Source organism: Rhodococcus spongiicola (assembly GCF_004011835.1).
Classification (GTDB): domain Bacteria; phylum Actinomycetota; class Actinomycetes; order Mycobacteriales; family Mycobacteriaceae; genus Prescottella; species Prescottella spongiicola.
In genome coordinates, this window is the sequence record NZ_RKLN01000001.1 from 748,177 (window position 1) to 804,424 (window position 56,248).

The window sequence follows — 56,248 nt, forward strand, 5'->3', positions numbered from 1 at the left end:
CGTGATTCCCGACACCGACACGATCACCTGTCCGGCCATGGCTTCGAGCGTGACAGTCGCAGGTGAACACCAGGCGGCGCCCGCACACACATTCGTGGACGATTCCGTGTGCGGGCGCGACGCGGTCCAGCTCGGCAGCGGCGCGGTCTAGCGCGGGAGCACAGCCTCGATGGCCGAGATCACCTCGGGAGCATCGGGTTCGGTGCGCGGACGGAAGCGGTTCGCGACGGTGCCGTCGGGGGCAATCAGGAACTTCTCGAAGTTCCACTGGATGTCGCCGACCTCGCCGTCGACGTCTGCGGCCTTGGTGAGCTCGGCGTACAGCGGGTGCCGATTCTCTCCATTGACCTCGATCTTCTCCATCAACGGAAACGTGACCCCGTAGGTGGTGGAACAGAAGGTCTGGATCTCCTCGGACGTACCCGGCTCCTGGCCCATGAACTGGTTGCACGGGATACCGATGACCGTGAGGCCCCGGTCGGCGTACTCGCCCGCCAGCTTCTCGAGGGCTGCGTACTGCGGGGTCAGGCCACATTTCGAGGCCACGTTGACCACGAGGACCGCGCGTCCGCCGTACTCGCCGAGGCTTGTCGGCTCACCGCCGAGAGTGTTGATCGTGATGTCCTGCAATAGGGTCGTCATATGCGTCAACCTAGCCAACTGCCTCGGGCTCGCGCTTCTCCTACGGGTGCACCCCGCGCCCAGGAGAAGCCTTCTGTGCCACGACATCGGTACCACTAACATCCAGGCCACGAACTTCAGGTACGTGCCATGGGTCGCTCCGCCGCCGCGTCGGATGCACCCGGCAGTTCGATGGCCGTCTCGGTATCCGAGACTCCGTGGTCGTCGACCATGGTCGCCTCGTCGAACGGCAGCCCACCGGCGAGGACGACGCGAACCTGCTCGTTGTCCACAGAATTGGTCCAGGTTCCGACCAGCAACGTCGCAACTGCGTTGCCGGAGAAATTGGTGACCGCGCGGGCCTCGGACATGAATCGATCGATACCGACGATCAGACCGACACCGTCGAGCAGTTCGGGGCGGTGGCTCTGCAAACCACCCGCGAGGGTGGCGAGTCCGGCGCCGCTCACGCCGGCCGCGCCCTTCGACGCGATGATCATGAAGATCAGCAGCGACAGCTGTTCCGGCAGCGACAATGGCTGCCCGAGGGCGTCGGCGATGAAGATCGCCGCCATCGTCAGGTAGATCGCGGTGCCGTCGAGGTTGAACGAGTAGCCGGTGGGCACTACCACGCCGACCGTGGAGCGCTCGACGCCGACGTGTTCCATCTTTGCGATGAGCCGCGGCAGGGCCGACTCGGACGAAGACGTCGCCACGATCAGCAGGTATTCGCGAGCGAGATACCGCACGAGCCTGAAGATCGAGACCCCAGAGACCACCCGCAGGAGGGTGCCGAGCACGCCGAACACGAAGATCAGGCAAGTCAGGTAGAAACCGAGCATGAGCGTGCCGAGCTGGGCGACGGCTTTGAGTCCGGTCTGTCCGACGACGTTGGCGATCGCGCCGAAGGCCCCGATCGGCGCCAGCCACAGGATCATCGCGAGCACCTTGAACACGAGCTTCTGCACGTAGCCGATGCCACGGAGGATGGGTTCGCCCTGCTTGCCCATAGACTGCAGTCCGAACCCGACGAGCAGTGCCACGAACAACGTCTGCAGCACGCTGCCCGCGGTGAGCGAGGACAGCATCGACGTGGGGACGATCGACGCGATGAAGTCCATCGTTCCACCGGCAGCATGGGCCTGCTCGGCAAGTGCCGCACCGCTGTTCATGGTGCCGGAAACGTCAAGCCCGCTGCCCGGCTTGAGCAGGTTGCCGATGACGAGGCCGATCGCGAGCGCGACGGTCGACATGCCGAGGAAGTACGCGAGCGCAATCCCGCCGACCCTGCCCACACTCGCGGCCGCCCGCACCGATCCGATGCCGAGGACTATGGTGCAGAAGATGACGGGGCTGATCATCATCTTGATCAGGTTCACGAACATCGTGCCGAGCACACCGAGAGACTTCCCGGCTTCCGGAGCTAGCCACCCGACGAGCACGCCGGCCACGACGGCGATACCGACACCGACGTAGAGCCAGTGCGTACGGTCACGCTTCCTCGCGCCTTCGACGGGTTGCGTTGCTCCTTCGGAGGGTTGCACCGATGCCGCATTCCCTGTTCCACTCGTGCTCATGCGGTGTCCTCTTGATTGGATGGATATTCGAGGAGTCGGGCGGATGATCCCTGAGAGTGATCGGGATCACGCCAACCCGAGAATGAATGCTGGACCCACCCGCGGCGCCGGTGAAGTTTGTGTTCATTAGTTTCACGAGAGGATCGAAGGCCCGCGGCACAGCCCGTCGGCCGATGAGCCTCGCGCGGCGGCTACTGATCCTGCAGATGGTCGTTCTGGGCGTGGTGGTTGCCGCCCTCTCGGTGCTCACGATCCTGGACGAACGACGCGATTCGGACGCCGCGACCCGTCGCCACGTGAGCAGCATCGCAGAGGCGATCGCACTGTCGGAGTCGACGATCGCCGCGCTGCGCAGCCCGGACCCTTCCTCGGTGCTGCAGCCGGAGGTCGAACAGATCCGGGTGGCAACCGGCACCGACTTCATCGTCGTCATGGCGCCCGACCGGACGCGCTACACCCACCCCAATCCGGCGCTGATCGGCCAACACTCCGAGGGGCACATCGAACGGGCGTTGGCCGGGGAGACCTTCACGGAGACATTCACGGGATCACTCGGTCCGTCGATCCGCGCGGTGGCACCGGTGCAGGCCGACGGGCAGGTACTCGGGCTCGTGTCGGTCGGGGTGACCCGTGAACGGATCGGCGAGGAGTTCGCAGAAGGGTGGCCGGCGCTGCTCGGAATCTTGGCGGTGGGGGTCGCCGTCGCGACCTTCGGATCACTGCTGGTGAGCAGGCACCTGCGGCGACAGACACTGGGCTTGGATCCCGAGGAGTTGCGTCGGTTGTACGAGCACAACGACGCCGTGTTGCGGTCGATCGGCGAGGGCTTGATCATGTTCGGCCGGGACCGCGACGGACGCGTGCGCGTCGATGTCGTCAACGACAAAGCGCGCCGACTGCTGTGGCTGCCGGACGGTCCTGTCACGCTCTACCAGTTGCCCGAGACGCTGCAACGGATCGCCTCGGACTCGGACTCGGAGGAGGTACAGGACGAGGTGCACGTGACCGCCGACCGGGTCCTGGTGGTCGGGCACGCGCCGGTCCTGTGGGAGGGCAGGAGGATCGGCACCGTCGTGACGCTGCGCGATCACACCGAGCTGCAGAGGGCCTTGGGTGAACTCGATTCCGCGCGCAATGTCGCGGAGTCCCTGCGCGCACAAGCCCACGAGTACGCCAACCGACTGCACACGATCGTGACCATGGTCGAGTTGGGCAGGGGCGATGACGCGGTCTCATTCGCCGCGGCCGAGCTGACGACGTCCCAGCAGCTGATCGACCGTTTGACGACGGCGGTCCACGAGCCAGCAATTGCAGCCCTGTTGCTGGGCAAGGTGACCGAGGCTGCTCAGCAGGGCGTGGAGTTCACGGTCACCGAGGATACCGCGCTCGGCCCTGTTCGCGTGCTCAGTCCGCTCGAGGTCGTGACCGTGGTCGGCAATCTGGTCGACAACGCGATCGATGCGGCCAGGTCCGGCTCCGACGAGAACCCGTGGGTGGAAGTGACAGTAGCGGAGGAAGATTCGGTCCTCGTCGTCCGCGTAGCCGACAGCGGGCCGGGTATGGATCCCGACACGCTCGAGCTCGCGACGACCCGCGGATACTCGACCAAACAGGTGGACGGACGGCCGGCACGCCAGCGTGGACTGGGTCTGGCCTTGGTGGCTCAGGTGGTGGCCCGGCACGGCGGTCGGCTGCGGACCGAGCCCTCGTTGGCGAGCATGCTCGTTGTGGAGATTCCGCTGCCGAACGAGCCCCGGGGAATCGACGACGGAGAGGACCCTGATCGATGATCCGTGTACTCATCGTCGAGGACGAACCGCTGATCGCCGAGGCACACCGCTCGTATGTCGAACGCATCGAAGGATTCTCGGTTCACAGCGTCACACTTACCGCCGCCGACGCGATGCGGGCGGTTGCCGATGCGGCCTCGTCCGGTGAACCGATCGACCTGGTCCTGCTCGACATCGGCCTGCCGGACGCGAGCGGACTCGACCTCGCGGGCGCGCTCGGCAGCCTGCGGCCCAGCCCGGACGTCATCGCGGTGACGTCGGCCCGCGACCTCGACGTCGTGCGGACGGCGGTCACCCGCGGCGTGCTGCTCTATGTTCTCAAGCCGTTCACCTTCGCGGCACTACGCGACAAACTCGGGCACTACCGGGAGTTCCGCACAGCGCTGCGCGAGGGCGGGACGGCCGCGAGCCAGCGCGACATCGATCGAGCGATGGCCGTGCTCCGCACCGCCGACCTGCGCGCTTCAGCGCCGAAAGGCATCGCGCCGCGGACGGCGGACCTGATCGGTGCGTGTGTGCGGGATGCGGACCGGCCGCTGACGGCCGCCGAGGTCGCGGCAGCCGTAGGTGTCTCGCGGGTGACCGCGTGGCGGTACCTCGAACAGCTCGCGGACGACTCCGTACTCACCCGAGAGACCAAGTACGGTCGGACCGGACGCCCGCAGGTTCGTTACATCTGGTCGGTGGGGTCACGTTGAGTGCATCGAGTGCACCCCCGCGGCGCGGGATCAGTTGCCGCGAGCGGCGACGGACGGGGACGTACTCGTCGTGTCGAGCACCCAGGCGTACTCGAACGCCACTTCCTTCCACTTCTCGTAGCGGCCACTGACGCCGCCGTGCCCGGCGCTCATCTCGGTCTTGAGCAGCAGCGGCTCGTCACCCTTCTTCGTAGAACGGAGTGCCGCAACCCATTTCGCAGGTTCGACATACAACACCCGAGTGTCGTTGATACTCGTGATCGCGAGGATCGCCGGGTAGTTCTTGGCCTCGACGTTCTCGTACGGGCTGTAGGACCGCATGTACTCGTACACCTGCGGATCCTCCAGCGGGTTACCCCACTCGTCCCATTCGATCACCGTCAGCGGTAGCGACGGATCCAGGATCGAGGTGAGCGGGTCGACGAACGGCACGTTGGCAAGGATGCCCGCGAACAGTTCGGGCGCGAGGTTCGCGACTGCTCCCATCAGCAGGCCGCCCGCACTGCCTCCGTCGGCGACCAACTGCTGGGCGGTCGTCCGACCCTCGTCGATGAGATGCCGTGCACACGCCACGAAGTCGGTGAAAGTGTTCTTCTTGGTAAGGGTCTTGCCGTTCTCGTACCAGTACCGGCCCATCTCGCCGCCACCGCGGACGTGCGCGACCGCGAACACCATGCCCCGGTCGAGCAACGACAGCCGCGCCACCGAGAACGCCGGATCCATGCTGGCCTCGTACGAACCGTATCCATACAGCAGGGTGGGCGCTGGGTCGCCGCCGATTCCCTTGCGCCGCACCACCGACAGCGGAATGCGGGTACCGTCGTCCGCAGTGGCCCATGCACGGTGTTGCTCGTAGTCCGCGGGGTCGAAGTCGCCCAGTACGGGTTGTTCCTTGCGCAGTAGCAACTCCCGGGTCGCCAGTCGGTAGTCGTAGACCCGCGACGGCGTGATGAACGATCCGTAGCCCAAGCGCAGCGTCGGCTGCTCCCACTCGGGGTTCGACCCGAGCCCCACCGAGAACAGTTCCTCGTCGAACGCGATCTCGGTCAGCTCGCCGTACCCGTCCGCGGTGAGCGGCCAGATCGCAAGCCTCGTCAGCACATCCCGCCGGTAGCTGAGGACGACATGGTCGGCGAATGTGTCGACCTCCTCGAGCCGCACGTCGTGCCGGTGCGGGATCAGGATCTCCATCGCGCCCGGGTCGGCGACCGGAGCCTGCGCAAGGACGAAGTTCTCGGCCTTCTCTCCGTCCACGACATCGTTGTGCAGGATGAGGAACCGGTCCTCGCCGCCGATCACGGCGTGCTCGGCGGTGTACTCGACGCCCTCGCGCCGCGGGAGGATCACCCGGAACTCGCCCTCGGGTTCGGCCGACTCGAGAATCCAGCCCTCGGTCGTCACCTTCGATCCGAGCCAGATCATCAGGTACTTCTGGCTGCGGGTCGACCCGACCGATACCCAGTAGCGTTCGTCCGGCTCGTGGAACACCCGGAAGTCGTCGTCCGGGGTGGTCCCGAGCTTGTGCCGCCACACCGTGTCCGGCCGCCACGACTCGTCGACCGTCTGGTAGAAGACGTGCCGGTGGTCGATCGCCCACGTCGCTCCGGGAGCGGTGTTGGGGATCTCGTCGGCGAGCGGTTCGCCGGTGCCCAGGTCCTTGAACCGCAGCGTGTACCGCTCGTCGCCGACCACGTCCACCGAGTACGCGAGTAGTGTCCCGTCGTGGCTGACGGAGAACGCTCCGAGCGCGAAGAACTCCTGTCCCTCGGCCTCGGCGTTGCCGTCGAGCAATACCTGCTCGCCCTCGATGGCGACATCCGCGGACAACTCCGGTGGGGTCCAGTCGTCGGGAGCCGCGATCGGGCATCGGCAGTGGACGCCGTACTGCTTGCCCTCGACCATGCGGGAGTAGTACCACCAGTCGCCGAACCGAGTCGGCACCGACATGTCCGTTTCCTGCGTGCGTGACTTGATCTCGTGGAAGATCTTCTCGCGCAACGGTTCCAGGTGTTCGAGTTGCTGTGCGGTGTACGCGTTCTCCGCCTCGAGATACTCGATGACCTCAGGATTCTCCTTGTCCCTCAGCCACTCGTAGTGGTCGATGAACGTGTCCCCGTGGTGGGTGCGCTCGAACGGCACCCGCTTGGCGACCGGAGGCGGAGTTGGCATCGGGGGCACTGTCATGTCAGCCCACCCATTCCTCGAATGACAGGCCCGAGATACGCTCGTACGCCTCGACGTAACGGGAACGGGTCGCGTCGATGATCTCTTTCGGCAACGGTGGGGGCGGGGTGTCCGACGCACGGTCCCAACCGGATTCAGGCCCTGTCAGCCAGTTCCGGACGAACTGCTTGTCGAAACTCGGCTGTACCTTGCCGGGCGCGTAGCCCTCGGCCGGCCAGTAGCGCGACGAGTCCGGGGTCAGGACCTCGTCGGCAAGGACCAGGTTGTCGTCGGAGTCGAGACCGAACTCGAATTTCGTATCAGCGAGGATGATTCCACGATCCTCGGCGAAGTTGGCAGCCCGGGTGTAGATCTCGAGAGTGTCCTCGCGCAGCTTCACCGCGAGATCCTGACCGACGGTTTCGATGACTGCCTGGAAGTCGATGTTCTCGTCGTGGTCTCCGATCTCCGCCTTGCTGGCCGGCGTGAAGATCGGCTCCGGCAGCTTGCTGGCTTCGGTCAGGCCCTCAGGCAACGCGACACCGCACACGGCGCCCGTGCGCTGGTAGTCCAGCAGACCCGAGCCGGTCAGGTAGCCGCGGGCCACGCACTCGACCGGGACCATCTTCAGCTTGCGAACCACCAGCGCGCGACCGAGCACCTCGGCCGGGATGCGCTCGTCCAGCGGGTCTCCGGCGAGGTGGTTGTTGCCGCCGAGTTTCTCGAAGAAGAACACGCTCATCGCGGTGAGCACCCGCCCCTTGTCCGGGATGGGGGTGGAGAGCACGTGGTCGTAGGCCGAGATCCGGTCACTCGCGACCAGCAGCAGGTGCTCGTCGTCGATCGTGTACAGATCGCGGACCTTGCCGCCGGCCAGGTGGGCATAGGAGTCGAGTGAAGGACGCACGTGGCCACCCTATCGGTCCCGCCGGTCAGCGCACGGGGCACCACAAGCGTGGGTGAGATTGCCGTCTCGGCCGGTCACGGCTCCTCTCCGCGGATGCGTCGGGTCGTTGTCCGGGGGCACCCGCGATGAGTCGGGAACATCTGAGTCGGGAACATCTCCCGCGGCTGACTGTTGGCATAGATTGTTAGCTTTCTTATGGACTTTGCGATCGACCGGCGGGAGATATATGGCGATCGGGACCAGCACGAAGTCGGTGGGCCTGAACTCGGAGCGAGGTCCGATCCTGCTGTCGTTGATGCTCAGCACGTCGCTCGTCGCGCTCGACAGCACGATCATCGCGACCGCGGTCCTTACGATCGTCGGCGACCTCGGCGGCTTCGCCCAGTTCCCGTGGCTGTTCTCGATCTACCTGCTGGCCCAGGCAGTGTCCGTGCCGATCTACGGGAAATTGGCCGACATCTTCGGACGCAAACCGATCATGCTGCTGGGTATCGCGCTGTTCGCGGCCGGCTCATTGCTGTGCGGCATCGCGTGGAGCATGCCCGCCCTCATCATGTTCCGGGCGCTTCAGGGCCTGGGAGCCGGCGCAGTGCAGCCCATGGCCCTGACAATCGCCGGTGACATCTACACCGTGGCCGAACGCGCCAAGGTGCAGGGCTATATCGCTAGCGTATGGGGCATCTCGTCGGTCCTGGGCCCGACGCTCGGCGGCCTGTTCTCCGAGTACCTGTCCTGGCGGTGGATCTTCCTGATCAACCTGCCGTTGTGCGCGATCGCGGCGTGGACGCTGACCCGCAACTTCACCGAGAAGGCACTGCCCCGTCATGCGCAGCGGCAGCGCATCGACTACCTAGGCGCCGTTCTCCTCACGACGGGCGCGTCGCTGGTGATCCTCGGCCTGCTCGAGGGCGGGCAAACATGGGCCTGGGTGTCACCGGTCGGCATCGGCGTCTTCGTCGTCGGCGCGCTCGCGCTGATCGCATTCGTGCTTGTTGAGCGGAGTGCCGCTGACCCGATCCTGCCGCTCCACATGCTCACCCGCAGGATCTTGGTGGCGAGCAGCCTGGTGTCGATGTCGGTTGGCGCCATCCTTCTGGGGCTGACGTCGTACGTGCCGACGTTCGTTCAGGGCGTGCTCGGCACAGGCGCTCTGGTCGCGGGGTTCGCCCTCGCCCTCCTTACCATCGGCTGGCCCATCGCGGCGTCGCTGGCGGGTCGGGTCTACCTGCGGGTCGGCTTCCGCACGACCGCGCTCATCGGGAGCGCGCTGGCGCTCACCGGGTCGGCTCTGTTGCTGCTGCTTTCCGGCAGCTCGCAGGTGTGGCAGGTGGGTGCGTTCTGTTTCGTCATCGGATTGGGCATGGGCCTGGTCGCTGCGCCGACGCTCATCGCGGCGCAGTCGAGCGTCGACTGGGGCGATCGCGGCGTCGTGACTTCGACCAACATGTTCGCCCGTGCGATCGGCAGCTCCGTCGGCGTCGCGGTGTTCGGAGCCCTCGTCAACTCGCGGGTCGGCGAGAGCGTCGAACCCCATCCGGCGGAGCTCTCCGGTGCGATTCACCTCGTCTTCCTCGGCATCCTCGCCGTCGCGATCCTGCAGACGGTGGCGTCGGCACTCATGCCGCGGCGTGAGAAGACGGACAAGGCGGACCGCGTCACGCAACCAGCAGGTTGATCGCGAGGCACCTGTACCGCCGTCGGGCAGAGGGAGGAGTCGGGCAGAGGGAGAGCACGATCTACCTCGGCCCGATCGGCCCGCCCATAAGGATCTCGATGAGCCGGAGGTTGGCCGACGCGTACGTTTCGGCGGCTCCGGGAGCCTGCAGGGTGGACGTCACGGTTTGGACGTCGCAACCGGCCGCGCTCGGCACTTCGTCGATCCTGTCACGGAGCCAGTTGAGTGCGTCCGGGGCACCGGTGACTATGAGGCTGGCGTGCAAGCTCATCTCATCTCGGCGGTAGGTCACCGGAGTGCCGCCCGCGCAATACGCATCGACCAGGTAATCCACGGTGGCGATCGGGACGATCTCGTCGTTCACGCCGCTGTAGACATAGACCGGGGCCGACGGGGAGGCGCCGCCCAGTTTGACTTCGTCCACGGCCGCCGCGACCACCGGCAACTGCATCAATTGAGCGTAGGGAACCGTGAAGTAGGGGCTGTTGTCGCGGAGGACGTTCGTCGCGAGGGTGCTCACGAGGCATTGATCGGCCAGCGCGCTCATGGCTTCGTGCCCCGCGGGTGTGAGATGTGCGTCGATCTCCCGCGCAGCGTCAGGGTAGACCTCTCGTGCCGACGCAAGACCGAGCAATTGCAGTCCCGACCAGAAGGTTCCGCTCAACGAGTTCAATGCCACCGGGTCGGGAATGGGCGAACCCATCGCGATTCCACGAATGTTCAACTCGGGCGCGTACGACGGCTGCACCTCCGCCGCCCATCCAGTCGCCAAGCCGCCGCCTGAGTAGCCCCACAGCCCGACCGGTGTCTGCACTCCGGTGAGTCCGAGCGGGTCGAACTGCACCGCCGCGCGGACCCCATCCAAGGCTGCGTATCCCGGCTCGCGGGGCGCACCGATGCGGGCTGCAGGCCCCGCGTGATCGGGAACCGAGACCGCCCAACCCTGTTGCAGCGCATAGCTGATGAACGTCATCTCGCCCTGTGTGACGAAGCCTTCCGGGCCGGACCCGGCCCGCATCGCGATCGAGGGAGCGCACTCGGGATCGATGCTGTCCTGGGCGACCTGGTAGGACAGCAACGGACGCCCAGCGGGCGGGGCTGCGCCCTCCGGGAGGATCACGGTGGTGACTGTCGCCATGGGTCGGCCCGCGAGATCCGTTGTCCGGTAGAGCAGTTGCCAGGACCGTACGTTGAACGGCAACTCGGAGTAGGACGCCAGTTCCACCGGCCGCTCCCGCAAGATCGTGCCGGGTGCCGTCGACTCGAATCCGTCCGGCGCACTGTAGAAGGCGTCGTCGCTCGCCGATACCGGAGTGGCCACCGCCGATCCAGGGCTCGCGACGGCGCCCGCCGCGAAGGCGGCCAGAGCCGCAAACGTCGCCATGACCCTCGTGATGCTCGCAATTCGCACGAGCCGGACAGTAGTCGACAGAGGGCCTGCGGCTGGTGCGCCGCGCCGAGCGCACCGATCACCTAGATCTGACACCCTGGAGGCATGACCTCCCGCGCTCGCGTCACCATCACCTACTGCACGCAATGCAACTGGCTGCTGCGCGCCGGATGGATGGCGCAGGAACTGCTCAACACGTTCGGCACCGACCTCGGCGAGGTGGCCCTCGTCCCGGGGACCGATGGCGTCTTCCAGGTCGCCGCCAACGGCACCGTCATCTGGGACCGGAAGGCCGACGGCGGTTTTCCCGACATCGTGACGCTCAAGAAGCTCGTGCGGGACACCGTCGTCCCGGAGCGCGACTTGGGGCACGCCGACCGGAAGAGTTGACTCGGATCGCGTAGACGGTCAATCCACCCGCGGTCCGAAACTGTCGACCATGACGATGGGCCGGTCGCCGCCCCGCGACGTCGCCTCGACCTCGAGCAGTCCGGCGAAGGTCTTTGCGGTGTAGACGGGGTCGAGCGGGATCCCGAACTCCTCGCCGACGCGCTGAGCGGCCCGCCCCTCTGCGGTGGTGTATCCGTATCCGGGGCCGAGGTAGTCGCGGGTCACGGTGAGTTCCATCGCGTCGAGGTCGATGTCTCCGAGCTTGGCACCCCGACGACGCAGGAGGGCCTCGGTGCGACGGGCGAGGTTCCGAAGTTCTCTCGGGCCGAGGGGCAGCGTGTCGTTGACGACCACCGCGATGACACCCGTGCGCAGACCGGCCAGGCGCAGCCCCAGCAGCAGCCCCGCCACGGTCCCACCGGATCCGACCGCTGCGACGACGTACGCCGGCTCCGGGATCTCCCCCGCTTCCACCTGCGCGGCCAACTCCAGTCCCGCCTCGACGTATCCGAGTGCTCCGACCGGGGAGGAACCGCCCGCCGGCAGGTAGTACGGAAACCTACCGCCGCGGACGTGGCGCAACATCAGGTACGGCGCAGCCGCGACCGTTCGTAGCTTGGTGTGGGTGAAATGCAGCGTCGCACCGGACCGCTGCAATCGCGCGAGCTGCGCACGAACGTGGTCGTCCACGGGCTGGTCGACCAGTGCGAGCGCCGTGTCGATACCGAACTGCTTGGCGTACAAGGCGGCCGCGAGTCCCCAGTTGGTACCGATACCGCCGACGGTGATGATCTGCTTGGCTTTGTGGGCGAGAACGTCCGGGATGATCCACTCGAGCTTGCGGACCTTGTTGCCGCCCCAGCCTCCGGATCCGAACGTGCTGTCATCCTTGAGCCACGCCCGGTTCCGAGTGCCCAGCCCCTCGAGCTTGCGGAGCGGCGTAGGTACGTCGCCGAGACGGACGTGCGGCAACGACTCGACCAGTTCCGGGAAGAGCCGATGCAGGTGCGGTGGCGTCGGCGCCGCGTCATCCATGGTGAGCACCGAGCCGTTCGCGGATCGAACCGGCCAGGGTGTCGAGGGCCGGTCGCGACGACGAGGCCGGGCGACCACGCAGCCCGAACCCGTCGCCCGCCTTCCGCGGGACCACGTGCAGATGCACGTGGAAGACCTCTTGGCCGGCCACCACACCATCCGCCAGGAAGAAGTTGATTCCCTCCGCTGCGACGGCGCTGTCCCGTAGCGCGACGGCCGCTCGCTGACCCACCTGGAACAGCCGACCGCCATCTGCGGGGTCCAACTCGGCCAGGTTCGCCGCGTGCGTCTTCGGAACCACGAGCAGATGCCCGCGGGTGAACGGACGGATGTCCATGAAGGCGATGGTGTGCGCATCGTCGTGCACGACGCTCGACTCAGCGTGGCCCGCGATGATGGCACAGAAGACGCAGTGGCTCATGCTGGACGATGGTATGCGGCAATAGCCGGGGTTACGAGTGACGAGATGCTGCGTGTGTCGCCGCCCGTCAGTGCAGAGTCGCCTTCGCGAAGGCCAGCACCTGCGGCCAGGACAACTCCCAGGCCGCCTTGTTCACCGAGTTGTCGTGCCGGGCGGGGGCGCTGAACCCGTGCTCGGCGCCGGGATACGCGTGCACGATCGTCGCCCCGCTCTCACGTGACTGCAGCGCCGCCTGCAACGCTTCGAAGGTTCCGGTCGTCAGGATGGTGTCGGCACCGGCGTGCAGCAACATGACCGGCGCGACAATCGTCGTAGCGAGAGCGACGGCGTCGACCGTGTGATTCGCCGCCGCCGGATCCCAGATCGACGGATGGTAGGCAACGACATTCGCCAGTCCGGCGTCGCGTGCACCGAGCAGCAGCGCGAACCGGCCACCGAGGCACCAGCCGATCACACCGACCCGACGGGCCCCGAGGTCACCGCGCGCATAGTCGAGCAGCGCGCCCATCTCGGACAGGCACGTCTCGTCGTCGAGCTGGCCCATGAGCTCGAAAAGGCGCTCCTGTGGCGTGTCGTCGAGGCTCGGTCCGTGCCACGGATCCCACACCAGCGCGGTGATCCCGGCTGCGGCGACGTCGGCGGCGAAGGCGCGCACCTGCGCGTCGATCCCGGTGATCATCGGCAGCAGCAGCATGACGCTGTCGCTGCCACCCTCCGGCCGCGCCAGGTGCGCGGTGAGGTCGCCGACTGCGACCACTTGGGTCTCGATCGTTCGGGTCTCGATTTCGAAATTTGTTGTCACAGAATCGCTCCGGGAACGTATCGAGCGGCGTCGGGGTTGGCGTCGACGAGCTTCTGCACCTCGGCAACCACCGAATCGACCTGCGCACCCGCGGCACCGACGAAGGCGCTCTTGTCGGCGAGTGCCTCGTCGAGTGCGGCCCGGTCGAGCCCCAGACGCTCGTCGGCGGCGAGGCGATCGAGCAGGTCGGGCTCCCTACCCTCTTCACGCATCCCGAGCGCGACGGCGACGGCGTGCTCCTTGATGACCTGGTGCGCGGTCTCGCGCCCCACGCCGGCGCGGACGGCCGCCATCAGGACCTTGGTGGTGGCGAGGAAGGGCAGGTAGCGGGCCAGTTCGTTCTCGATGACGGCCGGATAGGCGCCGAACTCGGCGAGCACCGTCAGGAACGTCTCCATCTGCCCGTCGATCGCGAAGAACGCGTCGGGCAGCGCGACACGGCGGACGACCGAACAGAATACGTCGCCCTCGTTCCACTGTGCACCGGCCAGCTCGGCGGCCATCGAGGCGTAGCCGCGCAGCACCACCTGCAGGCCGTTGACCCGCTCGCACGAGCGCGTGTTCATCTTGTGCGGCATCGCCGACGAGCCCACCTGACCGGGCTGGAAGCCCTCGGTGACCAGCTCGTGGCCGGCCATCAGGCGGATGGTGTGGGCCAGCGAGGACGGCGCGGCACCGACCTGGACCAGCGCGGACAGCACATCGTGATCGAGCGAGCGCGGGTACACCTGGCCGACACTGGTGAACACGTGCGCGAAGCCGAGATGCTCGGCGACCTTGGCCTCGAGCTGCTCGAGCTTGGCGGCGTCACCGTCGAGGAGGTCCAGCATGTCCTGGGCGGTGCCCATCGGCCCCTTGATGCCGCGCAACGGATAGCGGTCGATGAGTTCGCGGACCCGGGTGAGAGCGACCAGCAGTTCGTCGGCGGCCGAGGCGAACCGCTTGCCGAGGGTGGTGGCCTGCGCGGCAACGTTGTGCGAGCGTCCGGCCATCACGATGCCGGTGTACTCAGCGGCTCGCTCGCCCAGACGGGCGGCGACGGCGACACCGTGGTCGTATACGTGCTCGAGCGAGCGAAGCACCTGCAGCTGCTCGACGTTCTCGGTGAGATCGCGGCTGGTCATGCCCTTGTGGACGTGCTCGTGTCCGGCGAGTGCATTGAACTCCTCGATGCGCGCCTTCACGTCGTGACGGGTCACGCGCTCCCGCTCGGCGATCGAGTCGAGATCAACCCGGTGCAGGACCCGCTCGTAGTCCTCGAGGGCCTCGCGCGGGACATCGATGCCGAGCTCGGCCTGTGCGCGGAGCACCGCCAACCACAGCTGACGCTCGAGCACGATCTTGCGCTCCGGCGACCACAGCTCCCTCAGGGTGGTGCTGGCGTAGCGGGTGGCAAGGACATTCGGGATGCGACTCACGAGTCCTCAGTCTACGGCCGGACCCGAACGCCCTCGTCAGTGCATTCTCGACGGGGCCAGGTCGTCTATCAGGTCGAGCAGCATCGCCCGTACCATCGCCCGTGGATCGGGATCGACCTCGCTCAGGGCCCCCACCACAACGCCGTCGACGACGGCGACCAACCGGCGCAACCGCGTATCCCAGACGATGCGGCCGGACCGCCGCAGCACCTCGGCGAGCAGATCGTCGAGCTGAGCCCGCAGCCGCAGTTGGACATCCCGCAACTCGGGATGCCGGGCGGACGCGAGGAACCGCTCATACCGTGCAATCAGCCGCTCCCGTCCGCTGTCATCGACCTCGTCCGGCCCCACCAGCAACTCCACGATCAGGTCGACCGTGGCTTCGCCCCCGCGTCGCCGCTGAGGGAGGCCGTCGACCCGCTCACGCATCGTGTCGAGTTCACGGTTGCCGTTGTGTTCGACGGCGAGCGCTACCAACTCGTCCAGCGACCCGAAGTAGTAGGTGGTGGACGCGAGAGGAAGATCCGCACGGGAGGCCACGGCTCGATGCCGGACGGCGTCGAAGCCGCCCTCGAGCAAGAGATCCGCCGCGGCAGTCACGAGTGCCTGCCGACGCCTCTCGCCCTTAGGGGTCGGGGCGGATGTCATCCCTTCATCGTGCCAGGTCGGGGACCGTGCCATGGCGCATTGGACGATCGCCGCCGGCTCGCACCTACTTCGGCTCGGGCAGCCATCGCTCGAGCCGGTGCAGAGCATCCCGGATCTCGGCGGTCGATCCCGCGAACGACAGGCGCACGGTGCGGTCGCCGTGGGCGGTGTCGAAGTCGACACCCGGCGCCAGCGCCAGTCCGGTTTCGGCGAGCAGCCGAGCGCACCACGCCGTCGAGTCGTCGGTCAGGTGCGCGATGTCGGCATAGACGTAGAACGCGCCGTCCGCAGGTGCCAGGTCCGTGAGTCCCAGCTTCGGCAGGCCCGTCAGCAGCAGTTCCCGGTTCACGGCGTACCGCTGGACGTGGCCGTCGAGCTCGGCGCGGGATTCGTCCGAGAACGCCTCGAGTGCGGCGTACTGCGAGATCGTCGGCGGGCACACCGTCATGTTCGACGCGAGTCGCTGCATCGCCCGACGGAGGCGCTCGGGCACCAGCGTCCAGCCCAGCCGCCACCCGGTCATCGAGAAGTACTTCGATACCGACCCGACGACGACGGCCTCACGCGACGTCTCCCACACGCAGGCGGTCGACTGGACGTCCCTGTCGGCACTGTCGGCACTGTCGGCACTGTCGGCACCACCGAACTCGATACCGTGGTAGATCTCGTCGGAGATCAACAGCGTGTCGTGCTCCTCGCACCAGCGGGCCAGTGCTGCGAGCTCGGCGGGGTCGATCACCGTGCCGGTGGGGTTGGCGGGGCTCGCAACGATCAGCCCCGCCGGTGACGTACCCGACTGCTCCAGGGCCTCGAGCATCGCGACCGTGGGCTGGAATCGGGTCTGCGGACCGCAGTCGATCTCGACGACATTGCAGCCCAGCGCCGCCAACGTGTTCCGGTAGGCGGGATAACCCGGACGAGCCACGACAACCGTGTCCCCGGCTTCGAACGCGGCCAGGAACAGCAGTGTGAACGCACCCGACGAGCCGGTGGTGATGATGACTTCGTCGGCGTGTACGTCGATCCCCGACCGTCGCCGGTGGTAATCGGCGATGACCTCGCGGAGCGGTTCGATCCCGAATGTCTCGGTGTAGCCGAGCAGCTGATTGTCCAGGGCCTCCCGCGCCGCGCGCAGCACCGGCGCCGGCGCGGGCGTGGACGGCTGGCCGGCCGCGAGGGACAGGACGTCACCGTGGGTGCGTTGACGCTCGGTAGCCGCCTTCAACACGTCCATCACGTGGAAGGTCTGGATGTTGGACCGCTGAGATTCGGAGCGCACACCCTGACGCTATCGTGGCCCACTCGTTCAGGCGCCGACACGTCCCCGATACGACCCCGATACGACTTGGCCTTCCCCTCTCCCTTCCCCTCTCCCCCCGCCCCCGAGCGGGCACCGGCAGCACCTCGATTTCGCGCGTAGGGTCGAGGCGGCGGCTGTGCCCAGGGAAGCATGGACGGTTGGCCGTATCTCCCTCGGCGAATCCGTCACCAACTCCAGGAGCCCGACAACCGGGAGTGCAGCACCATGAACGAGTCCATCGCCATCGACAAGCTGCGACATGAAGTCAGCGATTACTACGGTCGGCAGCTGCAAAGCAGCGACGATCTCAAGACCAGCACCTGTTGTGACGCGGAGAGCATCCCCGACTGGTTGAAGCCGGTATTGGCCGCTATCCATCCGGATGTGCTCGCTCGCTACTACGGTTGCGGGCTCGTGGCCCCGGCTCTGCTGGACGGCTGCCGAGTTCTCGATCTCGGCTGTGGAACCGGACGCGACGTCTATGCCCTCGCACAACTTGCCGGCAGCGAGGGCCGGGTGACCGGCGTCGACATGACCGATGAACAGTTCGACGTGGCCCGCGAGCACCAGGACTGGCACAGCGAACGTTTCGGCTTCGCCAACACGAACTTCCTGAAGGGCTACATCGAGGAACTCGAGGCGCTACCCCTCGAGCCCGGTAGTTTCGATGTCATCGTTTCCAACTGCGTGGTGAACCTCGCGGCCGACAAGGAAGCCGTGCTGCGCGGGGTATACAGGCTTCTCGAGCCCGGAGGCGAGTTCTACTTCTCGGATGTCTACGCGGATCGCAGGGTGCCCGAAGTGCTGCGCGAGGACCCGGTGCTGTACGGAGAGTGCCTGAGCGGTGCCCTGTACTGGAACGATTTCCTGACGCTGGCCAAACGCTGCGGGTTCGCCGATCCCCGCCTCGTGACCGATCGTCCGCTCGACATCAGCAGCCCCGAGGTGGCGGCCAAGACCGGAAACATCCGCTTCCATTCGGCGACCTACCGCCTGTTCAAGCTCGAGGGGCTCGAGAGCGCCTGCGAGGACTACGGCCAGGCGGTGGTCTACCAGGGCAGCATCCCCAACCAGCCTGGGCGTTTCCTGCTCGACGAGCATCACGAGATCGAGACCGGCAGGGTATTCCCCGTTTGCGGCAACACCTGGCGCATGCTTTCCGAGACCCGCTTTTCTCCGCACTTCCAGTTCCTGGGAGATTTCTCCCGTCACTACGGCATTTTCGCCGGTTGTGGAACCGACATGCCGTTCTCTGGCGGTGCTCGGGACGGTTCCGGGCAGGGCAGCTCCTGTTGCTGAAGTGTCGAGGCCCGTCAGGGCAGTGGTGTCAGGCCCTTTCAGGGCAGTGGTGTCAGGCCCTTTCAGGGCAGTGGTGTCAGGCCCTTTCAGGGCAGTGGTGTCAGGCCCTTTCAGGGCAGTGGTGTCAGGCCCTTATCAGGGCAGTGGCGTCGAGCCCTTATCAGGGCAGTGGCATTGAGCCCTTTCAGGGCAGTCGCGTTGAACCCTTTCAGGGCAGTGCGATCCGGCCCTCGACCGCGGCGAGGCCGATGTCCCTGCGAAAGTGGCTGCCGGGCAACTTGATCCCGGAGATCTTCTCGTAAGCGTCCTCGCGGGCTCCGCTCAGGTCGGCTCCAACACCGACCACGCTGAGGACCCGACCACCGGCGGAGACCACCCGCTCGTCGACGAGTGCGGTGCCTGCGTGCAGGATGCCATCCCCGTCCGCACCGGTGATCGCGTCGCCGGTGCGCGGGGTCGACGGGTAGTTCTCGGCCGCCAGCACGACGGTGACCGCGGAACCGTCGCGCCACTGCAGCGGCGGGATCGAAGACAGGGCGCCGGTTGCGGTGGCGTTGAGGACCTCGCCGAGCGGGCTCTCGAGCAGCGCCAGGACGGCCTGGGTCTCGGGGTCACCGAAGCGGCAGTTGAACTCGACGACGGCAGGGCCGCCGCTTCCGATCGCCAGCCCCGCGTACAGCAAGCCGGTGAACGGGCAGCCCCGCTTCACCAGCTCGGCCGCGACCGGCTTGACGACCTCCTCCACGATCTGCGAGACCGTCTCGCCCGGCAGCCACGGCACCGGTGTGTAGGCGCCCATGCCACCGGTGTTCGGGCCGGTGTCACCTTCGCCGACGCGCTTGTGGTCCTGCGCCGGGAGCAGCGGAACCACGGTTTCACCGTCCACCAGGCAGAACAGCGACACCTCCGGGCCGTCGAGGAACGATTCGAGCAACACGGGGTGGCCGTTCTCGAGGCACTCGGCGGCGTGGTCGCGTGCGGTGCCACGGTCGGGCGTGACGACGACGCCCTTGCCGGCCGCCAGTCCGTCATCCTTGACCACCCAGGTGGGACCGAAACGGTCGAGGGCCGCATCGAGCTCGGCCGGGTTGTCGACGACCTCGCTGTGCGCGGTACGGACGCCGGCTGCCGCCATGACGTCCTTCGCGAACGCCTTGGAGCCCTCGATGCGCGCGGCCGCCGCGGACGGGCCGAAGCACGCGAGACCGGCGGCCCGAACGGCGTCGGCGACGCCGAGAACCAGCGGCACCTCGGGCCCGATGACGACCAAGTCGGCCAACACAGCCTTCGCGAGCGCAACGACCGCGTCACCGGAGGCGACGTCGACGGCGTGGGTCTCGGCGATCCGAGCGATCCCGGCGTTGCCGGGGGCACACATCAGCTTGTCGACACCCGGGTCGCGGGCCAGGGCCAGCAGAAGGGCATGTTCACGGGCTCCGGAGCCGATCACGAGTACGCGCACGGGTGCCAGCCTACGACCCGAGCGACCAACCCGAGTGACGAGGTCTCGACGACCCCCGCCCTCGTCACTGCGGGCCGTATCGGTGGCTGTCCAGTCATTGCGTCAGGTCGTAGATCGTGACGCCGTCGACCGTGTCCGGCGTGAACTCGGACTGTACCCACTCGGTGATCTCCGACGCGGTTCCCCGTGATCCCCCGCCGCCTTGGTCTGCGCCGCCGGCGATGAAGTAGTGGATCCTGCCGTCCGCCACGTACTGCTGGAACTGCTCGAGCGTCGGCGACGGATCGGTGCCGTTGAACCCTCCGATCGGCATGACCGGACTCTCGGTGGCGAGTTGGTAGCCTGCCGCAGCATTCGAGCGGACGGTAGCGGCCACCCAGGTGAAGTCGTCGGCATCGGTACGCAGCAGAGCGGTCAGTTCGTCACCGGGTGCGTCGGCAGACATCATTCCTCCGCCCTGCCGCCCACCGGGACCACCCGGACCGCCACCCGGAGCACCGTCCATCCCGGCCGGCGGGGGTCCGCCACCCGGCCGCCCACCGGGACCATCCGGAACGCCGCCCATCCCGTCCGGCGGCGATCCGCCACCCGGCCGCCCACCGGGACCACCCGGTGCGCCACCCATCCCGTCCGGCGAGGGTCCGCCACCCGGCCGCCCACCGGGAGCACCCGGCGCGCCACCGGGAGCACCCAGCGTCTCACCGTCGACCTGAGGCCCGACCGAGGGGAGCGAACGGGTGTTCGCGGTCGTGGTCATGACCGACGGGAGTCCACTGGTCTGCGCTGACGTAACCTGGTTGGCCGCGTAGGCCGCTGGACCGGCAAGCCCGGTGAACAGCGCCGCCCCGATCACGACGACAGTCCCGCGCCCGCGCAGCGCCGCGGGCACCAGCATCGCGACCGCCACGAGTACGCCTGCCACGACGACCATCCACCGCAGCCAAGGAACGAAATCGGCGCTGCGTCCCAACAGGATCCACGCCGTCACCGCAATCGTCGCAACCGTCACGGCCGCAACGATCCGCACACCCACCGCGTCGCGGTGGCGCCAGAGCGTCACCGATCCAGCACCGACGAGTGCCGCGACCGCCGGGGCCAGTGCCACCGTGTAGTACGCGTGGAAGATGCCCTCCATGTAGCTGAACACCAGGCCGGTTACGAGCAGCCACGATCCCCACACCACAAAGGACGCTCGACGCAGATCGGTGCGGGCGGCGCGCCCGCGGAGCACGAGGCCGGCCGCCAGCAGGATCAGTGCGGCAGGCACCAACCAAGCAATGTGCCCGCCTTGTTCGAAATCGAACAGCCGCGTGATGCCGGTCCCGCCCCAACTGCCGGGGCCGGGTGTGCCTCCACCGGACTCGCCGCCGGGCATACTCGCCCCCCTCCCTACGCTCCCCGGCTCAATACCGTTGAGCCGGCCGAAACCGTTGTAGCCCAGAGTCAGTTCAAGGATCGAGTTGTTCTGTGAGCCACCGATCCACGGTCGTGAGTCGGCAGGCCACAGCTCGACGGCGAGCACCCACCATCCCGCCGAGACGACCAGTGCGCCGAGGGCCGCGAACAGTTGCAAGATCCGCTTGCCCAGCTTGGGCGGGCCGGCGATCAGGTAGGTCAGCGCGAGCGGTGGTATCACCAACATCGCCGCGAGTTGCTTCGTGAGGAAGCCCAGGCCCACCAGCGCACCGGTCAGCACCAGCCACCGGGTGCGGCCGTCCTCGACCCCCCGAAGCAACGCCCACACCGCTGCGATCATCAGCAGAACCAGCAGGGCGTCCGGATTGTTGAACCGGAACATCAGCACCGCAACGGGTGTGAGCGCGAGTACGAGGCCCGCGAGCAGGCCCGCGGCGCCGCCGAAGTAGCGGCGCACGGTAGCCCACAGCAGCGCGACGGACGCCACGCCCATCAGCGCCTGCGGAACCAGGATGCTCCACGAATTGAGCCCGAACACCCGCACCGACAGCGCCATCACCCACAGCGAGGCTGGCGGCTTGTCGACGGTGATCGAGTTGGCCGCGTCGGAGGAACCGAAGAAGAATGCCTTCCACGATTCCGAACCTGCCTGCGCTGCAGCTGAATAGAACACGTTGGCCCATCCCGATGCGCTGAGGTTCCACAGGTACGCGACCGCAGTAGCGAGAAGCAGCCCGGCCAGCGCCCAGTACTCGCGGTTCGACTTGGGTGCAGCCGGCTGCGCGGCCTCCATCGAGCGATCGACGGTGATGCTCATCGGGTGACTCCTTCCACGGCGCCGTGGCGGAACACCCAGCGCAGACCGATGAATCGACAAAGTGTGGCAACGAGATTCGCGACTACCAGAACCGCGAGCTCGAGATGTGGAGAGGCTGCCGGCGCGAACCCGTGCAGAGCTGCGAGCGACCCGCTCGTGACGGCGAGGCCGAACCCGAACACGATCAGCCCCTGTAGGTGGTGGCGGCCCACACCTCGGCGACCACGCACACCGAACGTGAAGGCCCGGTTGGCCGCGGTGTTCGCGATCGCGGTGATCAGGAGTGCGATGGCGTTGGCCCACTGCGACCCCACCGCACCCTGGAGCGCAAGGAAAAGCACTGCGTACGCGAGCGTGCTCGAGACACCGACCACCGCGAACCGCACAAGCTGCCTCAGCATCGCGGGCTGCGATCCGGGAACGAGTGCGCCCCGACCTAGGCTCTCCCGTAGCGACGCCAGGGGCAGCGCACCGGTCGCGAGAGCGCGCCCCACCCGTGCGATGCCCTTGAGGTCGGCGACAGCTGTCGCGACGATGTTCACCCGGCTGTCCGCGTCGTCGATCCAGTCGACGGGGACCTCGTGGATCCGCATCCCCGCCCGTTCGGCCAACACGAGCAGTTCGGTGTCGAAGAACCAATCTCCGTCCTCCACCAGGGGCAGAAGTGCCTGCGCCACGTCTGCTCGCACCGCCTTGAACCCGCACTGGGCGTCGGAGAAGTGCGCGTGCAACGTCCCCCGGAGGATCAGGTTGTAGCCACGGGAGATGAATTCGCGCTTCGGTCCGCGCACCACACGGGACGAGCGGGCCAGACGTGAGCCGATCGCGAGATCCGAATGCCCCGACAGCAGCGGGGCGACGAGGGGCATCAGCGCTTCCAGTCCGGTCGACAGATCGACGTCCATGTAGACCAGCACCTTGGCGTCAGATCGTCCCCATGCGGCACGCAGTGCCCGGCCCCGCCCCTTCTCGTCGAGGTGCAGGACGCGCACGTCGGGGAACTCGTCGGCCAATGCCTGCGCAATATTCAGAGTCCGGTCCACACTCGCGTTGTCCGCGATGGTGATCCGGGCCGTGTACGGGACCTCGGTATGGAGGTAACTTCGCAGGCGTCGGACGCACTTGGCGAGCGCTGCCTGCTCGTTGTACACGGGTACCACGATGTCGAGAGCGGGTGCGGTGGTCACCACCTCGGGATGATGCAGGTCAAGCGCGGGCTGGGGTTCGGTCGTCATGCCCACAAGGGTGCGGAGCGACGCTCCGGGCCGGCTGAATCCGCGCTGTGAGCTTCCTGTCAGCCCGCGACCGAGATGTCCACTAGGTCGCGAATGTTCTTGTAGCCCGGTCTTATCGGAGCCTCATCAGGGCGCGATCACGCCCGCGATGGGGATCCGCCCCTTGACGGCGACGCGGAAGTCGATCATGGCCCGCTCCAAGTGGTCGGGGCTGGTCACGACGACCGCTCCCGGTGCTCCACGCTGCTTCAGGATCGCGTTCGTATTGATCGCGTTCTCGACGGTGGAACGTGACGTATTTTCCTCGGTGATCCGGAATGCCGGGATTCCGTTCGCGACCAACCACTGCCGCATCGCCTGCGCCTCGGTAACCCCGGACTGCGGGACGCCGCCGGCCACGATGATCGGCGCGAACGGAAACCGCTGCGCCAGTTGGAGGGCCGCTTGCATCCGGGATACCAGGACGGGCCGCATCGTCCCATTCGGGTAGAGACCCGCACCGAGCACGACGATGTTCGTGGTGAAGGGGTTGAGCGCCAGCATCACGGGAACCTGGGTTGTCAGGGTCTCGAGTCTGGTACAGCTCGTGATCAGATCACGGTTGGATGTCTGACATCCGCCCACGACCGACAGTGCCCCGTTGACCAGGGTCGTGGCTGACAGTGAATCGACGATGTCGAGCGAGGACTCGGCACTCGCCTGACCGGGCAGCGCCAATCCTGCTGCGGCCGAAGCGATGACAGCTGAGACCAGGAGCCGACGAGGACGCAAAGCGAACTTGGACATGGCACTCCCTCAGGTAGCACGTCCCCGACCAGATGTGGCGATCGACAATCAGTGTGAACGACCAAACTTGATCCGACATACCGTTCCGTGATATTGGAAGGTCACGACAAGGTCTCAGCTGGTCGGACCGACACAGCCGCGGGCGCGGTACCGGTACCGGTCGGCGCCGCCTATCCTCCCCGTATGCCTTCAGTCTTCAGCGCCATCATTGCCGGCGATATACCGGGACGGTTCGTCTGGGAGGACGAGGACGTCGTTGCGTTCCTCACCATCGCGCCGATCACACAGGGCCACACGCTCGTCGTACCCCGGCGGGAGGTCGACCAGTGGCAGGACGTCGACGGTGAAGTGTTCGACAAGTGCACCGCTGTCTCCCGCAAAATCGCACGGGCCGTTCGCAAGGCGTTCGACGCGCCCCGTGCGGGCTTCCTGATCGCGGGCCTCGAGGTTCCTCACCTGCACATGCACGTCTTCCCTGCGTACAGCATGGGTGACTTCGACATCTCGAATGCCGACCCGAACCCCTTACCGGAATCCATGGACGAGGCCGCGGCCAAGATCAAGTCGGCGTTGCGCGAGCTCGGCGACGGCGAGTTCGTTCCCGACTGATACGACTCACCCCTGCGGAAGTCGCACCCGGAAGGTGGCGCCCCTTCCGGGTGCGCTGTCCACGGTCACGGTTCCGTGATGCGCCTTGACGATCGCCGCAACGATCGAGAGGCCGAGTCCACTGCCCCCGCTCGTCCTGGTCCGAGATTCGTCGGTGCGGTAGAACCGCTCGAACACCCGAGCCGCATCGTCCTCAGCCAGCCCCGGTCCGGTGTCGGCCACTTCGAGGATCACGTCGGCACCGTCGGTTCCGACCCGTACGGTCACCGATGCATCGTCGGGCGTGTGCTCGAGCGCGTTGTTGACCAGATTGCCGGCTACCTGTCGCAGTCGGGCATCGTCGCCCAACACCTCGGCCGGACCCGAATCGGGCAATATCTCCAGCGTGATGCCCCGCTGCGGCGCAATCGCACGCGCGTCGTGCACGGCATCGCTGGCCAGCGCCAGCAGGTCCACCGGATGGAATTCCGTGGGGCGCTGGGCGTCCATGCGGGCGAGCATCAGCAGATCCTCGACGAGCAACCCCATGCGTTTGGCCTGGTTCTCGATCCGGTTCATCACCATCTCGCTGTCGGTCGACGCGCCCTGCCGATACAACTCGGCGAACCCCCGGATAGCTGCTAAAGGGGTGCGGAGCTCGTGGCTGGCATCGGCGACGAATCGGCGCATCTTTTCCTCGGACCGTCGCGCCGACTCCTCCGACGCGGCGGTCGACGCGAACGCCGACTGGATCTGGGCGAGCATGCCGTTCAGCGCCGTCGACAGGCGGCCGACCTCGGTGCGCTGATCCCACTCAGGCACCCGGCGGTGCAGGTCGCCGGCCGCGATCCTGGCCGCAGTCTCCTCGACCTCGCGCAGCGGCCTCAGGCTGCGCCGCACCACGAGGTAGCCGACGAACCCGAGCACCACCAGCACCCCTGCCCCAACGCCCACCTGGAGCACGATGAGGCGTTCTACGGTGGCGTCGATGTCGGTCAACTTGACCGCCAGCGTCGTCCTACCGATCGGCGTGGCCACGCTGATCTCCCGCCACCTAGTGTTGCTGCCGTCGGTGGACCCGACCGTCACCGGCCCCGGATCGGACACGATTTCCGGTGTCGTACCGATACTTTCGTCGTTGACTTCGAGCCGCACCGTGCCGTCGCGTTGAGTGACCCGGACGTAGAACTGGCTGGGCGGGCGATCGGGACTCGGTGCGCGGTCGAGGCTGGGCGCGGACAGCGGCGGCATCATCCGCCCAGGTTTCGCCCAGCCGTGCGCGGCGTCCAACAACTGCCTGTCCGTCCGGTCCAGGAGCGAACGCTCCATCGCCGAGGTCACCGCGATCCCGGACACGAGCAGTCCGGCGGCGGTGAGTAGGAGCAGCGCCGCAACGAGCGTGATCCGCAATGGCAACGCACGCAGGCGCCTCATCGTCTCCGCCTACCGTGGCTCACGCATCACGTAGCCGACGCCCCGCAGCGTGTGGATCAGGCGCGGCTCGGTGGTGTCGATCTTGCGACGCAGGTACGAAACGTACGACTCGACGACCCCGACCTCACCGCCGAAGTCGTAGTTCCACACGTGGTCGAGGATCCGCGGCTTGCTCAGCACGGTTCCGGCATTGACCATGAAGTACCGGAGCAGGGTGAATTCGGTTGGCGAGAGGGGCACCAGTTCGCCGGCCTTCCACACCTCACGGGTTTCGTCGTCGAGTTCGATGTCGGCGAAACGAACACGGGACGACTGTTTCTCCTGGTCGCCGTGGCCGACCCGGCGCAAAATCACCCGTAGCCGGGCGACAACCTCCTCGAGGCTGAACGGCTTGGTGACGTAGTCGTCGGCACCGATCGTCAGACCGGCCACCTTGTCCTCCACAGCATCTCGCGCCGTGAGGAACAAGACCGGGGCCTCGACTCCGTCGGCTCGCAGACGCCGCAGCATTCCGAACCCGTCCATGCCAGGCATCATGACGTCGAGGATCAACGCATCAGGCCGGAAAGTTCGTGCCTTGTCCAGGCCTTCCGCACCGTTCGTGGCGGTACCCACCTCGAATCCCTGGAAGCGGAGACTGACCGACAGCAGTTCGGTCAGCGTCGGTTCATCGTCGACGATCAGGACACGGGCCTCCGGCGTTTCGTTCACCCCGTCAGGGTCCGCGACCAATCTGGAGACTGGCTGGGCGTTCCCTGGGAGGTTCCTGTGAATGCTTGCTGCTCACCGAACGGGAGTTCAGGAAATGGGGGAAGGCGGTGATTTCGGCAACCATTGCGGGAATCGGTGATCGGATTGGGTATTTTTGAACCTGTCGATCGACACCCGGACGAGCACACCGTACCCGGCCAGCGACAAGACGGTGTCTGGGGAGTTGAACCATCATGGCTTGGATCGTCCTCGTCATCTCTGGTGTCCTGGAAGCGGTGTGGGCCACCGCCCTTGGTAGGTCCGAAGGGTTCGCTCGGCTCTGGCCGACGATCGTCTTTGGGGTCGCGTTGCTGTTGAGCATGGTCGGACTGGGCTACGCGATGCGCACCCTACCCACGGGCACCTCTTACGCGGTGTGGGTCGGAATCGGCGCATCACTCACGGTCGCGTTTGCGATGCTCACCGGCAGCGAGAGCGCCTCGATCGCGAAGGGCTTGCTGGTCGTCGCCATCATCGGCAGCGTGATCGGGCTCAAGGTCCTGCACTGACCGACCGCCCGTTTTGCCGTGCGCCGGGAGTTACAGTAAACGGATGAACCTGGTGTCAGCCGTCTCGATTCCGGTCCGAGCCGGGTTCACCATCGCGGTCTCGGCCGTTGAGGGCGCCGAGACCGCGCTGTCGACCGCGCGGGTGGCTCTGTCCAGCACCACCGCAGCGAGCGTGGGTGCAGTGCCGCTCGCCAACCCGCGGGGCCCGCTGCAGCTGGTCCAGCAGCTCGCGGCGCTCGCGTCCGAGGACCGCCCGCTCGGCCAGGCACTGCAGCCGGAGGGCCCGCTGGACCGTCTACTCGCGCCGGGTGGCGTCATCGACCGCCTCACATCCGACGGTGGCCCGCTCGAGCGGGTGCTCGCTCCGGGTGGCCCGCTCGAGCGGGTACTCGCCGAGGACGGGCCCCTCGATCGGGTACTCGCGGAGGACGGGCCGCTGGAACGTCTCCTCGCGCCGGGTGGTCTGGTCGACCGGCTCACCGCCGACGACGGAGCGCTCGAACGGCTGACGAAGAAGGGAGGCATTCTCGAGACGATCCTTGCCGACGAGGGCGCCTTCGAACGGCTGATCGCCGAAGGCGGACCGCTCGATCAGATCGTCGCGCTGTCCGAGACGCTGACGTCGTTGGCGCCGAACCTGCAACGTATGGGTGCCAGCATCGACCTGCTGCAGGAGACCGTCGGGATCCTCAATGCCGCAGTGGGCCCGCTCAGCGATCTCGCCGGACGCTTGCCCGGGCGTTGGCTCAAGGGCGTCCGCGGTCCCGACCTGTCACTCGGACCCACTTGACAAGTGGGCGTCGAAAAAGGCGAATACTCGACGCCACGCGTCCTCGGACTTCTCCTGGTCGTACCCCATACCGGCGATCCGCAGGAGAGTGTTGCCCTTCCCGACTGCGATGCGGTTCGCGAAGCTGTGCCCTACACCCGGGTAGGTCACGACATCGTGCTCGACGTCGAGTCGAGTCAGGGCTGCGTCCAACCGCGGCCCCGCGTTCCACAACATCGGGTCCCGTCGGCCGTAACTTCCGACGACGGGGCAAGCACCACGCAGTGCGTCGTCGATGCTGCGTGGCAGTTGCCCGTAGAACGGTGCCGACGCCGCAAAATCCTTGGGTGCGAGGACGAGTGCGAATCCGCCGCCCATGCAGAATCCGATGACCCCGACCCGACCGGTGCAGTCGGGACGGGCGGCGAGGAGATCGCGAGCCGCGAGTAGGTCGTCGACGGCCCGGCCCTGTCGGGCGAACAGTTCGCGGAAGACGCGGACGACGCACCGGGCGCGGCCGCCACGCGAGTACAGGTCCGGGGTCAGCGTCAGATAGCCGTGGGCGGCGACTCTGGAGGTGATGTCTCGGATGTCGCGCCCGACGCCGAGGGCGTCGTGCACCACGACCACACCCGGCCACGGCGGAGGTGTCGCGTCGCCGGGAGTTTCGAGCACGGCGTCGATCGGACCGTCAGGGGCAGGGACCGAAAGTGCGGACATTCCCCGAGCCTAGGGACCATCGTCCCGGACACGCCGGGGAGTCGTAACGATTGCGCCACCGTTCGGAGCACGTTGATTCCGTTTGTATAACCACTCGTCCGGTTCGCTTCCGGGTGACCTGCCCATCACTAACCTGATCTTGGCGCTGCGACCCGACATATGGGCCACGCCACCGATCACTCCGGTATCGAAAATTGCCGGACGGCAAACGATGCACCTGGAAGGCACGGACACAGTCGCATGAATCACTCCACGAACAGCCGGCAGACCAACGCGAGCGAACTCCGCACCGGAACAATCAGCACCGAGGAGATCAAGTCTCGCATCGCGGCAATGTTCGGAGATGCACCCGCCACCGCGCCCCAGGACCGGTAAAGGGCGCTCGACCGAACCACCATACGCATCGCCTGACCGCCCATCGGCAGCAGAACGCGAGGATCGAGATCCTGCGGTCGCTTCCCCGAACGCCGGCGGACGACATACCCGACACAAGCACCAGGGCGCGGTCAAATCCGCGCCCTGGTGCTTGTTCTTCTCGATCAAGCCGAGCTTCCCTTGGAACCGGCAGGCGCGGCCGCACAGTGCGTGCGGAATCGCTCACAGTGACGCCGCCGTAGTGATCCAGTTCACCGACACAAGGCCCACTTTCAGCTGGTAGGAACCTGATTTCGGCAGCTGAGGTATACCCACCGGGCCGAAACAGGTAGACGGATGGGTACTTCGGACGTGTCCCCCTCGTTACCTGAGCGGGATTCTGAATGCGTCGGGTCGTCGGGAAATTCGGGAGAGTGAGCCATGCTGCGTCGCGGGCGAAAGACGCTCGTTTCACTGGACAACGGAGACTGGTGCTTCGGCAGAGTCGTCGGACCACGCCGCGGTGCGTCCGGTTTCCGTGTGCAGCTCCAGAAGCACGGTGCAGGCCAGAAGCACCCGACTTTCACAATTGCCGCCCCGAATGGGGGCGACGGCTTCGCTCTGTAGCAGCGAAGAGCACCAGAGGCCGGTTCCGTCTCCAAGACCGGCCTCTGGTCTGTGTAGAGGGGCCCACATTTACCACGTGGCCGCCCACTCCAGCATCGACACGTTTGGTATGAATCGGACATGGGTATGAGCACCACCGGTATGAGCACTGAGTCTTGGCGACAACGAACCGAGTGGCCAATGATCGGAGCGTCGATCGTTTTCCTCAGTGCCTACGCCTTCAGCGTTCTCGCCCAACCAACCGGTACCTCGGCATACGTCGCGGCCACGACAATGACCCTCACATGGGGCCTGTTCGCGGTGGACTTCTTCGTCAGACTTGCACTCGCCGAACAACGCGGGCAGTGGCTACTCCGTCACCTCCACGAGCTCGCGATGGTCGTCCTGCCACTACTGAGACCTCTGAAGCTGCTGCGGCTCGTCACACTATTCGGTGTCCTCCAACGCTCAGTGGGTACGGCGCTACGTGGAAGGGTCGTCAGCTATGCGGCCGGATCGACGATTCTCCTGATTCTGGTTTCGTCGCTCGCGATGCTCGACGCCGAGAGAGCCGCTCCGGACGCCGGCATCACCACATATCCCGACGCACTGTGGTGGTCGACCGTCACGGTCACCACCGTCGGCTACGGGGACTACGCACCGGTCACGACAACCGGACGCGTCATCGCGGTGGGCCTGATGGTCGCCGGCATCGCGTTGCTCGGTGTCGTTACCGCAACTCTGGCGTCCTATCTCGTGCAGCGCATCGGAGAAGAGGACGAGGCGAATCAGGCTGTCACGCGAGAACACATCGTAGGGTTGACTGCACAGATAGAGACTCTCCGGGCTGAGGTGAGCGCACTCAGAGAGACGCGCCTGACCGAGTTGGCGGGAGACCGTTAGCCGTTCGGCAGCCTCGGCCGGTTGACGGGGCTGTTCCAACCCACAAGCTCCACTGCACGGAATGGCCGTCCACCCGCCCAGGGTGGGCGGCCATCCGTCTCTTCCCTTGGCTTCGGCGTCGACTCGGCTGGCTCACTCGCACGGCGCGCCAGATCTTGTTCGTTTGTGCGCTATGTAACACTCTTCCGGACTGCACCGGTATGTCATGTATGGGACCGAATCGGGGGGACTATTCGGTTTCCATTGCTGTCTTTCCGTGTCCCCGAGACCGCAGCGATGCCGGCGCCCGCTGGCGCCCCGTCCTGGATCGAAGGAGTCCGATCACGATGCACCACACCACTGTTGACCCGTCGCGCCGCCGGGGTACCCCCGGCCCGGGGCCCCGCACCCGGCGACCGTACGCGGCGGGATTCACCGCCGCGCTGGCCGCGGGGCTGATGCTCACGTCCGCCCCGGCTGCGCACGCCGAGTACGCCGGCACCGTCATCGACACCATCAAGGTCGGCGATAGCCCGAACGACGTGGCCATCTCCCCCGACGGCACCCGCGCCTACGTCACCGTCGGCAGCAGCGACTCGGTGTCGGTGATCGACACCACCACCAACAGGGTCACAACCACCATCGACACCGGCCAGGGAGCCTCCCGGGTGGCGATCAGTCCCGACGGCACCCGCGCCTACGTCACCGGCGGCAAGATGTCGGTGATCGACACCAACACCGACACCGTCACCGGCGCCATCGACGTCGGCGCAAGCCCGTACGACGTGGCGATCACCCCCGACGGCACCCGCGCCTACGTCACTGACCTCGGCAACGACTTGGTGTCGGTGATCGACACCAACACCGACACCGTCACCGGCACGATCGACGTCGGCGCCGAGCCATTCCGGGTGGCGTTCACCCCCGACGGCACCCGCGCCTACGTCACCGTCGTTGGCGGCACGGTGTCGGTGGTCGACACCACCACCAACAGGGTCACCGACACCGTCCAGGTCGGCGGCGGCAACACGAACGACGTGGCGATCACCCCTGACGGCACCCGCGCCTACGGCACCGGCGTCGACGGCACTGTGTGGGTGATCGACACCACCACCAACAGCGTCACCACCAGCATCCCCGTGGCCGACATCCTCGACGGGACGGCCGACGTGGCGATCACCCCTGACGGCACCTACGCCTACGTCACCCACGCCGCTAACGGCAGGGTGTCGGTGATCGACACCACCAGCAACACCGTCGTCGAGACCATCACGGTCAGCCAGAGGTGGCTGGTACCCGGACAGTACTGGCCGCTCGGGCTGGCGATCACCCCCGACGGCACCCGCGCCTACGTCACCCAGGCGAACGCCGACGTGGTGTCCGTGATCGGCCATTCGTCACTCGGCAGCCTCGGTTCACTGACCGGGCTGTTCTGACCGGCAAGCCCTACCGCCCGGGCGGCCCTCCACCCGCCCGGGTGGGCGGCCGTCCGCCTGTTCCCGCCGCCGTCGACAGTTCCTCGGCGTCCGCCTTTCGCCGAGTTTGCCCTCGGCTGCCCGGAGGGTGCCGACCAGCCCCTCGATACGACGAAACGCCCCCACCCGAAGGTGGGGGCGTCCTCGACGTTCGTCTGTCATCGGTTGTTGCCGTCGCCCTGCGCGGACTCGACCGCCTCGCGGGTGGCGTTCACACCCGCGAGCACCTCGACAAGTTGCCGTTGGGTATCGGCGAGGGCCTGCGAGAGCAGGCTCATGTCCGCCTCGTACTGGGCGCGCAACTCCCCGATCTCCCGCGAGTGCTGCTCCCGCAACTCCGCAATCTCCCGCGAGTGCCGCTCATCGGCGTCGCGGCGTTCCTGCCGGGACGCCTCCAGCTGCCGCTGCACCAACTCGAGCTCCGCGACGACCTCGGCGTAGGCGCGGCTGTCACGACCTGTGATCCACTGCCACATCGGGATCAGCGTCGCCTCGGCATACCGCCGGCCCATCGCCGCGATGATCAGCAGAACCAGCACCACGAAACCCGCGACCGCCACCGGATGCGTCGTCGCCTCGAGTGGAATCTCGACCCCGGAGGATGCCTCCTGAGGCACCACGATCACCCCCTACGTTCAGCGAACTTCTCGATCTCGTCGATCTGCCGCGCCGTCACACCGTTCGGGGTGAACTTCACCCCGACGACCGTGGCCACCGAAATCAGCACCAGCACAGCGGTGGTGACACCGGACGGCACATCGACACCGACCGACAACACCGTCCACAACACAGCCACAATCGCCATCACCGCCGCCGTCGCAGTGTTCGCGTACCTGCGCACCAGCGGCTGATCGGCCAGCTTCGCCCGCAAAATGCCGGCAACAGAGTCGGTATCCATCACTTGTCTCCTTCAATGTTGATAACGCCGTCCGCACGCCACACAAGCGAGCCGTGCTCGAAGTCCTGGCGGCGGCAGCCGTCATGGTCGTACTCGCCGGAAGTCCCTACAGCACGTACGCAAAGTCACCCTTCCCGCCAGTCGCGGCACCTCGTTGTACCGACTTCTTCACCTCTGCCACAAGCCGATTCGTGGACAGCATTACCCCCGTGCAGACCTGCTCCGGTAACCGAGAACCCGGCCCATCACCCGACGACAGGTCCGGCACCACCAACGTGGTGCCGGACCTGCCTCGGCCCGCGTCCGTCACTGCATTGGGGCAGGCCTACCCGGAGATGCCGGACCGCGACAACAAGGTCACGTCACTGGCAACTGGCTCAAAGCGACTTGGCCTTCCAGTCCGCCAGGGCCGGCGAGAACCAGCTTGCGGCGACATTCCGGTACCCCTCGACTCCCAGGCCGACCCGCCGATGGCTCGAGCCCACAGACGACACATTCTCGGTGTCGTCCCACACCATGACCTCGTTGTCGTCACTACCCGTGCGGAGGATGTACGCCGCGAACCGCTGACCGACCGCAGTGATCTTGATGGTGTCGCCGTCCTTGACGAGCTTGTCCGCAGTAGACGACGCCCGGACCGTGGCGGTGCCGTCCTGCACGCTGACGAGTTCGACTGACGCGCCGCCGTTGTAGACCCGGAATGCGACGTAGTCGGTCTGGTCGTCATTGGAACGGACGATGAGCTCCGTGTGAATTGGGGCGAGCGGGTCACTGGATACCGTGGGCCGAACTTCGTCGACCTTCGACCACACCTCCATGTCGTCGGAGTTCATCGGCGTCCTGTACAGGGCGGCGCTAGCCCTCTTGGTGGCAACAACAAGAGCGGAACCGACATACTGGAAGGCCCTGGAGTCGTTGACGTATGTGCGGTAGGAGCCCGTGTCGGGGAAGCCATCCCACCGATCGCTCGTGTCCAAGTAGCCCTTGTTGGGCTGGTTGAAGTATTCGGCAACTTCAAATCCATCAACAGTCAGATTTCCACCCTCAGGCATGATCCCGCTGAAGATGTTGAGAAGGATCGTCCCGATATACGGCATCTCTGCCTGGAGGATCGTCTTCGGCTCGATTTCGCCGGTGTCCTCGTTGAGGATGTGCAGCTTACGGACCGCTAGATCGTTGTAGGCATGTACGTGCTCCGTTGGGCCCGATTCGATACCAAGAATACCGTCGGGGGTGGCGTCGAGACCGGAGAACTTCTTCAAGTCCTCGATAAACGTGCCCACCCGGTCAATGAAGTGGAAGATGTTCCCCGAGGTCACGACCGAATCCACAATAAAGTTGACGGCCGCATCGATCACCCGGCCCGCGTTGGTAAGCGGGTTGGTAATCAGGCTTCCTTCGAATTCGAAGAACTCGAGTACCTCGGCGAGTTCGCGAACGAGGGCGTCCGGGTCCGCGTTGCAGATCGGATCGTTGTCGTTGATGATCTCGATCTGCCAGATCTTCTTGTGGACCTCCGCAGTGAACTCTTCCTTTCCGTCGTGCAAATAGGTTGCGACACCGAAGCCCTCGGGAGTGACGCTCCCCTTCGTCATGCCCCAGCTAGTGTAGCCCTCGGGCCGGAACGGGTTGGCGACATACAGGCCCGCAACGACCTTGTCGGCCACATCAGCCCCGTGCTGGCCGTAGGCTACCTCGTTGACGAACTCGTAAGCGGCACCGGCACCCTGGCTGAACCCGCCGATGATGGCCTTCGCGCCCACGGGCAGCTTCTCGAGCTCCGCCAGGACCTTCCGCTTCCCCTCGAGGCGAGAATCGTAGTGGTTCTCGTCGCCGGGGCCGACTGGGCCGATGGAGGAGGGGTAGCCGATCCACTGCGGGATGACGTTGAGATTGCCAAAGTACTCCGGGAGTGCCTCGGGCAGGACGTCGAACACCTCGTTCATGAGCGCGTGGCCCATGCTGGTTTGCGCGGGCCACACCTTCGGCTCAACCCACTCCCCGTTCTCGTCGAAATATCCCTCTTGCGTGTATCCCTCCTTTACTTGCTGCCAGTTGCGGGGATCGCCAGGTTCGGATGCGCCGGTTCCAGGAATCCAGAGCAGGTGGATCTCCATCTCGGGCGGTTCGGTCGGTGCAGTCATTGTCTTCCTATCTATTCGAGGGACGGAATACGCTTTTCTCCTGCGTATTCCGTAGCCGACGATCCGCCGGCCAACAGACCGGTAGTTGTCACAGATCATCGGGAGATTGTGTATTTGGCTCTGCCAGTGCGTGATTCGTGGCCAGCGTTGTAGCCTTGGGGTGAAGATCGGGCGCCCGCCGACAGTGGGGAAGTGTCGGCGGGCGCGTCCCCTGGGCGCCGGCCGGCTGCTCACAGGGGTGCCGGGACGTGCCGCTATGGCGGCGGGCCGCGCACAAGGGCTGCAGCGGCGGGGTGTCCCGGAGGATTGGGAGTGGTGGAATCCAAGCCGGATTCGATTCGAACCGGACGTCTTCTAGATGGTGTCGGTGGATCGAACTACGAAATGAGTTGTTCCCGAGCGACTCCCGGCCTATTTGGTGAAGGAGCCGGGGTACCGTCTACGGTTGATGGATACTCATCGACGGCACAGCCGTTTTCGATGACCTCGGCAAGGTGGCTGCAGTTGCCATCGTCATCAACGAGGACGGCGAGCACAGCCAGAAGGTCCGGAGCACACAACTTGCCGACTGTGGCATGTCATCCAGCGGTTTCCAGGACTCGCCAATCGTCCTATGTGCCAATATCGTTCTCTACCAACGATTCGAACCTCATATAGCGGAACAGAGAAGGGTTCTGCCTGGGGGCGGACGGCATACTCGGCCGTCAGCGTGAGAGATGTGGCTGCAGTTGATACGACGAAGGCGCGAGGTTGTAGCCACAACTCTCACGCCTGCAAGCTCAGCTTAGCACACAGCCGAGTCCATGCAACTCAACCGATTTCGGCTTCAGTGACCTGATCGACTCGGTCGACGAGGAAACGGATCTCGGCGTGGCCGAGGTCCGTCATGGCTGATCCTGGCGCCGAGTTCCTTGAGCACGGCTCATGCGGGCCGATGGCGTATGACGGTGACCGCGCATCGGAGTTCGTTGGGGTTGTCCGGGAGGGGCCGCGGAGCCGCTGGCAGAAGGCGCCGAGGATCTCGCGAACGCATCGACCACCGGATCCTCCGACGGGGCCGAGTACGTGATCGCAGTCAACTGCGAGGCATCTCGCGGCTCCGATATCTCCCTGGCGTGTGGACGGCCATTCTTCCCAATTCTCCCGTATAGTCCCCGCCAAAGTGGGGGGATTATTCGGTTTTCAGTTCTGCCCTTCCGCGTACCGCGCCCACAGCGGCGCCGGCACCTACCGGCGTCCTGTCCTGGATAGAAGGAGTCCGATCACGATGCCACACACCATTGTTGACCCGTCCCGACCGCGGGGTACCCTCGGCTCGGGACCCCGGACCCGGGGCCGGTACGCGGCGGGATTGGCCGCTGCCCTGGCGGCCGGGCTGACGGTCGCGGCCGCTCCGTCCGCGTACGCCGAGCACGACGGCACCGTGCACGCCGAATACGCCCGCACCGTCATCGACACCATCAAGGTCGGCGACCGGCCGAACGAGGTGGCCTTCACCCCAGACGGCACCCAGGCCTACATCACTCACCCCTCCAGCGACACGGTGTCGGTGATCGACGCCACCACCAACAGGGTCACCACCATCATCGACGTCGACCAGGGAGGCGGCGGGGTGGCGATCACCCCCGACGGCACCCGTGCCTACATCACCGGCGGCACGGTGTCGGTGATCGACACCACCACCAACGCCGTCACCGGCACCATCGACGTCGGACACGGCTCGTCCGACGTGGCGTTCACCCCGGACGGCACCCGCGCCTACATCACCCACCCCTCCAACGACGCGGTGTCGGTGATCGACACCGCCACCGGCGCCGTCGCCGGCACTATCGACGTCGGCGACGAGCCGCGGTTCTTGGCGATCACCCCGGATGGCACCCGCGCCTACGTCACCCACGGCGACCACAAGGTGTGGGTGATCGACACCACCACCAACTCCGTCACCGGCACCATCGACACCGGCCCGGGAGCTTGGGGGGTGGATATATCTCCCGACGGCACCCGCGCCTACGTCGCCGCCGACCTCAAGGTGTGGGAGATCGACACGACCACCAATACCGTTGTCGACACGATCGCCGTAGGCGTCGTCCTCGACGGGGTGGCCGAGGTGGCGATCACCCCGGATGGCACCCACGCCTACGTCACCCACTCTGCTAACAGCAGGGTGTCGGTGATCGACCTCGCCATCAACACCGTCGTCGAGACCATCACGGTCAGCCAGAGGTGGCTGGTACCCGGACAGTACTGGCCGCTCGGACTGGCGATCACCCCGGATGGCACCCGCGTCTACGTCACTCAGGAGAACTCTGACCTAGTGTCCGTGATCGGGAACGGCCAGTCGTCGTTCGGCAGCCTCGGTTCGCTGACCGGGCTGTTCTGACCGACTGGCCCTACCGCCTGGGCTGGCCGTGCACCCTGCTCGGGTGGGCGGCCGTCCGTCCGTTGCCTCGAGCGATGGTGGCCGCTCGAAGTGGCCGCGTGGTTTGCATTGCATGGGTGAGCGCCTGGACCCGCTGCGCTGGATGTCATGGAGGGAGGGCAGCACCGGCGTTCGTCTGTCATCGGTTGTTGCCGTCGCCGTGCGCGGATTCGACCGCGTCGCGGGTGGCGTTCACACCCGCGAGCACCTCGACCAGGTGGCGCTGGGTATCGGCGAGGGCTTGTGAGAGCAGGCTCATGTCCGCCTCGTACTGGGCGCGCAACTCCCCGATCTCCCGGGTGTGTTGCTCGCGCAACTCGGCGATCTCCCGTGAGTGCCGCTCATCGGCGTCACGGCGCTCCTGCCGGGACGCCTCCAGCTGCCGCTGCACCAGCTCGAGCTCCGCGACGACCTCGGCGTAGGCGCGGCTGTCACGCCCGGTGATCCACTGCCACATCGGGATCAGCGTCGCCTCGGCATACCGCCGGCCCATCGCCGCGATGATCAGCAGAACCAGCACCACGAAACCCGCGACCGCCACCGGATGCGTCGTCGCCTCGAGTGGAATCTCCATCCCGGAGGATGCCTCCTGAGGCACCACGATCACCCCCTACGTTCAGCGAACTTCTCGATCTCGTCGATCTGCCGTGCCGTCACACCGTTCGGGGTGAACTTCACCCCGACCGCCGTGGCCACCGAAATCAACACCAGCACACCGGTAGTGACACCGGACGGCACATCGACACCGACCGACAGCACCATCCACAACACAGCCACAACCGCCATCACCGCAGCCGTTGCGGTATTCGCGTACCGCTTCACGAGCGGCTGATCGGCCAGCTTCGCCCGCAAAATGCCGGCAACAGAGTCGGTATCCATCACTTGTCTCCTTCAATGCTGATGACGCCGTCCGCACGCCACACCAGCGAGCCGTGCTCGAAGTCCTGGCGGCGGCCGCCGTCATGGTCGTACTCGTCGGAGGTCGGCCAGCCCAACCGCGAGCCGCGGTCGACACGCACATCACCCTCGGCGCGCCAGCGGGCACCGATCGCGCCGTGCACCCGGTAGCCGGCAGTGCCGTAACGGCGGGCGACGATGCCGCCCTGAAACTCCTGGATATCGCCTTGGCCCGGGACGACGACGTGGTAGCGGGTCGGGTAGCCGAGGGGGCCCTGCTCCCACCTGCGGCGCGCCCACACCTGGTACACGAGGGCCGGCACCGGCACGGCCCCGATATCGGGATGCCAGTAAATCGAACCGTGCTCGAAGTCCGCGTACCCGCCGACACCGTCCTTGCAGGTCCGTTCCCCGGCATGCAGGCGCTCCCCGAGCCAACCCGAGAAACTATGGATGCGGTCGATCTCGTTGCCCGCCGTCCCCGGCGGTGTGCCGTCGTGGTCGATGTGGTCCTGGATATCGGCACGGAACTTGTCCATGTCCAGCCCACCCGGATCCCACTTGCCCTGCGCCGCGCCGGCCCATTCCTTGTGCCCGATCACCCGCGCCGAGCCGACACCGAGACGCCGGCAGATCGCCGCGCACATCTTCACGTACGCCTCGTACTGCACTGGCGACCAGCCCTCGGTGCCCGAGTTCTCAGCCTCGATACCGATGGTGACCTCATTCGCGTTGTTCTGCATGATCCCCGGCCACGAACCCTCACCCGCATGCCAAGCAACCCCGACTCCGCACACCGTCGCCTCACCGTCACGCGAGAGATGGACCTGCGACGCCAACCCCAAACTGGGATGCTCGGCGATCACACCCGGACCCGGATTCGAACCCGCCGGAGCACCAGTGTGATGAACCATCACACCCCACACGGTACCCATGTCACCGTGCCCGCGATTCCAGGCACCCGGATACACCGTAACCGACACCCCCGCATCGCCAATGACCTCCTCGAGCCACACCGGATCACCAGTCCACGCCATCATCGACCTCCTCGCCACCATACTCTTGCCGCCAGCCGCGGCACATCGTCAGACCGACTTCTTCACATCTGCCACAGGTAGATTCGGGGACACGATTGCCCCGAGTGCGCCCAATGCGGTCACCGAGAACGCGGCCCATTACTCGGCGGCAGGCCCGGCACCATCAATGGCGCCGGGCCCGCCCCGGCCCCGGACGTGACCTGCATTCGGCAACCGCAGTTACGGGTTACCACTGCCAGCAATACCAACGGCTGCAACCAGGTTCTGAGTGTCAGCAGGTTTACCTCCGTACTCAAAGATCGAGTGAAGGACCGTTGCGATATACGGCGCCTCTGCCTGGAGGATCGTCTTGTCTTCTAGATTGCCGGTCTTGTCGTCCACGATCGCTAGCTTTCGAAAACTCTTGTCCCCGTAAGCGGTAACATGCTCTGTTGGGAGTTTATCTTTGAAACCGGCGAGGGAGAGCTCGATTCCAGCGTAACCCTCAATTTCCTCCCATGTCCTAGCGACCCGGTCAAGGGCGGCGAGGATATCCCAAATGTTGTCGATCTCTGACAAGATTTCCGACTTGATGTTGTCGTACAGATCGATCCCTTGACCGATCCAGTTGATCAAGTTCCCTTCGAGTTCGAAATACTCGAGTTCGTCGGCAACGACTCGGAGGTAGCTGTCCGGGTCGGCGTTGCAGATCGCATCCTTCGGGTTGATGATCTCGATCTGCCAGATCTTGTTGTGAGTCTCCGCACCGTGCTTGGCGTCTCCGTCGTGGTCCGGGTCCGCGACACCGAATCCGTCGAGTTCGATTTCCAACTCTTGGTCCTCGCCGTTCTTCATCGCAATCGCATTCTCCAAGCCCCAGCTGGTGTAGTTCTTGGGGCGGAACGGGTTGGCGATATACAGGCCGGCAACGACCTTGTCAGCTACGTCTTGGTAGTGCCCGGCGGCCACCAGGTTGACGAATTCGAAAGCGGCACCGGCACCCTGGCTGTACCCGCCGACTATGGCCTTAGCCCCCTCGGGCAGGGAGACGAGCTCCCTGTAGACCCTGTCCCTCCCGACCTCGCGAGAATCGTAGTGGGACTCCCCCTTCGGGTCGCTGTAGAAGTTGGCAATCGTGATGGAGGCGTCGTAGGCGATCCAGCGCGGCTCGACTTTGAGATTGGCAAAGTAGTCGGGGTACTCCTGGGATTCGAACACCTGGTCCATGAGGGCGTGACCCATGCTGTATTGCGGTTCGTAAGCCCACTCCCCCTTCTCGTCATCCCAGATTCCGCTTTCTACCTGCTGCCAGTCGCGGGGATCTCCAGCAAAGGACGCGCCAGTTCCGGGAATCCAGAGCAGATAGATGTCCGGTTCGGTCGGTGCAGTCATTGTCTTCCTATCTATTCGGGTGATGGAATACGCCGTTCACCTGCGTATTCGATAGCCGACGACTCGCTGGCAACAGCCAGTCGGCAGTTGTGGCAGATCGTCGGTGCCTTACTTATTCGTCTCTGCCAGAGCCAGATTCGCTGCAGCTGTGCTGCCGAGCGATTAGTCGGCGACTACGGTGTGGACGCGACGCCGCCAAGAGTCTTCGTCGATGGAGTCGTTTAGATCCAGGAGGCGGCGCATATCGTGACGGCAGGCTCGGCACCACCGATGTGGTGTCGAGCCTGCTTCGGCGCCCAGCCGCGACCACATCCAATGCACGGCTAGCGGTTGACGGCGTGGTGGACGGCCGAAGCCATCCAGGGCTTCTCTGTCTCGCGAAGTTTGCTCTCCCTGCGGCTCTTCAACTTCAGGCGCCAGGGTGGAGGATGTAGTAGCAAATCGACGCGACCCACGGAATCTCTGCCTCGAGGATCGTCTTCTCGGTGCCGTCCACCGGGTTCTTCAGGGTTCGAACTTCGCGGTCCCAGTAGGCACGCGTGTGTTCTCCACCCTTGTAGCCGGCGAATTCGCCGTTCGCCCTCGAGATGCCGCTAACAAGAGCGGGGAAATCCCGCCAACTATTGATCTTGGTTGACCAGTCAAGCCGTTCGATCGCCTGTTCCAACTGGCTGCTCCAGTGAGCCAGGTCTCCTCCGAGTTCGAAGAACTCGGGCAGGTCTGCGAGTCCGCGAAGGTAGCTGTCCGGGTCGGCGTTACAGATCACATCCCTGTCGTTGATGAACTCCATCTGCCACATTTGGCGGGTCGCCGGACCGTTCGCACCGTCATCATCCGCGATACCCCAGCCATCGAGCTCGATTCCCACCTCGTTCAGGCCATTGCTTCCGTGAGCATTGGGCCGCAACGGATTAGCAATGTAGAGTCCCGCGCCAACCTTGTCCGAGACCTCTGTGTGCATTCCCATGGCCACTTCGTTGCAGAACTCAAAGGCCGCGGCGGCGCCCTGAGAATATCCACCGACGATGGCCTTGGCGCCATCAGGCAGAGACTTGAGCTTCTCCAGGAGAGCCGACTTGGCGACGAGGCGGGAATCGGTGGAGGGCAGTCCGAATACGTTCTCGAACTTGCTGATGGAGCTGACTGAGACGCTGTAGCCGATCCAGTGGGGAATGACATTGCCCAGGTGATCAGAGATGGGCTCGTCCGCATACACTACGGGGATGCGATCGAAGACCTGCTCCATGAGCTTGTGCCCCATGCTGATCCCCAGATTTCCCTGAGAGTCTGTTTCCGCCTTCACCTGGTCCCAGGTACGGGTATCGCCAACGTAGGACTCGCCGGTTCCGGGAATCCAGAGCAGATGGATGTCGTGAGAGGCCGGTTCAGTCGGCATAGTCGGGTCGGTCGGTGCAGTCATTGTCTTCCTATCTATTCGGGTGACGAAATACACTGTTCGCCTGTGTATTCCGTAGCCGACGACCCGCCGGACAACAGCCGGCCGTCAGTTGTGACAGCTCGTCGGGAACTTTCCTATTCATTTCCGCCAGGGGCAGATTCGGGGGTAGCGTCACTGCCACGGGGGCGAAAGTCGGGCGCCCGCCGACCGAGGGAGAGATGTCGGCGGGCGCTATCCCCTGGGCCCTCACTAGCGGCACGCAGGAGGCCGGGACAGGCCGCTATGGCGGCGGGCCGCGCGCACTCGAGGGCTGCAGCGGCGAGGTTGTCCCGGAATTCTGGAAGAGATGGTGTTCACGCCGGATCCGAACTGGGGAACCGTCGTGTTCTCAGGGAGGTCTGCGGATCGCAGCTAATTCAACGACGAATGGCGGGTGTCGGGGTCAGTGTGTTTGTCGTTCACGCGGAGAGCCCTCGCCGACACCGCGCCGGTGACGATCGCCACCTCACGTTCTTCGGATATCCGTCAGGCCTTCTCGATCCACTGCGGAAGGCGGTCCCAGTCCGGCAAGCCGTCGATTTGGGTGTTCCGGATGCCCGTGCGACTCATACGAGAGCCGCCACTCCCAATCGACCCAGGTTCTGGAACTCGAAGAATGCGTCAAACTCTGAAACGTGTTGTAGCCAAGCGACACCCGAGCCTCCGATCAATGAAGGGGCCCGGGTGCCGTCTCCGGTCGGTACTGGCTACTTGCTAGCAGCGCGGCCCTTCTCGACGACCTCGGCGATATCGCTGCGATCAATATCGTCGTCGGCGTTGTCGGCGAGCACAGCCACGAGATCGGGTGTACTCAGCTTGTCGATTCTGGGCGTCAACTCGCCGGTGTGCCCTTCTGGGTTGACGACTCCCTCTGCGACGTTGCCGGTTTCCTCTGCCAGCCGAGGGTTCGATGTGGAGAAAATGATGCCGTTCAGGTCGACTTCCCACTGCTTGGTGCCGTAGTACGTGGTGGGTCCGTCCGGTTGCCACTCCCTGTCCCACTCCGACAGCAGCATCTGTGCGCGGCCGAGACGGCTGTACGGATGGATGCAGGGAGCATACAGCGTCGGCTTGAAGTCGCGCGAGATCTGCATCTTCGGCAGGGTCCAGATCCCCTCGGGCCGCGGTGAGGTCCTGGTGATTGCGCCGATCGACCCGTCTACGTACGAGAGGACGACCCGGCCATCGATGACCTGTGCGGATATCTCACCGATGTACTGACCCGGGCCTGAAAAGGTCGGCCTGAGGATCGGGGTGGTGTGCCCAAAGCGCCTCCATTCCCAGACACCTGGGGCGTACTCGCCCCAGAACTCGTACGTGCTGCGATTCCACATGGTGCGCCAGTCCACGCGCATCAAATGGATTCCGCCATCCTGCCAGCGCCCTTCGTTGGTACCGTAGATATACACCCAAGGCTCACCGGGGAACATGATCATCGTGTTGTTCTGGAAGTGGCTCCACTCCCCCCAGTTCGGGAAGTCGAAGTTCTCGTGGTTGCCTTCGACGTCCCACGTGCGACCCCAGTGCTCCGCATGTGTCTCAGTGGAAGTCCACATGCGCGAGTGGAAGGTTGCCCAACTGTTTCCATCAGTAGCGTCGTGGGCCCACGATCGAATGGCGAAGGTGGTCATGATGTATCGGCCGTCGGGAAGATGGATCAAGTCGTTCGGGATGTTGGTGAACCCATCGGGCAATTCTCCACTGAAGATACCCCCCCTCGACTCGTAGGGGATCATCTTCTTGGCTCGGGCACCACCGATTGCGTTGTCCCATCGAATCCCGTTTTCGATGTCCGGGTTGGACTGCCGGAGTCCGACGGGAGAGCGCCACCCGTTTCCTTGGCCTAGATGACCATCGGGGCCATCGTCGAACGTGTCGCCGAAGAGCGTGATGGTGTAGCCGTGGTTGGTCTGGGCAACGTACCCGAGGTCAGTCGACGGCATCTGGAACGGAGCGGTCTCATCGTAGGTCAGAAGCTTGACGAATCTTGCCATGGTGTTTTCCTTTCGAGTGGTGAGATCCGATATGTGCGGATCGGTAACGAAGTTGGGTGGTACGAGAGATGTGGTAGGTGTAGCTGTGCGTCGCGGACGCGAGGCACACCATCGAGTGACGATTTGGGGAGGACGAGTGCGTAAGTTGAAGAAGTCAGCCAGCGGGATTGCTGCTGCTGCGGTGGCGGTGGGGATGGCTGTTGCCGTTCCAGCCACTGCGTCGGCGGAGCCGGCCACCGGGTCTGTGGGGTATGAGGCGCTCTTCGGTACGGGTGCGCAGGTCTACGAGGTCACCGCGGTGGAGAACTGGGAAGTGGCGACCGGGGCACAGGCGTCATCGGACCTATGGCTGAAGCTGGATCGATTGCCGAACGCTCGAGAAGGTCAGCCCACGACCGTGAAGTACGTAATCTGGGGTGAAGCACTCCCGGACACGTTCTACCTCGATGGGAAGGCCGGAAGTAAGTGGGCCCGAACCAACCCTGGCCCCGGACGGAATGCGCAGATGGTCGGAATGGATAACACCGGCACGGAGGTGAGTTCCGTGGGCCCATTCTCCATCCCTGGGGTTCCGGGACCGATCTCCGTGGCGTTCGCGAACCAGCGCCTCTAGTTCTTCTCGCCCTCTAGCCCGTTCTGCGGCCGGGCTAGAGGGCGTCAGGTCCTCGGAGCTTCTTCAAGGGAGACACCTCCTTCCAGTCCGAAACTGCGAGCCGGGTCATGCGGTGGCCGTGAAGGGTTCGAGCCTTCGACCACCCGGATATCGGCTGGGACCTTTCCCGTTGATGCGCCAGACCGTCGGCCGGCGCCGCGGCATTCGAATCGGCAGCCTGGTCGAACAAGCCGGCTGTAGCTGCCGATGGTGCCCTGCGCCAATGCTGTTCTCCGCCAGAGACCCGAACCCGATTTCCGGTCCAGAACCCAGCGTCTTGTCATTCGGCGAGCAGAGCTTGGCAGATGCGGCAGGACTCGAACCTGCAACCTGCGGTTTTGGAGACCGCTGCTCTTCCAGGTGCGCTACTCACCTTTGACGAAAAACAGACGACGGCATGGCCGCGATTCGATCGGCGGTGGAATATTCGGCCGCCAATTGCCGGTGTGAGGCGTGGCCGACAGTTGATACGACGAAGGCGCGAGGTTGTGGTTACAACTCTCACGCCTGCAAGCGAAGCTTAGCACACACCCGAGTCCATGCAACTCAACCGGTTTCGGCCTCCACATCATCGTCGCGCGGCTGGCATCGAGGACGTCACCGAGCCGGTAGATGTTGGTGAGCGTTCCACTGATCCGCGTAGTACGAAGCGGAGTAGGAACTTTCGTCTTGGTGAGGTACTTGATGTGAGACTGCGTCAGCTGGTCGTGCGACCTGTCGTGCTTGGCGACCTGAACACATCCACAGCTCGACGACTTTACCCGCACGGTCGTGTCGTCGATACTGCACCGCTCCCGCAACCTGCGGTTTTGGAGACCGCTGCTCTTCCAGGTGCGCTACTCACCTTTGACGAAAAACAGACGACGGCATGGCCGCGATTCGATCGGCGGTGGAATATTCGGCCGCCAATTGCCGGTGTGAGGCGTGGCCGACAGTTGATACGACGAAGGCGCGAGGTTGTGGTTACAACTCTCACGCCTGCAAGCGAAGCTTAGCACACACCCGAGTCCATGCAACTCAACCGGTTTCGGCCTCCACATCATCGTCGGCTCGGGTGGCATCGAGGACGTCACCGAGCCGGTAGATGTTGGTGAGCGTTCCACTGATCCGCGTAGTACGCAGCGGAGTAAGCACTTTCGTCTTGGTGAGGTACTTGATGCGAGACTGCGTCAGCTGGTCGTGCCACCTGCCGAGTTGCTTGGGGACCTGAACACATCCACGGGCATCAAGCGCGACTGACCGTGCCCGCACGATCTTGTCGCCGATAGTGTTCCGCTTCTGCAACTAGCGGGTTGGAGACCGCTGCTCTTCTAGGTTGAGCTAGGCACCTTCGACGAAGACAGAAGATCACCTCGTCGCGATTCGATCCGCCAACGGATTGGCCGGCAATGCGGGAGAGGTGGCCGGAGGTGGATACGACGAAGGCGCGAGGTTGTGGTTACAACTCTCGCGCCTGCAAGCGAAGCTTAGCACACACCTGAGTCCATGCAACTCAACCGGTTTCGGCCTGCGTGTCATCGTCGACCCGGGTGGCCTCGAGGACGTCACCGAGCCGGTAGATGTTCGTGAGAGTTCCATTGATCCGTGTAGTCCGCAGCGGAGTAAGCACTTTCGTCTTGGTCAGGTACTTGATACGAGACTGCGTCAGTTGGTCGTGCCACCTGCCGAGTTGCTTGGCGACCTGGACGCACCCGCGGGCGTTGAGCTCGAGGTTCCGTGCTTGCGCGAGTTGCTCGTCATCGATGCTGCGTTGCTTGGCTTTTGGACGGTCAATGATCGCGAAGGCCGCTTTGTAGACTTCGAGGATCTGGTCGTAGGCGTCGGTGGCTTGTTCGGTGGCGGCGAGGTCGTAGGCGTGGCGGGAGAGCCAGCGGGCGAAATGGGGTGCGCGTCCGTCGCCAGGCCAGGGCAGGTTTCGTTCGGTGGCGACGTAGTTGGTCCAGGCACGGAGAGTGCCGGCAAGTTCGTGAGCGAAGTCGGATGCTCGTTCGTTGAAAGCGAGTGGGACTTCGTCACGTGTGGTGACACGGGTGAGAGCCTTTTCTGTGAACACGATCTGGCGAGTGATGGTGTTCTCGAGCTCGAGATGGATCCAGCCGGCGATTTGGTCGAGGCGGTCGACGAGGAGGCGGATTTGGGTATGGTCGAGGTCTGTCATAGGGATCCTTGGTCTCGAGTGCGTTCGGTACGGCTTGTACGGGGCGATGGCGCGCGACGGTGGCCGCCTAACTGCCATCACCGACCGCACCAACTCCGCACTGCGGGCGTTGATCGATGTCGTCGTTCATGTCTCAGTTCGGGAGCTGTTGCAGCGGTGGCAGATCCATCCCCAGCCTCGGCCGAGTAATCGGTCGTGGATTCGGACGGGGGTAGGCGCCGGCTTAGCGTGCTCGAATGCTCTGTGCCAGCCGAGGCTGCACCGCTCGGGCATGTGGCGTTTGTCCGGGCCGTATAGGTCCACGAGGCCTCTCACGGTTGCCTCCCGCAGACCCGACCGCCGCGCAACGTGTTCAGGGTGAAGTTTGGATCGCTCACGGCTCGTCACCACCCGCCGACTCACCGACAGCACCGATGAATCCAGTGAGGAAGCCAGTCAGTGCCGCGCAGATGACCTCCTGAGCGTGGGCCATTCCAGCGATGAACCCCGCCTTGTGGTCGTCGTTCTCATGGTTCGGGAGCGGAGCGTTGCCGCACTCATCCTCGATATGACGCCGTAACACCATTTCGACCACGTGCGCGGCGTAGTTGATCCATAGTGCAGCCTCGCCGCACCTGCAGACGTAGTAGGGGCCGTGTCGGTCGGGCCGATGTTCGGCGAAGATCTGTTCCGCGATCGTCAGGGCCATTGTGCCACCAGCCAATCCATCAGCGCGGCGATCCGGGCGCGCTCGAGAGTAGGGTCTTTGACTACCAGAACCGGTGCGGTGAAGATTAATTCGGTCATATCACTATTCCTGTCGATGCCTTTGCTTCTGTCGCGACTTGGCGTTTGTCCATTCCGAGTCGGGTGGGTGTGGCGTTCATCAGGCGCCAGCCTTCTCTCCGGCACGGATGCGGGCACTACGGGCGTTCATGCAGGCACGACACCGACGGGTGTTCCGCTTGCTCCACTGCGTGTTCTCAGGTGTGTACCGGTGCCCATTGGGGCAGTGGGTGGCTCGATCAATGAGCTGGTCCGGGGTTCTGTCGGTGCCGTAGAGCTGGCCTGCCCAAATGCCGGCCTTCTGTCCGGTGTCCTTCGCAAACGAGCGGCACTCGGCGATGACCGGGCAAGTACGGCATACGTTGACCGCCCGGGCGATCGAAGTTGCGTCCCGGCTGTCCGGGAACCACAGTTCCGGATCGTGACCGAGGTCTTCCCGGCACGCGGCCTGCTGTCTCCAATTATTCACTGTCACTGTTCCTTCGGGTTGATGGCTTCTTTGACTGCCGGTACTGGATCACCGTCACCACGTCGGATCGGCGACGATCTGGCCGGCTCCAATGACGATGGCCACGGCCACCCCCGTTGCCGTCAGACCGACGGCGAGCGCGAACGAAGACAGCTGCCCCCACGTCACGATCCAGCCTCCTGCAGCTTGAGAATCTTGGAATCGGCCAGAGATTCGGCGGTCACAGGATCACTACCGGCAGCTCGACAGCCTCTACACCGCACGGGGTGTCGCCATGCCACAGTTGCCCTGACCGGACCCCCACAGTGAACGTCCGCCCCAGCGAACCCAACTCGCAGAACTTGGTACCCTTCGGCAGTTTCCAAATCTGCAAAGCATCCACCAGGAGTCGAGTCTCGGCGCTCATGACTCGGCCTTCGATGTATCGGTGAGCCCAAGTATCTGCAGCAGTGTCCGCGCGTCCTCGCCGTCGATGGCGTAGCGGCGCACGGTCCGTGCGGCAGCCTCAGCCATCTCAGGAGGCGTGTCGGGCAGGAACCACACATCGACTTCGGATTCGACGTTCACGCCTCCGGCGTTGTCGGCCCATGCCATGACCTCTGCGGTGATCGGATCGGTCACGTGAACCTCCACGAGCCGAGCAACCCCACAACCAGGGCCGCGGTGAACACGACCGCAGACACGCACACCACAACAGCGAGGGTCGCGTTGCAGTCGTCGACCGACTCGAGTGGGTCCCACTGGCCGCGGTCGTCGACGACCCGGTGGCAGTCGTGGCACAGCTCGTACGGGCCGATATCGTCGGTGCGCACGACGGTGTCAGGGTGCAGGCATGCAACTGACGGCGGTTCGCCTCGATCCACCAGCGGATTCATGCCGTCACCTCGACGTCGTCCCATGCCGGCAGCGGCAGTTCGCCAGCGAGACGTCTAAATATCGGGGTCGGGGACGGCAGAGCACCGGCATCCGATGGGGGTGTCGGGTCCGGTTGAGTGCGTCTGAACAGCCTCACTTCAAGCTCCAAAGGGTGTAGTCGGACGCGCGACAACCCATCCAGGGGTTTCGCGTCTTTCGTATAAGGTCAGCGGCGGCGGTGAAGTCGCCCCGCCACCGCGATGGATCAGATGGTTTCGGCGAGCAGATCCTCACCCAAGGCCCGCGCTTCGAGGTGAGTCAATGTCGCCACGAACCACACATCGTGGATCCAAAGGCTGATCCGAACGGCGTCACCGACGCGCACAGCCGAGGCATTACGGGCACCAGAGTCGTCGCTCATCAGGTCGAACGGGGCTTGTGCCCCGATCACCGGTGGTGGGCTACCATCGGTCACGTCTTCCTCCTGCAGTGGGTGTTGGTGGCTGGACTTGGGCCGCCAGTTGTTGGCGCAACTGGCGGCCACCCCGAAGCGAGCTGGTCGCAGGGGAGTTCGGACGACATAGTTCGCGAGAACACCGCGCGAAGCAGTGCTGGGCGTCTAAGCCGACTTCTTCCCGACATCGGAGAGGGTGCGAAATGTTGGGGGCAACAGCGAACCCGCCTCGATACGTAGCTCGTCGGCGATCGCCACGAGTTCAACCAGTTTGAACGGCGGCTTGCCCTTGAAGCGGCCGAAGAGTGCCTTCTCGGACATACCGACGGCAACACACAGGCTTTCCCACGTGTGCTTGGTGGAGTCGGCTACGGAGGACGTGATCGCCTTCTCGACGTGGCGGATCCAGTCGGAGTGAAGATCTGGAGGATTCAAAGTGACCATACGGTCGACACTAGTCACCGATCGGTAACCTTGCAACAGAATCGATGGTCTGTTTGATCACCGAACGGTGACCAAGAGGAAGATCAATGGTAAACTTAGTCACCGATCGGTTGCCACCAATGACCGAATGGCGATATCATGCGAAGCTATGGACACATACGACGATGATCAGGCTGCACTGCGTGTAAGGCAGGTCATTGGCGCAGAGTTGAGGGCTGCACGTGCCCGCGTGGGTATCTCTCAGAGGGAACTGGCATCGAGGACGTCGATGTCGCACGCCACGATCAGGCGATTCGAAAACGCCGAGCGCGCCATCGATGTTCTCCAGCTGCTGAAAATCTGCTCGGCCCTAGACGCCGACGCCGGCCAAATCCTCGACATCGCACAAGACCAGGGCCAGTAGCTCAGACGCGCGAACGCCCCGCCTCGTCGCATCTGCAACGAGACTCTCGACCGACATGGACGGATTAACAGACGATCCTTCTTCGCGCAATACGAGTACACCTCTTTGACAGACAACCTGACGCCGACCGGCGGATCGCCGGTCGGCTTCTCCGCATGTGGATGGCGTTGTTTCGTACGGGAAGTAAGAACGAAGGGCCGCCCGATCGACTCTCGTGGACCGTGGCCGCAGGGATCCCCTGAGCAAACCCCCCATGAGCAAACCTCCTATTCGCACCCCGTGGTGGCTCACCCCGGTCGCGCAGTCCCACAGGGATTTTCCCCGTGGGATACTTCCCGCCAGCCGAAGGATCTTCGGCTTCCCACAACAGTAAAGAAGCGACCAAGCATTATGAAAGCCAGGAAGGGATACAAAACTGTCTCCCCCACAACTCTTGCTTTTTCGAAGTGCATCCGCTAAAAGCCCACACGACAGGATCACTCATTCGAGCACTCCGCACCAAACGAGGCGTCACGCAGCGCGAACTCGGCGACCTCGCGGCACTCGCGCCCGCCACCATCAAGGCACTCGAGTCGAACAAGCGGCGGGCAACCGAGGCCGTGATCGACGCCATCACGCAGGCGCTGACGCTGACCAGCGGCGAGGAGAGCTACCTTCGTTCCCTCTCAGAACTCCCTCGGCGTCCAACATCCACACTGCCCGCGATCTCAGATCGGCACGCCATCGCCGTGACCCGCAGCTCGCTGACAGCCACGTTCGCCACGAAGGCAATCGAGGAACTTCTACCCGGCTTCGGGGTGGGCCAGAACTTCGTCATCTGGGTCTTCGAGCGCAGCGAGTCCAAAGAGGTGCTGGGAGAGTCGTGGGCGGCCGTGGCGACTCTCGTAGTCGACCTGGTGCGTTGGCGAATCGCCACGTATGGGCGCAAGATGCCGCGGTGGGCGCACACGCTCCTCAACCGCATGAAGGGAAATCCCGCCTTCCGCTCTCGATGGGAACGCGACACTTACGCCGAGCCGGCGCAATCTCTGCGCACACCGATCACCCTCCCCGATGGCCGACGGCTCAACATGACCATGCTGGTCCTCGAACTCGAGAGCGGGCATATCGCGCTGGCATGGCTGCCTTAGGCGACGACCCGCACCACTGTGACAGCCGACCCCCGCGCTACGACCGCGCGGGGGTTTGAATCTGAAGGGATTCGAGAGGGAGACCTGTGGCGACAATCAGCCCCTACGAGACCAAGTCGGGAAAGCGGTACAGGGTGCGCTACCGCAAGCCACTGATTCGTCGCCGAGGAGTCATTGGCAGGACGGCGGCGGACGGAATACGGGCAGCAGGACGGGGCGTGTCCAGCCGGAGTGGATGCGAAGGGTTCAAAGTAGCCATACGGTCGACTATCATACCCGAATGGTAACTTTTCAGGAGAATCGGTAGCCTGGCTAGCCTAGTGACCGATCGGTTGCCATCGGCAACCGAATGGCGATACTATGCGCAGCTATGGACTCATACGATGCCCAGGCTGCATTACGTGCAAGGCAGGTCGTTGGCGCAGAGCGTTGAGGGCAGCGCGGGCCCGCATGGGGCTCTCTCAGAAGAAATGCATCGAGGACGTCGATGTCACATGCGACGATCATGCGATTCGAGAACGCCGAACGATCCATCGACATCCTCCAGTTGCTGAAGATCTGCTCGGCGTTAGGTGCCGATGCCGGCCACATCCTCGACCTCGCTCAACAGCAGGTCCAGGAGCTCTGACGCACGAACCCCTCGTTTGGTCGCCTCTGCGACAAGTCGCTCCACCGGTATACCCAGAGGATCAGCAGACCCTTCTTCGCGCAATGCAAACACACCCTCGCATTTGACTCCAACGCCGGCCAGCGGTCCGCTGGTCGGCGTTGCGATAGCTAGACGCCGTTCTTTCGTACGGGAATCATGACCGAAGGGCTGCCCGATCGGTTCTCGCGGCCGTTGCTTCACAGATCCCATGGCAAAACTCCCCGTTCCTCACGCTCCCCCGATGACCCAACCGAACGTTCGGTTAACGACCGCCCGGAGATGCCCTCTCGCCGTGGGGGATACTCCCGTGAGCCGAGCAACACCTCGGCTGTCTCTACGAGCGTAAAGAAGAAACCGACGGTTATGCGAGTTCAAAAGGCGTACAAAATTGTACCCCTCGAAAGTATTGATTTCTTGATGTGGATCCGCTAGAAGCGCACACGACAGGATCTCTTGTCCAAGCACTCCGCACCAAACGACGGGTCACCCAGCGCGAACTCGGCGCCCTCGCAGCACTCTCGCCCCACACCATCAAGGCGCTCGAGTCGAACAAGCGGCGGCCAACCGAGGAAGTGATCGACGCCATCGTGCAGGCAATGAGGCTGGACATCGGCGAGGAGAACTACCTTCGCGTCCTCTCGAAACTCCCGCGGCGTCCAATGTCCACACTGGCCACAATCTCAGATCGGCACGCCATCGCCGTGCTCAGCAATTCGCTGACGGTCACATTCGCCACGTCGGCAGTCGAGGAACTTCTGCCCGGCTTCGGAAAAGACAAGAACTTCGTCCTCTGGGTCTTCGAGAGCGATGAGTCCAAACAGGTGCTGGGCGAGTCATGGGCGACCGTGGCGACCCTCGCCGTCGACCTGGTGCGTTGGCGAATCGCCGCCACGCATGAACGCAAGGAGCGACGCTGGGCGCACACACTTCTCAACCGAGTGAGTGGCAACGGCGCCTTCCGTTCTCGATGGGAACGCGACAACTTCGCTGATCCGATGCAAGCGCTGCGCACGACGATCACCCGACCCGACAGAGAGAGAGTGAGCATGACTATGCTGGTACTCGAACTCGAGGGCGGACAGACTGCACTGGAATGGCTGCCCTGACAACCGAGCGATTCGCACTACTCTGACTCCAAAAGCTAACTCCCGCGCCACGTCCGGCGCGGGGGTGCTGTGACTCAAGGCGGATTCGAGAGGAAGTCTAGCCGTGGCACGCCGACAGCTCCCACGACAGATCAAGAAGATCGAACTCACGACGCGCGAGCGCGGCAGACCGGTGGTCCGCTACCAGCTGACGGTCGACACCGACGCCTCGCAGTTCGCGTTGTCGGGGCTGCGGCGTGGCGAGGTGTGCGGCCTCCTGTCGGGGGATGTCGACCTGGAGGCGGGCATGCTGACGATCGCGAACAATCGCGTGTCCGTCAATGGCAGTGTCGTCGAGGGTGAGCCGAAGGCGGATCGGTCCGCGCGAACGCTCCCCTCACGCCGACGCTGCATCTTCACGGCGTCCCGACCACGGTCATTTCAGCGTGGCTCGGGCACGCTGACCGGGCCTTCACCACGCGCACCTACATGCACTCGCAGGACGACGCGCTGAAGCTTGCCGCCGCGAGTTTGCAATCAGTTGTGACAACTCGTGACAACGCTGCGAGTCCGTGAGCAAGAGCAAAGGCGCCTCACCGGCGTTTTTTCTGGTGAGGGGCCTTCTTTGTGGAGCCCCCTGTCAGGATTGAACTGACGACCGCTCGCTTACAAGGCGAGTGCTCTACCACTGAGCTAAGGAGGCAGTCGAGCGCGCCCATCATATCCATACCCAACGGTGGAACATGTACCGGTGCCCCGACCGCCCGACTTCGTTAGCGTTGTCGCATGAGCATCTCGGAGATCGCCACCGTTCTCGCGTGGCACGACGCACTCAACGACTCGGACGTCGAGACGCTGCTCATGGTCTCGAGCGACGACATCGAACTCGCCGACTCCGAGGGGGCGGCGCAGGGCCTCGCCGCACTGCGCGAGTGGGCAGCTTCGGCGGGTATCAGCCTGGTGCCCGGCCGGATGTTCCAGCACGACGGTGTCATCGTGGTAGAGGAGCAGGCCACCTGGGAGTCGAAGCCTGGCGAGTCCAGAACGGTGGGCACCGCCTTCCGCGTCGTGAACGATCAGGTAACCGCCGTCTTTCGGCACGAAACCCTCGAAGCGGCACTGGAGGCCACCGAGCTCACCGATAAGGATCTCGTCACCGATCTCTGACGTGCGCGGTCTCGAAGAGTTGATCGGCATCGACGTCGAGACCCCGGGCGCCGCAGAGTCTGAGAAATAAGGAGGAATACGGCTTTACGCCGAAACGCCACACTGCGCCGCCCGCGATTCGGGCGACGCAGTGTGCTGATGAGCAATTCCGTGTCCGGTTCCGGCGAGCCTAGCGCTCGGTAATCGGACCGGGCATATCACTTGTCGGCGTTCTTCTGGTCCTGCTCCATGGCTTCACGCAGGCTCTTGGGCCGCATGTCAGTCCAGTTCTTCTCGACGTAATCGACACACGCCTGACGCGAATCCTCACCGAAAACAATCCTCCAGCCCTGCGGGACCTCGGAGAACGTCGGCCACAGGGAGTGCTGGTCTTCGTCGTTGACCAGGACGTAGAAGCGGCCGTCTTCGTCGTCGAACGGATTGGTGCTCATCTAACCTCGCTTGTCGCGTATGGGTTGTCTTCGCTCAGCCTAGCAAGGCCTGCGGAAATATCTCGATGAGCGAGAATCGAATTGAGTATCTCTCCCGCACGCACCGCGGCATTCGACAACAACGACGATGTCAGACCGTGTGTTTTCTCCGTTCCGCCCTGCAGATAGATGCCGGCGTGACCGGCCGGATCGACCTCGAGTCGGTAGTCGCGGCCCACGTCTTGGTACGTACCGATCCCGGGCATCGACGTACCGAACAACGACTCCAGCGGGGTCGGCTCGAAACCGGTGGCCAGCACGAGGGCGTCGCACGTCAGGGCGTCGGTGAGCCCGTCGAGTGCGCTGGTCACGGACACCTCGATGCCGTCGGCCGTTTCCCGGACTGCGCTGACCTCGGACGCACGGCGCATGAACAGACGCCGCTGTCCCTGGACTCGCTCCTGGTACTCGGTGGCGTAGAGCTCGTTGATCAACTCGATGTCGACCGCCGAGTAGTTGGTGCTTCGGTGTACTTCGAGGAGGTGTTCACGCGCGGACGCGGGTGCCGCGTACAGCTCGTCCACCGCGGAAGGATCGAAGATCCGGTTCGCGTACGGGCTGTCGTCAGCCGGGCTGTACCCGAACCGGGAGAAGACGCCGTGGACCTCGGCCTGCGGGTAGTTGCTGTGCAGGTAACGCACGACCTCGGCGGCACTCTGCCCGGCACCGAGGACGACGAACCGCTGATGGGTGGGCTCGGGCATGTCCGCGATTCGGTGGAGGAACTGGTGGTTGTGGAAGCACCGCGCCGACGGCGTCGCCCACTCGGGTAGCCGTTCACGCAACCCCGCGGCCACCACGACATTTCGGGCATGAACGGTGGTGCCGTCGGACAGCGACACCGCAAGACGATCCACGACGGCACCGCCATCGACCGGATCGACGGCCGAGACGGTGGTGCCGTACCGGACGTCGGCCGAGACGCGCTCGGCCGCCCACTGCAGGTAGTCCTGGAACTCGACCCGGGTGGGGAAGAACGTCTGCTGGTTCACGAAGTCGACCAGACGACCGCGGTCATGCAGATACGAGAAGAAGCTGTAGCTACTGCGCGGGTTGCGGAAGGTGACCAGATCCTTGGGGAAGGCGATCTGCATGGTCGCGCCGTCGAGGAGCATGCCGGCGTGCCAGCTGAACTCCTGCTGCTTCTCGAAGAATCGTGCGGTGACCTTCTCGTCCGGGCCACAGCTCGCATTGTGTTCCTCGATCGCGATCGCCAGCGCGAGGTTCGACGGGCCGAACCCGATCCCGACAATGTCGACTGTTTCCGCCGTGTCGAATGGTCGATTCTCAGTCATCCCTCATACCCGTCTTCGTAGCCCGTTTGGTTCGTTGCAGAACATAGCAAAGGCTATCCTCATTAAGTAAGCCCAAACGATCGTTCGAACAGAGTGGGGCTTGTCACAACGCCCCCT

At 64.8% G+C, this 56,248-nt stretch carries 58 protein-coding genes, 2 tRNA genes and 1 riboswitch (1 of these 61 cut by a window edge); of the genes, 19 read left to right on the forward strand and 41 right to left on the reverse strand.

Annotated elements, in window-relative coordinates; genetic code table 11:
* The 3 genes from EF834_RS03505 to EF834_RS03515 form a co-directional block, all read right to left on the reverse strand.
* On the reverse strand, positions 1–39 hold the start of the coding sequence (locus EF834_RS03505; RefSeq protein ID WP_127945802.1) for a DUF2334 domain-containing protein. It extends 666 nt beyond the left edge of the window; 39 of the gene's 705 nt are visible here — the first part of the coding sequence; the start codon lies at positions 37–39; the stop codon falls past the left edge of the window.
* 108 nt (positions 40–147) lie between these two features.
* Positions 148–642, reverse strand: coding sequence for a glutathione peroxidase (locus EF834_RS03510; protein WP_127945803.1), 495 nt, complete (start codon positions 640–642; stop codon positions 148–150).
* 116 nt (positions 643–758) lie between these two features.
* Positions 759–2,198: a cation:dicarboxylate symporter family transporter gene (locus tag EF834_RS03515; RefSeq protein WP_127945804.1), complete on the reverse strand. Its 1,440-nt coding sequence runs from the start codon at positions 2,196–2,198 to the stop codon at positions 759–761.
* A gap of 173 nt (positions 2,199–2,371) precedes the next feature.
* Here EF834_RS03515 and EF834_RS03520 point away from each other — a divergent pair, with 173 nt between their 5' ends.
* Positions 2,372–3,988, forward strand: a complete 1,617-nt coding sequence (locus EF834_RS03520) for a sensor histidine kinase (RefSeq protein ID WP_127945805.1) — start codon at positions 2,372–2,374, stop codon at positions 3,986–3,988.
* A complete protein-coding gene (locus EF834_RS03525) occupies positions 3,985–4,686 on the forward strand; it encodes a response regulator (RefSeq protein WP_127945806.1) in 702 nt (233 codons plus the stop codon). The genes EF834_RS03520 and EF834_RS03525 overlap by 4 nt, the downstream gene beginning before the upstream one ends.
* 30 nt (positions 4,687–4,716) lie before the next feature.
* On the opposite strand, the gene EF834_RS03530 is transcribed toward EF834_RS03525, so the two are convergent.
* Together EF834_RS03530 and EF834_RS03535 are read right to left on the reverse strand one after the other, a co-directional pair.
* Positions 4,717–6,855, reverse strand: coding sequence for a S9 family peptidase (locus EF834_RS03530; RefSeq protein ID WP_235870974.1), 2,139 nt, complete (start codon positions 6,853–6,855; stop codon positions 4,717–4,719).
* A 16-nt stretch (positions 6,856–6,871) separates the two neighbouring features.
* Entirely contained in the window at positions 6,872–7,756 is an 885-nt protein-coding gene (locus tag EF834_RS03535) for a phosphoribosylaminoimidazolesuccinocarboxamide synthase (RefSeq protein ID WP_127945808.1), read from the reverse strand.
* A gap of 226 nt (positions 7,757–7,982) precedes the next feature.
* Between EF834_RS03535 and EF834_RS03540 the strand changes: the two genes are divergently transcribed.
* The gene (locus EF834_RS03540) at positions 7,983–9,431 is read left to right on the forward strand and encodes an MDR family MFS transporter (protein WP_127945809.1); all 1,449 of its coding nucleotides are present in this window, start codon (positions 7,983–7,985) and stop codon (positions 9,429–9,431) included.
* Positions 9,432–9,492: 61 nt separating this feature from the next.
* Here EF834_RS03540 and EF834_RS03545 read toward each other — a convergent pair whose 3' ends face one another.
* Positions 9,493–10,842 carry a lipase family protein gene (locus EF834_RS03545; protein WP_164874052.1) on the reverse strand — a complete coding sequence of 450 codons (1,350 nt, stop codon included), beginning with the start codon at positions 10,840–10,842 and terminating at the stop codon, positions 9,493–9,495.
* An 84-nt stretch (positions 10,843–10,926) separates the two neighbouring features.
* On the opposite strand from EF834_RS03545, the gene EF834_RS03550 reads away from it, so the two are divergent.
* Positions 10,927–11,211 (forward strand): SelT/SelW/SelH family protein, encoded by a 285-nt coding sequence (locus tag EF834_RS03550; protein ID WP_127945811.1) that lies wholly within the window; start codon positions 10,927–10,929, stop codon positions 11,209–11,211.
* 18 nt (positions 11,212–11,229) lie between these two features.
* Here EF834_RS03550 and EF834_RS03555 read toward each other — a convergent pair whose 3' ends face one another.
* From EF834_RS03555 to EF834_RS03580, 6 genes are all read right to left on the reverse strand, one after another.
* Positions 11,230–12,246: a 1-aminocyclopropane-1-carboxylate deaminase/D-cysteine desulfhydrase gene (locus EF834_RS03555; RefSeq protein ID WP_127945812.1), complete on the reverse strand. Its 1,017-nt coding sequence runs from the start codon at positions 12,244–12,246 to the stop codon at positions 11,230–11,232.
* A complete protein-coding gene (locus EF834_RS03560; RefSeq protein ID WP_127945813.1) occupies positions 12,239–12,667 on the reverse strand; it encodes an HIT family protein in 429 nt (142 codons plus the stop codon). Before EF834_RS03560 ends, EF834_RS03555 begins: the two co-directional genes overlap by 8 nt.
* A gap of 67 nt (positions 12,668–12,734) precedes the next feature.
* Positions 12,735–13,436: a dienelactone hydrolase family protein gene (locus tag EF834_RS03565; protein WP_127946059.1), complete on the reverse strand. Its 702-nt coding sequence runs from the start codon at positions 13,434–13,436 to the stop codon at positions 12,735–12,737.
* 29 nt (positions 13,437–13,465) lie between these two features.
* Entirely contained in the window at positions 13,466–14,887 is a 1,422-nt protein-coding gene (gene purB / locus EF834_RS03570) for an adenylosuccinate lyase (protein ID WP_127945814.1), read from the reverse strand.
* Between the two features lie 36 nt (positions 14,888–14,923).
* Positions 14,924–15,535: a TetR/AcrR family transcriptional regulator gene (locus EF834_RS03575; RefSeq protein ID WP_127945815.1), complete on the reverse strand. Its 612-nt coding sequence runs from the start codon at positions 15,533–15,535 to the stop codon at positions 14,924–14,926.
* A 64-nt stretch (positions 15,536–15,599) separates the two neighbouring features.
* A complete protein-coding gene (locus EF834_RS03580; RefSeq protein ID WP_127945816.1) occupies positions 15,600–16,814 on the reverse strand; it encodes a pyridoxal phosphate-dependent aminotransferase in 1,215 nt (404 codons plus the stop codon).
* 246 nt (positions 16,815–17,060) lie between these two features.
* Here EF834_RS03580 and EF834_RS03585 point away from each other — a divergent pair, with 246 nt between their 5' ends.
* Entirely contained in the window at positions 17,061–18,134 is a 1,074-nt protein-coding gene (locus EF834_RS03585; protein ID WP_206615164.1) for a methyltransferase domain-containing protein, read from the forward strand.
* Between the two features lie 208 nt (positions 18,135–18,342).
* Here EF834_RS03585 and purD read toward each other — a convergent pair whose 3' ends face one another.
* The 4 genes from purD to EF834_RS03605 form a co-directional block, all read right to left on the reverse strand.
* Complete coding sequence (purD, locus tag EF834_RS03590; protein ID WP_127945817.1) at positions 18,343–19,596, reverse strand: phosphoribosylamine--glycine ligase; 1,254 nt, start codon at positions 19,594–19,596, stop codon at positions 18,343–18,345.
* A 94-nt stretch (positions 19,597–19,690) separates the two neighbouring features.
* On the reverse strand, positions 19,691–21,829 hold the full coding sequence (locus tag EF834_RS03595; RefSeq protein WP_127945818.1) for a glycosyltransferase family 39 protein: 2,139 nt from the start codon (positions 21,827–21,829) through the stop codon (positions 19,691–19,693).
* Positions 21,826–23,064: a bifunctional glycosyltransferase family 2/GtrA family protein gene (locus EF834_RS03600; RefSeq protein WP_127945819.1), complete on the reverse strand. Its 1,239-nt coding sequence runs from the start codon at positions 23,062–23,064 to the stop codon at positions 21,826–21,828. The genes EF834_RS03595 and EF834_RS03600 overlap by 4 nt, the downstream gene beginning before the upstream one ends.
* A gap of 126 nt (positions 23,065–23,190) precedes the next feature.
* On the reverse strand, positions 23,191–23,850 hold the full coding sequence (locus EF834_RS03605) for a YdcF family protein (RefSeq protein WP_127945820.1): 660 nt from the start codon (positions 23,848–23,850) through the stop codon (positions 23,191–23,193).
* 183 nt (positions 23,851–24,033) lie between these two features.
* Here EF834_RS03605 and EF834_RS03610 point away from each other — a divergent pair, with 183 nt between their 5' ends.
* A complete protein-coding gene (locus EF834_RS03610) occupies positions 24,034–24,459 on the forward strand; it encodes an HIT family protein (protein ID WP_127945821.1) in 426 nt (141 codons plus the stop codon).
* A 6-nt stretch (positions 24,460–24,465) separates the two neighbouring features.
* Here the strand turns inward: EF834_RS03610 and EF834_RS03615 are convergent, their stop codons facing one another.
* Together EF834_RS03615 and EF834_RS03620 are read right to left on the reverse strand one after the other, a co-directional pair.
* Complete coding sequence (locus tag EF834_RS03615) at positions 24,466–25,872, reverse strand: sensor histidine kinase (RefSeq protein ID WP_127945822.1); 1,407 nt, start codon at positions 25,870–25,872, stop codon at positions 24,466–24,468.
* A gap of 9 nt (positions 25,873–25,881) precedes the next feature.
* Positions 25,882–26,583, reverse strand: coding sequence for a response regulator transcription factor (locus EF834_RS03620; RefSeq protein ID WP_127945823.1), 702 nt, complete (start codon positions 26,581–26,583; stop codon positions 25,882–25,884).
* Positions 26,584–26,740: 157 nt separating this feature from the next.
* Positions 26,741–26,801: riboswitch (guanidine-III (ykkC-III) riboswitch) on the forward strand.
* Between the two features lie 15 nt (positions 26,802–26,816).
* Between EF834_RS03620 and EF834_RS03625 the strand changes: the two genes are divergently transcribed.
* Together EF834_RS03625 and EF834_RS03630 are read left to right on the forward strand one after the other, a co-directional pair.
* Positions 26,817–27,131: a DMT family transporter gene (locus EF834_RS03625; RefSeq protein ID WP_127945824.1), complete on the forward strand. Its 315-nt coding sequence runs from the start codon at positions 26,817–26,819 to the stop codon at positions 27,129–27,131.
* Between the two features lie 43 nt (positions 27,132–27,174).
* Complete coding sequence (locus tag EF834_RS03630) at positions 27,175–27,921, forward strand: ABC transporter (protein WP_127945825.1); 747 nt, start codon at positions 27,175–27,177, stop codon at positions 27,919–27,921.
* Here EF834_RS03630 and EF834_RS03635 read toward each other — a convergent pair.
* Positions 27,904–28,620 (reverse strand): dienelactone hydrolase family protein, encoded by a 717-nt coding sequence (locus tag EF834_RS03635; protein WP_127945826.1) that lies wholly within the window; start codon positions 28,618–28,620, stop codon positions 27,904–27,906. The two genes, EF834_RS03630 and EF834_RS03635, sit on opposite strands and share 18 nt — an antisense overlap.
* 240 nt (positions 28,621–28,860) lie before the next feature.
* Here EF834_RS03635 and EF834_RS18610 point away from each other — a divergent pair, with 240 nt between their 5' ends.
* The 3 genes from EF834_RS18610 (at position 28,861) to EF834_RS03650 (ending at position 31,898) form a co-directional block, all read left to right on the forward strand.
* Positions 28,861–28,995, forward strand: coding sequence for a hypothetical protein (locus EF834_RS18610; RefSeq protein WP_268960907.1), 135 nt, complete (start codon positions 28,861–28,863; stop codon positions 28,993–28,995).
* 786 nt (positions 28,996–29,781) lie between these two features.
* Positions 29,782–30,483 (forward strand): potassium channel family protein, encoded by a 702-nt coding sequence (locus EF834_RS03645; protein WP_235870975.1) that lies wholly within the window; start codon positions 29,782–29,784, stop codon positions 30,481–30,483.
* A 326-nt stretch (positions 30,484–30,809) separates the two neighbouring features.
* Positions 30,810–31,898: a beta-propeller fold lactonase family protein gene (locus EF834_RS03650; protein ID WP_127945829.1), complete on the forward strand. Its 1,089-nt coding sequence runs from the start codon at positions 30,810–30,812 to the stop codon at positions 31,896–31,898.
* 197 nt (positions 31,899–32,095) lie between these two features.
* Here the strand turns inward: EF834_RS03650 and EF834_RS03655 are convergent, their stop codons facing one another.
* From EF834_RS03655 to EF834_RS03665, 3 genes are all read right to left on the reverse strand, one after another.
* Complete coding sequence (locus EF834_RS03655; RefSeq protein ID WP_127945830.1) at positions 32,096–32,557, reverse strand: hypothetical protein; 462 nt, start codon at positions 32,555–32,557, stop codon at positions 32,096–32,098.
* Positions 32,558–32,559: 2 nt separating this feature from the next.
* On the reverse strand, positions 32,560–32,835 hold the full coding sequence (locus tag EF834_RS03660) for a hypothetical protein (protein ID WP_127945831.1): 276 nt from the start codon (positions 32,833–32,835) through the stop codon (positions 32,560–32,562).
* Between the two features lie 377 nt (positions 32,836–33,212).
* Positions 33,213–34,979, reverse strand: a complete 1,767-nt coding sequence (locus EF834_RS03665) for a DUF7257 domain-containing protein (RefSeq protein WP_164874053.1) — start codon at positions 34,977–34,979, stop codon at positions 33,213–33,215.
* A 1,267-nt stretch (positions 34,980–36,246) separates the two neighbouring features.
* Between EF834_RS03665 and EF834_RS03670 the strand changes: the two genes are divergently transcribed.
* A complete protein-coding gene (locus EF834_RS03670; protein ID WP_127945833.1) occupies positions 36,247–37,359 on the forward strand; it encodes a beta-propeller fold lactonase family protein in 1,113 nt (370 codons plus the stop codon).
* 178 nt (positions 37,360–37,537) lie between these two features.
* Here EF834_RS03670 and EF834_RS03675 read toward each other — a convergent pair whose 3' ends face one another.
* The 6 genes from EF834_RS03675 to EF834_RS03700 all read right to left on the reverse strand — a co-directional run bounded on the left by EF834_RS03675 (position 37,538) and on the right by EF834_RS03700 (position 44,135).
* Positions 37,538–37,972, reverse strand: coding sequence for a hypothetical protein (locus tag EF834_RS03675; RefSeq protein WP_164874054.1), 435 nt, complete (start codon positions 37,970–37,972; stop codon positions 37,538–37,540).
* A gap of 29 nt (positions 37,973–38,001) precedes the next feature.
* Positions 38,002–38,277 (reverse strand): hypothetical protein, encoded by a 276-nt coding sequence (locus EF834_RS03680; protein WP_127945835.1) that lies wholly within the window; start codon positions 38,275–38,277, stop codon positions 38,002–38,004.
* Positions 38,277–39,335 (reverse strand): peptidoglycan recognition protein family protein, encoded by a 1,059-nt coding sequence (locus tag EF834_RS03685; RefSeq protein WP_127945836.1) that lies wholly within the window; start codon positions 39,333–39,335, stop codon positions 38,277–38,279. Before EF834_RS03685 ends, EF834_RS03680 begins: the two co-directional genes overlap by 1 nt.
* Positions 39,336–39,551: 216 nt before the next feature.
* Positions 39,552–40,703: a hypothetical protein gene (locus tag EF834_RS03690; RefSeq protein WP_127945837.1), complete on the reverse strand. Its 1,152-nt coding sequence runs from the start codon at positions 40,701–40,703 to the stop codon at positions 39,552–39,554.
* 409 nt (positions 40,704–41,112) lie between these two features.
* Positions 41,113–42,123: a hypothetical protein gene (locus tag EF834_RS03695; RefSeq protein ID WP_127945838.1), complete on the reverse strand. Its 1,011-nt coding sequence runs from the start codon at positions 42,121–42,123 to the stop codon at positions 41,113–41,115.
* Between the two features lie 725 nt (positions 42,124–42,848).
* On the reverse strand, positions 42,849–44,135 hold the full coding sequence (locus EF834_RS03700; RefSeq protein WP_127945839.1) for a DUF4185 domain-containing protein: 1,287 nt from the start codon (positions 44,133–44,135) through the stop codon (positions 42,849–42,851).
* Between the two features lie 136 nt (positions 44,136–44,271).
* Between EF834_RS03700 and EF834_RS03705 the strand changes: the two genes are divergently transcribed.
* Positions 44,272–44,748, forward strand: a complete 477-nt coding sequence (locus EF834_RS03705; protein WP_127945840.1) for a hypothetical protein — start codon at positions 44,272–44,274, stop codon at positions 44,746–44,748.
* A gap of 338 nt (positions 44,749–45,086) precedes the next feature.
* Here the strand turns inward: EF834_RS03705 and EF834_RS03710 are convergent.
* From EF834_RS03710 to EF834_RS03750, 10 genes are all read right to left on the reverse strand, one after another.
* Positions 45,087–45,162: transfer RNA gene (locus tag EF834_RS03710), tRNA-Trp, on the reverse strand.
* 642 nt (positions 45,163–45,804) lie between these two features.
* Positions 45,805–46,071, reverse strand: a complete 267-nt coding sequence (locus EF834_RS03715; protein ID WP_164874055.1) for a hypothetical protein — start codon at positions 46,069–46,071, stop codon at positions 45,805–45,807.
* Positions 46,072–46,279: 208 nt separating this feature from the next.
* Entirely contained in the window at positions 46,280–46,945 is a 666-nt protein-coding gene (locus EF834_RS03720; RefSeq protein ID WP_127945842.1) for a hypothetical protein, read from the reverse strand.
* 373 nt (positions 46,946–47,318) lie between these two features.
* Entirely contained in the window at positions 47,319–47,633 is a 315-nt protein-coding gene (locus EF834_RS03725; protein ID WP_127945843.1) for a hypothetical protein, read from the reverse strand.
* Between the two features lie 177 nt (positions 47,634–47,810).
* Positions 47,811–48,179: a WhiB family transcriptional regulator gene (locus EF834_RS03730; RefSeq protein ID WP_127945844.1), complete on the reverse strand. Its 369-nt coding sequence runs from the start codon at positions 48,177–48,179 to the stop codon at positions 47,811–47,813.
* Positions 48,180–48,399: 220 nt separating this feature from the next.
* A complete protein-coding gene (locus EF834_RS18145; protein ID WP_164874056.1) occupies positions 48,400–48,585 on the reverse strand; it encodes a hypothetical protein in 186 nt (61 codons plus the stop codon).
* Positions 48,582–48,800, reverse strand: coding sequence for a hypothetical protein (locus EF834_RS03735; protein WP_127945845.1), 219 nt, complete (start codon positions 48,798–48,800; stop codon positions 48,582–48,584). The genes EF834_RS18145 and EF834_RS03735 overlap by 4 nt, the downstream gene beginning before the upstream one ends.
* Positions 48,797–49,054, reverse strand: a complete 258-nt coding sequence (locus EF834_RS03740; RefSeq protein ID WP_127945846.1) for a hypothetical protein — start codon at positions 49,052–49,054, stop codon at positions 48,797–48,799. Before EF834_RS03740 ends, EF834_RS03735 begins: the two co-directional genes overlap by 4 nt.
* A gap of 245 nt (positions 49,055–49,299) precedes the next feature.
* Complete coding sequence (locus tag EF834_RS03745; protein WP_127945847.1) at positions 49,300–49,509, reverse strand: hypothetical protein; 210 nt, start codon at positions 49,507–49,509, stop codon at positions 49,300–49,302.
* A 144-nt stretch (positions 49,510–49,653) separates the two neighbouring features.
* Positions 49,654–49,932 (reverse strand): hypothetical protein, encoded by a 279-nt coding sequence (locus EF834_RS03750; RefSeq protein WP_127945848.1) that lies wholly within the window; start codon positions 49,930–49,932, stop codon positions 49,654–49,656.
* A 148-nt stretch (positions 49,933–50,080) separates the two neighbouring features.
* On the opposite strand from EF834_RS03750, the gene EF834_RS03755 reads away from it, so the two are divergent.
* The 5 genes from EF834_RS03755 (at position 50,081) to EF834_RS03770 (ending at position 53,713) form a co-directional block, all read left to right on the forward strand.
* Entirely contained in the window at positions 50,081–50,335 is a 255-nt protein-coding gene (locus EF834_RS03755; RefSeq protein WP_164874057.1) for a helix-turn-helix domain-containing protein, read from the forward strand.
* A 446-nt stretch (positions 50,336–50,781) separates the two neighbouring features.
* Positions 50,782–51,465 (forward strand): helix-turn-helix domain-containing protein, encoded by a 684-nt coding sequence (locus EF834_RS03760; protein ID WP_164874058.1) that lies wholly within the window; start codon positions 50,782–50,784, stop codon positions 51,463–51,465.
* 487 nt (positions 51,466–51,952) lie between these two features.
* Complete coding sequence (locus EF834_RS18150; RefSeq protein WP_164874059.1) at positions 51,953–52,093, forward strand: hypothetical protein; 141 nt, start codon at positions 51,953–51,955, stop codon at positions 52,091–52,093.
* A 440-nt stretch (positions 52,094–52,533) separates the two neighbouring features.
* Positions 52,534–53,220 (forward strand): helix-turn-helix domain-containing protein, encoded by a 687-nt coding sequence (locus EF834_RS03765; protein WP_127945851.1) that lies wholly within the window; start codon positions 52,534–52,536, stop codon positions 53,218–53,220.
* A gap of 103 nt (positions 53,221–53,323) precedes the next feature.
* The gene (locus tag EF834_RS03770) at positions 53,324–53,713 is read left to right on the forward strand and encodes a site-specific integrase (protein ID WP_206615166.1); all 390 of its coding nucleotides are present in this window, start codon (positions 53,324–53,326) and stop codon (positions 53,711–53,713) included.
* A 114-nt stretch (positions 53,714–53,827) separates the two neighbouring features.
* Here EF834_RS03770 and EF834_RS03775 read toward each other — a convergent pair.
* Positions 53,828–53,902, reverse strand: a tRNA-Thr gene (locus EF834_RS03775).
* An 83-nt stretch (positions 53,903–53,985) separates the two neighbouring features.
* On the opposite strand from EF834_RS03775, the gene EF834_RS03780 reads away from it, so the two are divergent.
* Positions 53,986–54,366 (forward strand): nuclear transport factor 2 family protein, encoded by a 381-nt coding sequence (locus EF834_RS03780; protein WP_127945852.1) that lies wholly within the window; start codon positions 53,986–53,988, stop codon positions 54,364–54,366.
* 197 nt (positions 54,367–54,563) lie between these two features.
* Here EF834_RS03780 and EF834_RS03785 read toward each other — a convergent pair whose 3' ends face one another.
* Positions 54,564–54,797: an MbtH family protein gene (locus EF834_RS03785; RefSeq protein WP_127945853.1), complete on the reverse strand. Its 234-nt coding sequence runs from the start codon at positions 54,795–54,797 to the stop codon at positions 54,564–54,566.
* Positions 54,794–56,131, reverse strand: coding sequence for a lysine N(6)-hydroxylase/L-ornithine N(5)-oxygenase family protein (locus tag EF834_RS03790; RefSeq protein WP_127945854.1), 1,338 nt, complete (start codon positions 56,129–56,131; stop codon positions 54,794–54,796). Before EF834_RS03790 ends, EF834_RS03785 begins: the two co-directional genes overlap by 4 nt.
* Positions 56,132–56,248 lie beyond the last annotated feature (117 nt).

Coding starts and splice junctions, on each gene's coding strand:
- EF834_RS03525 (WP_127945806.1), top strand. CDS start 3,985: ATGATCCGTGTACTCATCGTCGAGGACGAACCGCTGATCGCCGAGGCA.
- EF834_RS03585 (WP_206615164.1), top strand. CDS start 17,061: ATGAACGAGTCCATCGCCATCGACAAGCTGCGACATGAAGTCAGCGAT.
- EF834_RS03660 (WP_127945831.1), bottom strand. CDS start 32,835: ATGGATACCGACTCTGTTGCCGGCATTTTGCGGGCGAAGCTGGCCGAT.
- EF834_RS03680 (WP_127945835.1), bottom strand. CDS start 38,277: ATGGATACCGACTCTGTTGCCGGCATTTTGCGGGCGAAGCTGGCCGAT.
- EF834_RS03670 (WP_127945833.1), top strand. CDS start 36,247: ATGCCACACACCATTGTTGACCCGTCCCGACCGCGGGGTACCCTCGGC.
- EF834_RS03540 (WP_127945809.1), top strand. CDS start 7,983: ATGGCGATCGGGACCAGCACGAAGTCGGTGGGCCTGAACTCGGAGCGA.
- EF834_RS18150 (WP_164874059.1), top strand. CDS start 51,953: ATGTCACATGCGACGATCATGCGATTCGAGAACGCCGAACGATCCATC.
- EF834_RS03675 (WP_164874054.1), bottom strand. CDS start 37,972: ATGGAGATTCCACTCGAGGCGACGACGCATCCGGTGGCGGTCGCGGGT.
- EF834_RS03790 (WP_127945854.1), bottom strand. CDS start 56,131: ATGACTGAGAATCGACCATTCGACACGGCGGAAACAGTCGACATTGTC.
- EF834_RS03550 (WP_127945811.1), top strand. CDS start 10,927: ATGACCTCCCGCGCTCGCGTCACCATCACCTACTGCACGCAATGCAAC.
- EF834_RS03605 (WP_127945820.1), bottom strand. CDS start 23,850: ATGTCCAAGTTCGCTTTGCGTCCTCGTCGGCTCCTGGTCTCAGCTGTC.
- EF834_RS03700 (WP_127945839.1), bottom strand. CDS start 44,135: ATGGCAAGATTCGTCAAGCTTCTGACCTACGATGAGACCGCTCCGTTC.
- EF834_RS03510 (WP_127945803.1), bottom strand. CDS start 642: ATGACGACCCTATTGCAGGACATCACGATCAACACTCTCGGCGGTGAG.
- EF834_RS03725 (WP_127945843.1), bottom strand. CDS start 47,633: ATGGCCCTGACGATCGCGGAACAGATCTTCGCCGAACATCGGCCCGAC.
- EF834_RS03595 (WP_127945818.1), bottom strand. CDS start 21,829: ATGAGCATCACCGTCGATCGCTCGATGGAGGCCGCGCAGCCGGCTGCA.
- EF834_RS03650 (WP_127945829.1), top strand. CDS start 30,810: ATGCACCACACCACTGTTGACCCGTCGCGCCGCCGGGGTACCCCCGGC.
- EF834_RS03720 (WP_127945842.1), bottom strand. CDS start 46,945: ATGACAGACCTCGACCATACCCAAATCCGCCTCCTCGTCGACCGCCTC.
- EF834_RS03740 (WP_127945846.1), bottom strand. CDS start 49,054: ATGAATCCGCTGGTGGATCGAGGCGAACCGCCGTCAGTTGCATGCCTG.
- EF834_RS03555 (WP_127945812.1), bottom strand. CDS start 12,246: ATGGATGACGCGGCGCCGACGCCACCGCACCTGCATCGGCTCTTCCCG.
- EF834_RS03645 (WP_235870975.1), top strand. CDS start 29,782: ATGATCGGAGCGTCGATCGTTTTCCTCAGTGCCTACGCCTTCAGCGTT.
- EF834_RS18610 (WP_268960907.1), top strand. CDS start 28,861: ATGAATCACTCCACGAACAGCCGGCAGACCAACGCGAGCGAACTCCGC.
- EF834_RS03690 (WP_127945837.1), bottom strand. CDS start 40,703: ATGACTGCACCGACCGAACCGGACATCTATCTGCTCTGGATTCCCGGA.
- EF834_RS03695 (WP_127945838.1), bottom strand. CDS start 42,123: ATGACTGCACCGACCGACCCGACTATGCCGACTGAACCGGCCTCTCAC.
- EF834_RS03560 (WP_127945813.1), bottom strand. CDS start 12,667: ATGAGCCACTGCGTCTTCTGTGCCATCATCGCGGGCCACGCTGAGTCG.
- EF834_RS03685 (WP_127945836.1), bottom strand. CDS start 39,335: ATGATGGCGTGGACTGGTGATCCGGTGTGGCTCGAGGAGGTCATTGGC.
- EF834_RS03610 (WP_127945821.1), top strand. CDS start 24,034: ATGCCTTCAGTCTTCAGCGCCATCATTGCCGGCGATATACCGGGACGG.
- EF834_RS03750 (WP_127945848.1), bottom strand. CDS start 49,932: ATGGTCACTTTGAATCCTCCAGATCTTCACTCCGACTGGATCCGCCAC.
- EF834_RS03615 (WP_127945822.1), bottom strand. CDS start 25,872: ATGAGGCGCCTGCGTGCGTTGCCATTGCGGATCACGCTCGTTGCGGCG.
- EF834_RS18145 (WP_164874056.1), bottom strand. CDS start 48,585: ATGAGCGCCGAGACTCGACTCCTGGTGGATGCTTTGCAGATTTGGAAA.
- EF834_RS03530 (WP_235870974.1), bottom strand. CDS start 6,855: ATGCCAACTCCGCCTCCGGTCGCCAAGCGGGTGCCGTTCGAGCGCACC.
- EF834_RS03515 (WP_127945804.1), bottom strand. CDS start 2,198: ATGAGCACGAGTGGAACAGGGAATGCGGCATCGGTGCAACCCTCCGAA.
- EF834_RS03600 (WP_127945819.1), bottom strand. CDS start 23,064: ATGACGACCGAACCCCAGCCCGCGCTTGACCTGCATCATCCCGAGGTG.
- EF834_RS03625 (WP_127945824.1), top strand. CDS start 26,817: ATGGCTTGGATCGTCCTCGTCATCTCTGGTGTCCTGGAAGCGGTGTGG.
- EF834_RS03575 (WP_127945815.1), bottom strand. CDS start 15,535: ATGACATCCGCCCCGACCCCTAAGGGCGAGAGGCGTCGGCAGGCACTC.
- EF834_RS03780 (WP_127945852.1), top strand. CDS start 53,986: ATGAGCATCTCGGAGATCGCCACCGTTCTCGCGTGGCACGACGCACTC.
- EF834_RS03665 (WP_164874053.1), bottom strand. CDS start 34,979: ATGACTGCACCGACCGAACCGCCCGAGATGGAGATCCACCTGCTCTGG.
- EF834_RS03635 (WP_127945826.1), bottom strand. CDS start 28,620: ATGTCCGCACTTTCGGTCCCTGCCCCTGACGGTCCGATCGACGCCGTG.
- EF834_RS03755 (WP_164874057.1), top strand. CDS start 50,081: ATGGACACATACGACGATGATCAGGCTGCACTGCGTGTAAGGCAGGTC.
- EF834_RS03785 (WP_127945853.1), bottom strand. CDS start 54,797: ATGAGCACCAATCCGTTCGACGACGAAGACGGCCGCTTCTACGTCCTG.
- EF834_RS03520 (WP_127945805.1), top strand. CDS start 2,372: ATGAGCCTCGCGCGGCGGCTACTGATCCTGCAGATGGTCGTTCTGGGC.
- EF834_RS03630 (WP_127945825.1), top strand. CDS start 27,175: ATGAACCTGGTGTCAGCCGTCTCGATTCCGGTCCGAGCCGGGTTCACC.